The sequence below is a fragment of the Kitasatospora sp. NPDC085879 genome, assembly GCF_040686255.1.
Lineage (GTDB): Bacteria > Actinomycetota > Actinomycetes > Streptomycetales > Streptomycetaceae > Kitasatospora.
This window is the reverse complement of sequence record NZ_JBFBJZ010000064.1, coordinates 1-41,386: the sequence shown is the minus strand read 5'-3', so window position 1 is coordinate 41,386 and position 41,386 is coordinate 1. Positions and strand designations below refer to the sequence as shown.

General features: G+C 74.6%; 31 protein-coding genes, 2 tRNA genes and 2 pseudogenes. 12 read left to right on the top strand and 23 right to left on the bottom strand.

Annotation, left to right across the window (positions count from 1 at the left end):
- Window positions 1-7: 7 nt before the first annotated feature.
- The 6 genes from AB0P35_RS33640 to AB0P35_RS33615 form a co-directional block, all read right to left on the bottom strand.
- Window positions 8-81, bottom strand: a tRNA-Lys gene (locus AB0P35_RS33640).
- Window positions 82-147: 66 nt separating this feature from the next.
- Window positions 148-717 carry a bifunctional DNA primase/polymerase gene (locus tag AB0P35_RS33635; protein WP_363518483.1) on the bottom strand — a complete coding sequence of 190 codons (570 nt, stop codon included), beginning with the start codon at window positions 715-717 and terminating at the stop codon, window positions 148-150.
- A 157-nt stretch (window positions 718-874) separates the two neighbouring features.
- Complete coding sequence (locus tag AB0P35_RS33630; RefSeq protein ID WP_257019191.1) at window positions 875-1,273, bottom strand: hypothetical protein; 399 nt, start codon at window positions 1,271-1,273, stop codon at window positions 875-877.
- 153 nt (window positions 1,274-1,426) lie between these two features.
- Entirely contained in the window at window positions 1,427-2,779 is a 1,353-nt protein-coding gene (locus AB0P35_RS33625) for an AAA family ATPase (protein WP_363518481.1), read from the bottom strand.
- Between the two features lie 8 nt (window positions 2,780-2,787).
- Window positions 2,788-4,371, bottom strand: a complete 1,584-nt coding sequence (locus tag AB0P35_RS33620; protein WP_095874763.1) for a hypothetical protein — start codon at window positions 4,369-4,371, stop codon at window positions 2,788-2,790.
- Window positions 4,368-5,591 (bottom strand): hypothetical protein, encoded by a 1,224-nt coding sequence (locus tag AB0P35_RS33615; protein WP_363518479.1) that lies wholly within the window; start codon window positions 5,589-5,591, stop codon window positions 4,368-4,370. The genes AB0P35_RS33620 and AB0P35_RS33615 overlap by 4 nt, the downstream gene beginning before the upstream one ends.
- A gap of 196 nt (window positions 5,592-5,787) precedes the next feature.
- Here AB0P35_RS33615 and AB0P35_RS33610 point away from each other — a divergent pair, with 196 nt between their 5' ends.
- Complete coding sequence (locus AB0P35_RS33610; RefSeq protein WP_095874765.1) at window positions 5,788-6,426, top strand: histidine phosphatase family protein; 639 nt, start codon at window positions 5,788-5,790, stop codon at window positions 6,424-6,426.
- A 33-nt stretch (window positions 6,427-6,459) separates the two neighbouring features.
- On the opposite strand, the gene AB0P35_RS33605 is transcribed toward AB0P35_RS33610, so the two are convergent.
- Entirely contained in the window at window positions 6,460-7,848 is a 1,389-nt protein-coding gene (locus tag AB0P35_RS33605) for a tetratricopeptide repeat protein (RefSeq protein WP_363518476.1), read from the bottom strand.
- A gap of 319 nt (window positions 7,849-8,167) precedes the next feature.
- On the opposite strand from AB0P35_RS33605, the gene AB0P35_RS33600 reads away from it, so the two are divergent.
- Window positions 8,168-8,662: a hypothetical protein gene (locus tag AB0P35_RS33600; protein WP_257019192.1), complete on the top strand. Its 495-nt coding sequence runs from the start codon at window positions 8,168-8,170 to the stop codon at window positions 8,660-8,662.
- 61 nt (window positions 8,663-8,723) lie between these two features.
- Complete coding sequence (locus tag AB0P35_RS33595) at window positions 8,724-9,626, top strand: fused MFS/spermidine synthase (protein ID WP_363518474.1); 903 nt, start codon at window positions 8,724-8,726, stop codon at window positions 9,624-9,626.
- Window positions 9,627-9,659: 33 nt separating this feature from the next.
- Here the strand turns inward: AB0P35_RS33595 and AB0P35_RS33590 are convergent, their stop codons facing one another.
- The 5 genes from AB0P35_RS33590 to AB0P35_RS33570 form a co-directional block, all read right to left on the bottom strand.
- The gene (locus AB0P35_RS33590) at window positions 9,660-10,409 is read right to left on the bottom strand and encodes a hypothetical protein (RefSeq protein WP_363518472.1); all 750 of its coding nucleotides are present in this window, start codon (window positions 10,407-10,409) and stop codon (window positions 9,660-9,662) included.
- A gap of 57 nt (window positions 10,410-10,466) precedes the next feature.
- Window positions 10,467-11,930 carry a GH1 family beta-glucosidase gene (locus tag AB0P35_RS33585; protein WP_363518470.1) on the bottom strand — a complete coding sequence of 488 codons (1,464 nt, stop codon included), beginning with the start codon at window positions 11,928-11,930 and terminating at the stop codon, window positions 10,467-10,469.
- A gap of 46 nt (window positions 11,931-11,976) precedes the next feature.
- On the bottom strand, window positions 11,977-12,855 hold the full coding sequence (locus AB0P35_RS33580) for a carbohydrate ABC transporter permease (RefSeq protein WP_095874770.1): 879 nt from the start codon (window positions 12,853-12,855) through the stop codon (window positions 11,977-11,979).
- 3 nt (window positions 12,856-12,858) lie between these two features.
- A complete protein-coding gene (locus AB0P35_RS33575) occupies window positions 12,859-13,866 on the bottom strand; it encodes a sugar ABC transporter permease (RefSeq protein WP_363518468.1) in 1,008 nt (335 codons plus the stop codon).
- A 106-nt stretch (window positions 13,867-13,972) separates the two neighbouring features.
- Window positions 13,973-15,301: an ABC transporter substrate-binding protein gene (locus AB0P35_RS33570; protein ID WP_363518466.1), complete on the bottom strand. Its 1,329-nt coding sequence runs from the start codon at window positions 15,299-15,301 to the stop codon at window positions 13,973-13,975.
- 572 nt (window positions 15,302-15,873) lie between these two features.
- On the opposite strand from AB0P35_RS33570, the gene AB0P35_RS33565 reads away from it, so the two are divergent.
- Window positions 15,874-16,944 carry a LacI family DNA-binding transcriptional regulator gene (locus tag AB0P35_RS33565; protein WP_257019193.1) on the top strand — a complete coding sequence of 357 codons (1,071 nt, stop codon included), beginning with the start codon at window positions 15,874-15,876 and terminating at the stop codon, window positions 16,942-16,944.
- 137 nt (window positions 16,945-17,081) lie between these two features.
- Here the strand turns inward: AB0P35_RS33565 and AB0P35_RS33560 are convergent, their stop codons facing one another.
- The 4 genes and pseudogenes from AB0P35_RS33560 to AB0P35_RS33545 all read right to left on the bottom strand — a co-directional run.
- Window positions 17,082-17,531, bottom strand: coding sequence for a DUF4442 domain-containing protein (locus tag AB0P35_RS33560; RefSeq protein WP_363518463.1), 450 nt, complete (start codon window positions 17,529-17,531; stop codon window positions 17,082-17,084).
- Between the two features lie 133 nt (window positions 17,532-17,664).
- A tRNA-His gene (locus AB0P35_RS33555) sits at window positions 17,665-17,740 on the bottom strand.
- Between the two features lie 160 nt (window positions 17,741-17,900).
- On the bottom strand, window positions 17,901-18,503 hold the full coding sequence (orn, locus tag AB0P35_RS33550; protein ID WP_363518461.1) for an oligoribonuclease: 603 nt from the start codon (window positions 18,501-18,503) through the stop codon (window positions 17,901-17,903).
- 583 nt (window positions 18,504-19,086) lie between these two features.
- Window positions 19,087-20,097 (bottom strand): annotated as a pseudogene (locus AB0P35_RS33545) (helix-turn-helix domain-containing protein); the annotation flags it as partial.
- A gap of 813 nt (window positions 20,098-20,910) precedes the next feature.
- On the opposite strand from AB0P35_RS33545, the gene AB0P35_RS33540 reads away from it, so the two are divergent.
- Window positions 20,911-21,714, top strand: coding sequence for a GNAT family N-acetyltransferase (locus AB0P35_RS33540; protein ID WP_363518459.1), 804 nt, complete (start codon window positions 20,911-20,913; stop codon window positions 21,712-21,714).
- On the opposite strand, the gene AB0P35_RS33535 is transcribed toward AB0P35_RS33540, so the two are convergent.
- Window positions 21,681-22,679 carry an HAD family hydrolase gene (locus AB0P35_RS33535; protein WP_363518457.1) on the bottom strand — a complete coding sequence of 333 codons (999 nt, stop codon included), beginning with the start codon at window positions 22,677-22,679 and terminating at the stop codon, window positions 21,681-21,683. The genes AB0P35_RS33540 and AB0P35_RS33535 overlap by 34 nt on opposite strands.
- A 767-nt stretch (window positions 22,680-23,446) precedes the next feature.
- Here AB0P35_RS33535 and AB0P35_RS33530 point away from each other — a divergent pair.
- Window positions 23,447-23,881, top strand: a pseudogene (locus tag AB0P35_RS33530) (universal stress protein); the annotation flags it as partial.
- Between the two features lie 40 nt (window positions 23,882-23,921).
- Here the strand turns inward: AB0P35_RS33530 and AB0P35_RS33525 are convergent.
- The 4 genes from AB0P35_RS33525 to AB0P35_RS33510 form a co-directional block, all read right to left on the bottom strand.
- Entirely contained in the window at window positions 23,922-25,112 is a 1,191-nt protein-coding gene (locus AB0P35_RS33525; RefSeq protein ID WP_363518455.1) for an acyl-CoA dehydrogenase family protein, read from the bottom strand.
- A 59-nt stretch (window positions 25,113-25,171) separates the two neighbouring features.
- Complete coding sequence (locus tag AB0P35_RS33520) at window positions 25,172-26,173, bottom strand: hydroxymethylglutaryl-CoA lyase (RefSeq protein ID WP_095874779.1); 1,002 nt, start codon at window positions 26,171-26,173, stop codon at window positions 25,172-25,174.
- A complete protein-coding gene (locus AB0P35_RS33515) occupies window positions 26,170-28,347 on the bottom strand; it encodes a biotin carboxylase N-terminal domain-containing protein (protein WP_363518453.1) in 2,178 nt (725 codons plus the stop codon). The genes AB0P35_RS33520 and AB0P35_RS33515 overlap by 4 nt, the downstream gene beginning before the upstream one ends.
- 153 nt (window positions 28,348-28,500) lie before the next feature.
- On the bottom strand, window positions 28,501-30,222 hold the full coding sequence (locus tag AB0P35_RS33510; RefSeq protein ID WP_363518451.1) for a carboxyl transferase domain-containing protein: 1,722 nt from the start codon (window positions 30,220-30,222) through the stop codon (window positions 28,501-28,503).
- Between the two features lie 130 nt (window positions 30,223-30,352).
- Here AB0P35_RS33510 and AB0P35_RS33505 point away from each other — a divergent pair, with 130 nt between their 5' ends.
- Both AB0P35_RS33505 and AB0P35_RS33500 read left to right on the top strand, forming a co-directional pair.
- Window positions 30,353-31,054, top strand: a complete 702-nt coding sequence (locus AB0P35_RS33505) for a TetR/AcrR family transcriptional regulator (RefSeq protein WP_363518449.1) — start codon at window positions 30,353-30,355, stop codon at window positions 31,052-31,054.
- A gap of 213 nt (window positions 31,055-31,267) precedes the next feature.
- Window positions 31,268-35,134: an ABC transporter ATP-binding protein gene (locus AB0P35_RS33500; RefSeq protein WP_363518447.1), complete on the top strand. Its 3,867-nt coding sequence runs from the start codon at window positions 31,268-31,270 to the stop codon at window positions 35,132-35,134.
- 46 nt (window positions 35,135-35,180) lie between these two features.
- Here the strand turns inward: AB0P35_RS33500 and AB0P35_RS33495 are convergent, their stop codons facing one another.
- A complete protein-coding gene (locus AB0P35_RS33495) occupies window positions 35,181-36,065 on the bottom strand; it encodes an ATP-grasp domain-containing protein (protein ID WP_363518445.1) in 885 nt (294 codons plus the stop codon).
- A 151-nt stretch (window positions 36,066-36,216) separates the two neighbouring features.
- On the opposite strand from AB0P35_RS33495, the gene AB0P35_RS33490 reads away from it, so the two are divergent.
- On the top strand, window positions 36,217-36,873 hold the full coding sequence (locus AB0P35_RS33490; RefSeq protein WP_363518443.1) for an NUDIX domain-containing protein: 657 nt from the start codon (window positions 36,217-36,219) through the stop codon (window positions 36,871-36,873).
- Between the two features lie 33 nt (window positions 36,874-36,906).
- Here AB0P35_RS33490 and AB0P35_RS33485 read toward each other — a convergent pair whose 3' ends face one another.
- Window positions 36,907-37,494, bottom strand: coding sequence for a hypothetical protein (locus tag AB0P35_RS33485; protein WP_363518441.1), 588 nt, complete (start codon window positions 37,492-37,494; stop codon window positions 36,907-36,909).
- Window positions 37,495-38,136: 642 nt separating this feature from the next.
- Between AB0P35_RS33485 and trpS the strand changes: the two genes are divergently transcribed.
- From trpS to AB0P35_RS33470, 3 genes are all read left to right on the top strand, one after another.
- On the top strand, window positions 38,137-39,147 hold the full coding sequence (trpS, locus tag AB0P35_RS33480) for a tryptophan--tRNA ligase (RefSeq protein ID WP_363518439.1): 1,011 nt from the start codon (window positions 38,137-38,139) through the stop codon (window positions 39,145-39,147).
- 125 nt (window positions 39,148-39,272) lie between these two features.
- Window positions 39,273-40,316, top strand: a complete 1,044-nt coding sequence (locus tag AB0P35_RS33475) for an LD-carboxypeptidase (protein WP_363518437.1) — start codon at window positions 39,273-39,275, stop codon at window positions 40,314-40,316.
- Window positions 40,317-40,446: 130 nt separating this feature from the next.
- Window positions 40,447-41,292 (top strand): nucleoside/nucleotide kinase family protein, encoded by an 846-nt coding sequence (locus tag AB0P35_RS33470; protein ID WP_363518435.1) that lies wholly within the window; start codon window positions 40,447-40,449, stop codon window positions 41,290-41,292.
- Window positions 41,293-41,386: the final 94 nt, after the last annotated feature.

Sequence of the window (41,386 nt, the reverse complement as noted above, 5' to 3'; positions counted from 1 at the left end):
CCGTCTGTGCGCCGCCAGGGACTCGAACCCCGGACCCGCTGATTAAGAGTCAGCTGCTCTAACCAACTGAGCTAGCGGCGCCTGCTGACGTGGAAGACTCTAGCAGCGGCTCCGGGCCGAGCCAAAATCGAATACCCCCGGGCGGGCTCAGGCCGACGGCGCCGGGTGCAGCACCCCGGCCGGCTCCTCCGCGGCGCCCTGTGGGAGGGCCGGCGCGGACGCCCCGGTCTCGCCGCGGGCCGCTCGGACACAGGCCCACAGCACCACGGCCGCACCTGGCAGCCACGGCTCCCGGGAGTCCGGCGCGACGATCCAGCGGCCGGCGCCGAGACCGGGCGAGTCCGGGGCGTCCAGCATGCGCTGCACCGGCGGAACGGTCACCGCGTCGCCCTTGCCGTGGCAGAGCAGCGGCGGGACGTCGCGGGCCCACTCCTCCCAGGCCAGCAGGGTGCGCAGCCGGGGCGCCGCCCCGGGCTGGACGAACAGCAGGGTGCGCCCGCGGAAGGCGGCGACCGGGCCGCAGCCCGGACCGGAGGACCACAGCTCGTCCAGCACCCGGCGGCCGAACAGCGACGGCATGCTGATCACGTCGAAGGCCCGGCCGCAGGGCAGCACGCTGGAGGCCCAGGGGCGGGCCTCCCACAGGGCACGCATGGAGCGCGGGTACTCGCTGGCCGAGGCCAGCCAGGCCTCGCCGGCGACAGTGACGTACTCCACGGATTGATACGTCCAGATGTCCACCCCAGCAGCGTGGACCTTGCCGCCGACGGAACGGACGGAAAACCCCGTTTGCCGGACACCGCGGCAGGCCCCGGCGTACCCTTACCGGCCGCATATGCCAGAGGCCCGGTTCGGCGGGCGCCGGCAGGCCGGATCAGTGCTCCGCGCTGCGCTGCTTCTGCAGGCTGCGGCCGTACTCGACCATCCGCACCGCGTAGTCCGGCGTCCAGTCGGCGCGGTCGGCGATCTCCGCCGGGGTCATCGCGTCGAAGCGGCGGGTGTCGGCGAGCTGCGCGGCGGCGATCGCCTGGAAGTCCGTGGCGCGCTCCGCCGCGGCCCGGAAGGCCAAGGTCAACTCGGTGGACCGACGGAGCAGTTCCGCCGGGTCGTCGATCGACTCCAGATCGAAGAAACGCTCCGGCTCCGGCTCGGCCGCCTGCGGTTCGAAGATCAGCTGGGCCGGCCGCAGCCGACGCGCAGGGGTGCCCGGGCCCGGGGCGGCCGGCGCGGGAACACCGCTCTGGTCGGACGCCTGTGCATGGGGATCGGGCATGGACGGACACCTCCGGAGGGCTGGTGGCGGAAACTGGCCGTCGTCCATTGTCGCGCGGCGGCGGCCGGTATCGGAACGGTGCACACCAGGTCGCTATTCCCGGCCGGGGCGCACATGTCACCCACCGTGCGCCCCCGACCGATCCGCCCGCCCTCAGGACAGCCGCACCCGGTGCGCCGCCAGGTGGGCCAGCACCGCATGGTTCGCCTCCCAGCCGTCCGGGAACTTCACCGCCACCCCGAGCTGCACCGGCTCCGTCGACGGGTGCTCGTCGAGCAGCTCGGCGATCCCCGCCCGGGCCACCACGATGCAGGCGTGCCGGTGCCGCGAGGCCAGCACGCACAGCCGGCCGGTCTCCAGGTGGAAGGCGGTCGCGTCGGGCCGCCCGGAGAGCGGGTGCAGCACCACGGTGACGTCGTACTCACGGCCCTGCAGCCGGTTCGCGGTGTCCACCGTCACCGCCGGGCCGGCCGCCGGGTCCACCGGCACGTCCAGCGCGGCCAGCGCCTGCCGGACGGCCGCCGCCTGGTCCCGGTGCGCGGTGCCGACCGCGATCCGGCCCGGCTCGACCGGCGCGGAGCCCTGCTCGGAGTGGGCCGTCAGCCCGCGGTCCAGCAGCCGGCGGACGACCGCCGCCACCGCAGCCACCGCCTGCGGGTCCGTCCGCACGGTGTGCCGGGCGGGCAGCTCCAGCAGCGCCCAGCCGCTCTCCACCGCCTCGTCGATCGCCGCGTCCACCGGCGAGCCGTCCGCCCGGACCGCTGCCGCCAGCCGCCGCTCCGCCGGGCCGGTGCCGGCCCGGAACGGCGTGTACGGGTAGAACGCCGCCGAGATCAGCGGCGCCGCCGAGGCCGGCAGCCGCCAGGACACCGGCAGCCGGTGCGGCCGGATCGCCGGATTGTGCGCCAGCAGCGTCACCACCGCACTGCTCGACGGGTCGTACGACAGGCCCGCCCACTGGTCGGTGCCGACCACGGTGAACGGGTCCAGCTGGCCCGGGTCGCCGACGAACAGCGCCCGCTCGAACAGCCGGGCCACCGCCAGCAGCGCGTCCGAGCGCATCTGGTACGCCTCGTCGACGATCGCGTGCTGCCACGGCGCCTCGGTGCGCACCCACTGCCACTTCGCCGCCGTGGAGACCACCACGTCGTGCTCCAGCAGGTCGGCGACCTTCTCGGAGGCCGTCACGTTGGCGTGCCGCAGCGCCTCCGGCGCCGGGCGCGAATCACCCGCGTGCAGCCGGCCGACGGTGAGGTCCGGCCCCTTCACGGCCAGCCGGTCCACCAGGTCGTCGACCTGGCTGTTGGTCTGCGCGACGATCATCAGTCGCTCGCCGGAGGCGACCAGCTCCCGGGCCGCGCGCACCACCAGGGTGGACTTGCCCGCGCCCGGCGGGGAGTCCACCACCACCCCGCGCGGTGCGCCCGGGCCCGGCCGCACCGCGGCCTCCAGAATGGCCGCCACGGCGGCGTCGGCGACGGTGCCCGGTGCCTGATCGGCAGTCATACCCGCAGTCATTCCCACTCTTCCGTGCTGCGCGCCGACATCGGGGCGGCTCCCGGGGGGCCGCCGTGCGTCCACGGGGTGTCCTCCGGCTCCGGCAGCGGCGCCGACTGGCGCGGCGTCAGCTCGAACAGCGTGAACACCACCTGCTCGCCGGGCTCCGGCAGGCTGCCCGGCTCCGGCTCCTTGCGGCGCCCCATGCCGGACACCACCCGCACCGTGACGGTGCCCTCCGCGGCGTCGAAGCCGACGACCACCCCGCGCTGCGGCGTCGCGGCCCCCACCCGGTGCACCTCCCGACCGGCGTCGGCGTGCGGGCGGTCCGCGGTGCGCACCACCAGCAGTGGCCGCGGCTTCGCCGACCGCCCCGAGGTGTCGTACTCCGGCACCACCGCCACCACCTCGCCCGCGAAGGCCTCGCCGGACAGCCGGTGCTCCGCCATCGCCAGCGGGTCGTCCAGCGCCTCCTGCACCTCCAGCCGGACCTGCTCGCGCTCGCGCTGTGCCAGCTTGCGGGCGGCGGTCACCGCGTCGTCCTGCTTCGGCTGCGGGGGCTCGCCGGCCGCCAGCCGGTCCCGGTGGCCGGTGTACGACCAGCGGTCGCCCTCCCAGCGGTCCGCGACGTGCGCGCCCTCCGGCAGCGCCCGCAGCAGGTCGAGGCCGTGCCAGACGTCCGCCCAGGTCGGCAGCAGCACCTGCTCCAGCACGCCGTGCAGCCGCTCGGCGGCCTGCTTGACCAGCAGCTCGGCGCGGGCCGAGTCCGCCGGGCCGGCCGACCGGGCCGCGGCCAGCGCCGCGTCGTGCCGGGTGATCGCCGGGGCCAGCAGCAGCTCGTCGAACTTCGGGTCGGTGGCCGGGCCGGCGGGCGGGCGCACCAGCTGGCCGTGTGCGTCCCGCTCGCTCTCCGCCTGCTCGGCGGCCTCCGCGCCGGTCAGCCCGGCCGGCGCACGGTGCCAGGCCAGCAGGGCGGCCAGGTGCTGGTCCTCGAGGTGGCTCTGCCCCGTCGCCCAGTGCCGGGACAGCAGCGCCGTCATCGGTAGCACCAGGCTGGAACCGGGCACCTGCGCCCGGTCGGTGAGGTGCGTCAGCCAGCGGCCCAGCAGCGGCACCTGGGTCGGCGCCGGGTAGGGGCCCGGCTCCGGGTCCTCCGCGGTGCGGCGGAAGCGGGTGGAGCGTCCGATCAGCGCCAGGTGCTGCACCGAGCCGGTGTTCGGCACGATCAGCTGCGGCGCGTCCGCGCACAGCTCGCGGACGACCGGGGTCTTCTCGCCGGTCTCGGCGTCCCGCTCGCTGCCCTCGATGTGCTCCACCTCGTCGGCGAAGGACTCCAGGTACGGCAGCAGGTCCGCGCCGAAGCGGGCCAGGAAGTCGAAGCGCTGGTCGCGGTTGAGCGGCTGCGGCACGATGTGCAGCCGCGGCGCCTCCCGGTCGGTGCCCAGCATGACGGCCAGCGGGGCGCCGGCCTCGCCCGCCGCGGCCAGCGGCACCACGACCATCGGACGCTCCGAGAGCCGGCGGTGGCACACCGTGGCCAGCGGCTCGGCCCGCCCGCTGCGGACGGCCTGCAGCCGGGCCAGCGTGGAGAGCAGGCTCACCGGGCCACCATGCCCAGCGCCTCGGCGCGCAGCGCCGCCGCGTACCGCAGCCGGGCGGCGGCCTCGTCGACCTCCGCGTCATGTGGCGCGTCGTCCGGTGCGTCGTCCCGCGCCCCGCCCCCGGCCGCCCCGGCGGCGGCCAGCGCCTCCGCCACGGTGCGGATCGAGCCGAGCTCGCCGCGCACCCCGCGCCCCAACTGGTCCACCGCGTCCGAGCAGCGGGCCTGGGACCGGCAGTGGAAGCCGAGCTCGCAGGTGGAGAGGCAGTCCGGGCTGTACGCGGCCGGGACGGTGCCCACCGCGGCGGCCAGCTCCTCGGCGGGCCGGGTCGGCGCGCCCCCCTCGTCCGGCACCAGGTCGAAGGTGGTGCCGTCCGGTAGGGCGGCCAGCAGCTGGCCGATGCCGGTCATCCGGGCCAGTTGGCGGCGGGTGGTGGCGAGCTCGCGGCGGACGTCCACCGCGGCCGCGGTCGGCCGGTTGGAGAAGTCCTTCGGGCAGACCAGCAGCACCGTCGTCGACGGGCTGCCGGGCAGCTCCTGGACGCGGTACGGATCCGCCTCGACCGGCACCCCGGCCAACGCCGCCGCCGTCTCCTGCAGCGCCAGCACGTACACCGCCGCCTGGCGGGCCGCCGCGCCGACCTTCGCCGGGTCGGCGGAGCCGTCCAGCACCGGGAAGGACTTGATCTCCACCACCGTGCAGCGGCCGCCGTGCACCAGCACCGCGTCCGGCTCCAGGTGGGCCGGGCTGCCGGCCACCGTCAGCCGGAGCATCGGATGGTCCAGCAGCGTCCAGACCGACGGATCGGCCGCCGCCTCGGCCAGCGCCTCCCGGGTGCGCTCGGCACGCACCGCGGGGGAGGAGCGGCGCAGCAGGTCCGGCACGGCGAGCGGGGCGACGCTCTCCTCCGGCAGACCGAGGTGGCGGCGGAGCGGCTCCAGCAGGGCGGCGTAGCCGTCCTCCTTCAACCGGGCCTCGAAGACGTTGCCGCGGGCGAGTGCGAAGGGCGACTGGCCGAACGGGGCCGGGCGCCCCAACTGCCGGGCGAGCGCGCTCTTGTCGACGCCGGCGGCGTCCAGCAGCGAGCGGCGGCGGCAGCCCGGATTGGCGGCGAGCGCGGCGAGGGCACGGGCGTCGAGACTGCGCTGCGGCGCCCGGCCGCGCAGCTCGGAGAGCCGCTGGGCGAGCGGCTCTGACTGCCCCAGGTGCGAGACGTTCATGGTGCGGCCCAGTGTTGCATCCGCCACCGACAATCGGGGGTGAGACCTCCGGATCGGCCCCGCACCGGGGCCGGCAGGGCGGGGCGACGGAACGGAACAGCCCCCACCGGCGGGTGGCCGCAGGGTGCGGGATCATGGTGACCCGGCCCTCAATGGCGAGCAGGCCGCCGCGAACCCTGCTGCGAGGAGTCCACCCATGCCCGCCCGCATCGTGCTCGTCCGCCACGGCGAGACCGCCTGGTCGGCCACCGGCCAGCACACCGGTCGCACCGACGTCCCCCTCACCGAGGAGGGCCGCGCGATGGCCCGCGCCCTCGGCAAGCGGCTCGCCCGCGCCCCCTGGAACGGCCTCACCGACGCCGTCGTCTACACCAGCCCGCTCTCCCGCGCCCGAGAGACCGCCGAACTCTCCGGCTTCGGCCCCCGCGCCGTCGACCGCCCCGAGCTCATGGAGTGGGACTACGGGCAGTACGAGGGCCGCACCGGCCACGACATCCGCGCCACCGACCAGCCCGGCTGGCTGATCTGGCGCGACGGCGTGCCCGGCGGCGAGAAGCTCTCCGAGGTCGCCGCCCGCGTCGACGGCTTCCTCGACGAACTCAGGGGCACCCACGGCATCCCGCACCCCGAGACCACCACCATGCACGCCGCCGACTGCGACGTGGTCCTCTTCGCCCACGGCCACCTGCTGCGCATCCTCACCGCCCGCTGGCTCGGCCTGCCGCCCGAGAATGCCCAGCGCTTCAAGCTCGGCACCGCCGCCCTCTCGGTGCTCTCCTGGGAGTACGGCCTGCCCGCCGTCGAGATCTGGAACGACCACAGCCACCTCGACTGAGCGCGATCCTGACGGTCCGTCCCGCACGGGCCGTCAGGCGGCCCCCACCGCACCGTCGTACGCGGTCAGGAACTCCGCCACCTCCGGCACCGCGCCGTGCCCGCGCAACCGGCCGGCGGTGCCCGCCAGCATCGCCCGGATCCGTGCCGAGCGGACGCCGCCGAGCAGCACCACCGCCGCCGAGCCGTGGCCCGCCGCCCCCGCCAGGTCGCCCAGGCCCAGCCGGTCGTGCGCCAGCTCCGCCGTGTACAGCGCCCGGTTGCGGACGAAGTGCGGATCCTGCAGCGCCATCGCCCGTTCCGCCCGCCGCCCGGCCAGCTCCCACTCGCCCAGCGCCGACCAGCACTGCGCCTCCAGCCCGGCCAGCTCAGCCTCGCCGAAGAACGACATCCACTCCGGGTCCGCCTCCGACGGCCCCCGCTCGAACAGCGCCGAGGACCTTGCCAGCGCCCGCTCGCAGGACGGACGGTCCCTCAGCACCGCCCAGCCGCCCGCCTCGCGCAGCGCCAGCAGCGCCATCAGCCGGTCCGACCCCAGCCCCCGGGCCGCCGCCTGCCCCGCCTGCGCGGCCCGCAGCGCCTCCCGCGGCCGCCCAGCGTCCCGCGCCAGGAAGGCGCTGTTGCAGAACACATGGGCCTCCAGCGCCGCGTCCCCCGCCATCCGTGCCGTGGCCAGCGCCTCCGAGTAGAACGACCTGGCGTCCGCCAGCCGGTTCGAGTCGTGTGCCAACCAGCCCACCGAGATGGCCAGTTCCCCGGCGCCCGCCTGCAGCCTCCGCTCCGCCGCGGTCGAGTACAGCCCCTCGTTCAGCAGCACGTACGCGCTGCGCAGCGACTGCCCGGCCCGCTCGAACAGGCCGTCCGCGCCCTGCGCGTCGTCCAGCAGCCGGATCTCCCGGACGGCCTGCTCGACCCCCTCGATCTCGGCGGAACCCACCCGGCGGGGGGCCGGCACGGGGTGCGCGGGCGGTCCGGCGAAGGCGGCGGCCGGCCCGGTGCCGTCCAGGCCCAGCGCGGCCGCCAGGGCGGTCGGGCCGCCGGTCAGGAACGTACGGCGGTACACGTCGTCGTTCTCCTCGTCACAGTGGTGCGGAGCCTCGGGGGCGGGCGCGGCCGGCGCCGCGGCCTCCGCCGGGCGTCCGCGGACCGCCGTCCGCGGCGCGAAGCCCAGCTCGGCCAGCGACCGGCCCGGCCACATGTGCCGGAACACCCGCTCGTAGGCGTAGTTGGGGCAGCGGATCTCACCCGACTCGACCCGGCCGACATAGCGCGCGTCACAGGACACGTGCTCGCCGATCTCCCGCGCCGCCCGGCGCACCGCGGTGGCGAACTCGCCGGGGGAGCGGTCGCCGCGCAGCTCGCGCATCGCCGTGTTGGGGACGGCCGGCTCGGGCCGTGGACGGCCGGGACTCGTGGCTGCCATGGCTGCGCTCCGAGGGTCGTGCAGAGTGGCGCCGCGGCGAATGCCGCGCCGCGACGGGCCGGTGGGGGTCCGCTCGGTGCCGGCACGACAGTACCGGCAGTCACCGGTCGGCTGCGGCGGGTGAGCGGAATTCTTCGGGGCAAATGCGGACATTGAGTGCGTCGCTGCCGGGTTCCGCCATGAAATGCCATGTCTTGCTGTAGACGCGCCCGTGGCCTTGCGGCCCCTGCCCGCGTTGTCCTGTTACGTGGAAGCCCCGCACCCGTCCCCCACACGATCGGGCGGCCCAGGGCGTCCGACCTGACGACAGGAGGTCCCCATGGCCACCCGAGCACCGCAGTACCGCCGGCCGACCGCCCCCGGGCTGCCCGCCGGAGTGGCCCCGGCCCTGCTGCCGGACGGCACCGACGGCACGCGGTCGGCCGGCGGGGGCGGCGCGACCGGCGCCCGGGCGGGGCAGGGGGCCGCCGGCGCCGCGGCCGGGGTCGGCTACGACACCGTCACCGTCACCGTCCGGCACGGGCTGGAGGCCGTGGACATCCTCCGCCTCCGCGGTGCCTGCGGCGCCGTACTGCAGAGCCGCGGCGGCGCCGCCATCTCCTTCCTCGTCCCCGCCGGCACCGCCCGCGGCTGGCACCTCCCCGGCAGCTCCTGTAGCCCCGGCGCCGTCCTGCTGCCCGCCACCGACCCCCGCTGGATCATGCCCCCCGCCGGCCCGAAGTCCATCGCCAGGCCGACTGACCCCTGGGTGCTCCGCTCCGCCCTCTGCGAAGCCGCCTGCACCCTCACCGCAGGTGGCCTCGGACCCTTCTGAACGAGGTGGGTGCCCCCACGCGGTGCACCCTGCGCCGAGAGGTCGCGTCGATAATGGGCGCATGGGACGTGCTGGCAGGGGAAAGGCGGAGGCTGCTCCGGAGGTGACGGGGGCCGAGGGGCGGAGTCACCGGCAGGGGCCGCTGACGGTGCGGGTGGACTCCGGGATCGCCGAGCTGCGGCCGGACCGGGACCGGCCGCGGGCCTGGGAGCTGCTGCTGGACGGCGCCCCGCAGTCCCTGGTCGACCTGGCCGACCCCACCCATCTCGGCTTCGAGTACCAGCGCCGGATCGGGCACCTGATCGATCTCGCCGCCCCGCCCGGCCGCCCGATCACCGCCCTGCACCTGGGTGGCGGCGCCCTCACCCTGCCCCGCTACGTCGCGGCGACCCGGCCGCGCTCCCGCCAGCAGGTCGCCGAGATCGACACCGCGCTGACCGCACTCGTCCGGGCCGAGCTCCCGATGGACCGCGGTTGGCAGATCCGGGTGCGCGGTGCGGACGCCCGCGCGGTCCTGGAGCGCGCCACGGAGGGCGCCGCCGACCTGGTGGTCGCGGACGTCTTCTCCGGTGCCAGGGTGCCCGCGCACTGCGCCACCGTGGAGTTCGCCGCTCTCGCCGCGCGGGCCCTCGCCCCGGGCGGACGCCTGGTCGTCAACATCACCGACGGTTCGTCACTGGCCTTCGCCCGCGCGCAGACCGCGACGCTGCTCACGGTGTTCGCCGAGGTGTGTCTGGTGGCGGACCCGGCGGTGCTGCGCGGGAAGCGGTTCGGGAACCTGATCCTGGTCGCCGGGACGGCGCCGCTGCCGCTGGAGGAGCTCGGCCGCAGGGTCGCCTCGGACGCGGCGCTCGGCCGGGTCGAACACGGTCGCGCCCTGGCCGACTTCACGGCGGGCGCCGCCGCGGTCGTGGACGCCTCGGCCGTCCCCTCGCCGGCGCCCCCGCCGGGCGCCTTCCACTGACGGGCACGTACCGCGCCGCGATCGTCCGGACGTTCAGTGCCCGCTGGGCAGGCCGCGGTGCTTGTAGGTCGCCAGGGCGGTGAGCAGCAGTCCGGCGAGGATGGGGAGGCCCACGGCCACCGCATCCGCGCCGCCGGCCCGGACGGTGGGCACGGCGCTGAAACCGCCCGCGACCGGGCCGGGCCGCTCCACGGCCGGGGCGCCCGAGGGGAGGCCGGCCGGTGCCGGCCGCCGGGTCGGTCGGACGTCGGCGGCCGCGGCGTCCGCCGGGCCCTCCGCCGGCGCCGGACCGGCCGTCGCAGGTGCCTCGCCGGTTGCGTCCGGGAGGGTGGGCGTGGCGGCGTCCCCGGGCGCGGAGGCGGCGGGGTCGGGGGCGGAGACGCCACCGCCGTCCCCCCGCGGTGGCGGGGAGACGGCGGGGAGCAGACCGGCGGCGATGGCGAAGGCGTCGGGCACGGTGGCGGCCTGTCCTGGCAGTGGGAGACCGTCCACCCTGATCCGGTCCCGGAGCACCTCCTCGACCGGCCCGGTCTGCTGCTCGACGACGGGGGCGGCGTCCCCGCCGAGGTGGTGGAGAAGGGCCGGGGCTCCGACCCGGTCGATCAGGCCGGGCCCCGGTCCTTCGGCGGCACGGGCGTCGCAGATCCCCAGCCCAAACCCCCACAGCTGGGCGAGGATCGCGCCGCCGGCCGCCAGCTTTCCGGCCCGCCGTCGTGCGCTCCGGCGGGGAGGTCCGCCGGCTGGACGGTCGGGCCGCGGTGGTGCCGCGTGATGGGGTCGCACGTGAGAGGAGAACGAGCGAACCCGGGCGGAGTCACGCGGCGCGGTGACGCACCGTCATCACCGCTGCTGGATGGCGTGGTCCAGGCGTCCGGTGCGGATCGCCTCGGCGTACCAGCGGGCGCTGGTCTTGGGCGTGCGCACCAGGGTTTCGTAGTCGACGTGGACGATGCCGAAGCGCTTCTCGTAGCCGTACGCCCACTCGAAGTTGTCGAGGAGTGACCACAGGAAGTAGCCGCGGACGTCGGCGCCGGCGGCGATGGCGTCGGCGACGGCGGCGAGGTGGCCCCGGACGTAGGCGGCCCGCTCGGGGTCGTGGACGGTGCCGTCCTCGCCCACGGTGTCCTCGAAGGCGGCACCGTTCTCGGTGACCAGCAGCGGCAGGCCGAACTCGCGGTGCAGGGCGATCAGCGAGTCGGAGAGCCCGGTCGGGTCGATCGGCCAGTTCATCGCGGTGACGTCGCCGGGCGCGAGGTGGAAGGCGACGTCGCCGGCGCCCGGCCAGGGGGTGAAGGCGCTCTCGCCGTGCCCGTCGTGCCGGGGCAGGTTCTCGGCGTTCTCCGCCGAGGAGACCACGGTCGGGTTGTAGTAGTTCAGCCCGAGCAGGTCGATCGGCCGGGAGATCTCGGCGAGGTCGCCGGGCTGCACCAGGGTGTCCCAGTCGACCAGGTGGGCGGTGTCGGCGAGCAGGTCCTCGTCGTAGCGGCCCTTGAACATCGGGCCGGTCCAGATCCGGTTGCCGACGGCCTCGATCCGGCGGGCCGCCTCTAGGTCGCCCGGGTGCGCGCTGTGCGGCCGCACCGCGTGCAGGTTGAGCGAGACGGCCAGCTGGGCGGTGGCGGGCAGGGCGGCGCGCAGGGCGCCGACGGCCAGGCCGTGGCCGAGGTTGAGGTGGTGGGCGGCGCGCAGCGAGTCGCCCGGGTCGGTGCGGCCGGGGGCGTGGACGCCGGAGGCGTAGCCGAGGAAGGCGCTGCACCAGGGCTCGTTGAGGGTGGTCCAGATGCCGATCCGGTCGCCGAGCGCCTCGGCGGCGAGGTGGGCGTACTCGGCGAAGCGGTACGCGGTCTCCCGGTGCGGCCAGCCGCCGGCGTCCTCCAACTCCTGCGGGAGGTCCCAGTGGTAGAGGGTGGCGACCGGGGTGATGCCGTGGGCGAGCAGCTCGTCGGCGAGGGCCCGGTAGAAGTCGAGGCCGCGCTCGACGGCGGGGCCGCGCCCGGTGGGCTGGATGCGGGGCCAGGAGAGCGAGAAGCGGTACGCGGTGAGGCCGAGGTCGGCCATCATCCGCACGTCGTCACGGAAGCGATGGTAGTGGTCGACCGCGGTGTCGCCGGTGTCGCCGTTGGCGACCTTGCCGGGGGTGTGGCTGAAGGTGTCCCAGATCGAGGGGGTGCGGCCGTCCTGGGCTGCGGCGCCCTCGATCTGGTAGGCGGCGGTGGCCGCACCCCAGGCGAACCCCGACGGGAAGGCTCCGGTGCGATGCTCGGCCGCGAGGCCGGCCGTGGTGTGAGGGTCGGTGACGGTCATACGGGAGCGCTCCCATAGTCAGGTGTGGGACGGGTGGGACGGCGGGTCAGCTCTTCACCGCGCCGGCCGTGATGCCGCCGACGATGTGCTTGCCCAGGACGGCGAAGATCAGCAGCAGCGGCAGGGTCCCCACCAGTGCGCCGGTCATGATCACCGCCTGGTTGATGTCGTGGCCGCTGCCGCCGCCGATGGAGGACAGCGCGACCTGGACGGTCGGATTCTGTTGGGTGAGCACCACGAACGGCCAGAAGAAGTCGTTCCAGGACTGCACGAACACCAGCATGCCCAGGACGGCCATCGCCGGACGCGCGATCGGCAGCACGACGTGCCAGACGATCCGCAGGCTGTGCGCGCCGTCCACCCGGGCGGCCTCGATGAGCTCCAGCGGGAGCGCCTCCGACAGGAACTGCCGCATGAAGAAGACGCCGAAGGCCGCCACCAGCGAGGGCAGGATCACGGCCTTGAGCTGGTTGCCCCAGTTCAGGTCGGTGATGATCCGGTAGAGCGGGATGACGCTGAGCTGCGGCGGAATGGTCATGGTGGCGACGACCAGGGTCAGCAGCGCGTTGCGGCCGCGGAAGCGCAGCTTGGCGAAGGCGAAGCCGGCGAGGGTGGAGAACAGCACCGTGGAGAGCGAGACGCAGCCCGCGACGACGGTGGAGTTCAGCAGCGCCTTGCCCATGTCCGCCTGGCTCCAGGCGGTGGTGATGTTGGTCCAGAGCTCGCCGCTCGGCACCATGGGCGGCGGCGACTGGGCCACTCGCTCACCGGTGTTGCTGGCCGCGACGAAGGTCCAGTACAGCGGGAAGAGCGACACGACGGCGGCGATCGCGAGGACCGCGTACGTCAGCGGGCCGGCCTTGTCCTGGTCGCCGGCGCCGGGGCGCATCCGCCGGCGCAGCGGGGCGGTGGAGATGACGGCCATGGTTCAGCCTCCCAGCTTGGTGCGGTTGCGGCGGGCGATCAGCATCTGGACCGCGCCGACCAGCAGCAGGATCAGCAGCATCGTCCAGGCCACCGCCGAGGCCCGGCCGAGCTGTCGGCTGGGCCAGCCCAGCTCGTACATGTAGAGACCGAGGGTCTGGTACTGGTGCGCCGAGCCGCCGCTGACGCCGACGCCGCCGCCGAAGAGCAGCGGCTCACCGAAGAGCTGGGTGGCGCCGATCGTCGACACGATGATGGTGAACAGGATGGTGGGGCGGATCGAGGGGACGGTGACCTTGGTGAACTGCTGCCAGCGCGAGGCGCCGTCCAGGCTCGCGGCCTCGTAGAGGTCCTTCGGGACGGCCTGCATGGCGGCCAGGTAGATCAGCGCGTTGTAGCCCGTCCACCGCCAGGTGACGATGGTGGAGATGGCGATCTGGGACGGCCAGGTCTCCGAGTACCAGTCGGTGCGGTCGATGCCGACCATGGACAGCAGCCAGTTGATCATTCCGTAGTCGGGGTTGAACAGCTGGACGAAGACCAGGGTCGCCGCGGCGATCGAGGTCGCGTACGGGGCGAGGATCGCCACCCGCAGGAAGCCGCGGCCGCGCATCCGGTAGTTGAGCAGGTGGGCCAGGCCGAGGGCCATCAGCAGCTGCGGGACGGTGGAGATCACCCCGATGGTGAAGGTGTTCCGCAGTGCCGTCCAGAACTGGTCGGTGTCCCAGAGCCGGGTGTAGTTGTCGACGCCGCGCCAGTCCATGACGTCCTGGTTGAGCAGGTCGACGCGGTGCAGCGAGAGCCAGCCCGTCCAGATCAGCGGGAACAGGCCGAACGCGGCGAAGCAGAGGAAGAACGGTGCGATGTACGCGTACGGCGACGCCTTGAGGTCGAGGCGGTACAGGCGCGAGCGCCGGTCGGAGCGCTGCGGGGCGGCCGGGGTGCGGCTGCCGCCGGGGGCGGTGGTCGGCGCCGAGCCGTCCTCGGCCGCGGCTCGGATGGAGGTGGCCACTGGGTAGGTCCTTCCCGGGAGTGGCTGTCGGCGGTGGTGCGGGTGCCCGGCCGGGCACGGGGCCCGGCCGGGCGGTGCGGACCGGGCTGTCGCCGGTCCGGGCGGGTCAGCCGTTGACCTTGTCCTCGACCAGCTTCACGACGTTCGCCCAGGCCTTGGCCGGGTCGGTGCCGTGCTCCTCGATGTCGAGGACGCCGTTGTCGGTGATGATCGTCTTCACGGTGCCGTCCTGCTCGCCGATCGGGGCGGGCTGGATGCCCTTGGCGGTGGAGGCGAAGATCTGGCCGGTCGGGGTGTCGCCGAAGTAGTCGAGCTTGGCGCTCTGGACCGCGGGCAGCTCCAGGCCGGCCGTGGTGGAGGGCAGGTTGCCGACCTTGGTGAAGACCTTCGCCTGCTGCTCCGGCGCGGTCAGCCAGGCGGCGAGGGCGGCGGCCTCCTTCTGGTGCTTGCCGGCCTTCGGGACGGTCAGGAACGCGCCGCCCCAGTTGGAGGCGACCGGCGGGGCGGCGATGTCCCACTTGCCCTTGCCGGAGTCGCCGGAGTACTTGCTGATGATGCCGGTCATCCAGGACGGGCAGACCACCGTGGCGAACTTGGCGTTGGCGAAGGCGGAGTTCCAGTTGTCCTGGAACTGGCGCAGGCCGGCGCTGATCTTCGCCTGCGAGGCGCTGACGGCCACGTCCCAGGCCTTCTTGACGCCCGGGCTGTCCTTGTAGACGAGCTTGCCGGAGTCGTCCGAGTACTGCTGGGTCTGGGCCGAGAGCGCGGCGTTGAACAGGCCGCTCGCCGAGTCGGTGAAGAAGGTGCCGGCCGGGGCCTTGGCCTGGTACTGCTTGCCGGCGTCGACGAACTTCGTCCAGTCGCCCGCCCACAGCTTGGCGACCTCGGCGCGGTCGGTCGGCAGGCCGGCCTGCTGGAACAGGTCCTTGCGGTAGCAGACGGCCATCGGGCCGATGTCGGTGCCGAGGCCGATCAGCGCACCCTTGGCGGTGGTGGCCTGCTTCGACTTCCACGGCAGCCAGGCGCTCGCGTTGACGCCCTCGGTCTTGCCGAGGTCGGCGAACTTGTCGCCCAGCGTGCCGGTGGCCTGGGCGATGTAGCCCACCTCGACCGCCTGGATGTTGGAGAGGCCGCTGCCGGAGGCGAGGTGCGTGGTCAGCGCGTCCCAGTACTTCTGGCCGTCCTGGGTGGTGTCCGCCTTGATGGTGACGTTCGGGTGGGCGGCCATGTACTCGTCGTAGAGGCCGGCCTCCTTGTAGCCGAAGGTGCCGAAGTCGCCGACGGTCAGGGTGATCTTCTCGCCCGCGGCCGACGAGGCGCCGTCCGACCCGCCCTTGTCACCGCTGCTGCTGCACGCGGTGAGCAGCAGCGCGGAGGAGGCGAGGACGGCGGTGGCCAGGACGGCCGCTCTGCGGGGGCGGGAAGTGCTGCGCATGGCGTTCTCCTTGTTCCGGGTGGGGCATCGGGTGTGCTGCGCGGTGGGTGGTGCGATGGGTGGTGCGATGCGGCTGGAGAAGGTGGTGCTCGGTCTGCCGCCGGAGTGTTGCCCGGGGGTTGCGGGTTTCCCGGGCGTTACCGGGGCGTGCGGGCCGGCGCGGCTGTGCCGACCGTGGGAGACCGGTGCCTCAGGCCCGTCGGGCGTACCCGTAGGACCGGTGGCCGAGGCGCTGTTGCCGGGGGCGATTCACCACTAGAGTGTGGGAGCGCTCCCACAGCGCATGCCGGAAGGTTCCTTCGTCGCGGGGTCGGGTGTCAAGGGCTGACGTCGTATCCGTTGCCGGAGCGTGTCCTGGGAGTCGCGAAACGGTGTCCTGGCGGCACCGGTCACCGGCCCGCACGGACACCCGCGTACGGTCGGGCGCAGGGCCCTCCCGGCCGGGTCGCACCGGTCGGCGGGCCCGGCCGGGGAACGTGCGGTCGTACCGCGGGTTCCCCGGCGGCCGAAACCGGCCACAATGAGCAGCAATCGGCCCGCAAGGCGCCATGAGGACTTCCAAGAGGTGAGCGATGAGCCAGACCGCACAGCCCCCCGCAGGGCCCCTGGGCGGCGCCGGGGCGGGCGGCAGGAGCTCCGCGCGCCCCACGCTGGAGGAGGTGGCCGCGCTGGCCGGGGTCGGGCGCGGCACGGTGTCCCGGGTGATCAATGGCTCGCCCCGGGTGAGCGACAAGGCCCGCGAGGCCGTCCAGGCCGCCATCGCGGAGCTGGGCTACGTCCCCAACCGGGCCGCCCGCACCCTGGTCACCTCGCGCACCGACTCGGTCGCCCTGGTGGTGCCCGAGGCGGAGACCCGGCTCTTCTCCGAGCCCTACTTCTCCGACATCATCAGCGGCGTCTCGGCGGAGCTCGCCGAGACCGACATGCAGCTGCTGCTGATCCTGGTGCGCAACCAGCGCGAGCGGGAACGACTTTCGGCCTATCTGACCGCCCAGCGCGTGGACGGCGTACTCCTCGTCTCCGTGCACCAGGACGACCCGCTGCCGAGCATCCTGGAGAGCCTGGAGATCCCCTCCGTGCTCGCCGGTCGCCGCGGCGACCTGGAACCGCTGAGCTATGTGCACGCCGACAACGCGGGCGGCGCCAGGATGGCCGTGCGGCACCTGCTGCGCCGCGGCTGCCGCGAGGTGGCCACCATCACCGGTCCGCTGGACATGGAGGTCGCCCATGCCCGCCTCGGCGGCTACCGCCGGGCGCTGGAGGAGGCCGGCCGGCCGTACGACGAGGAACTCGTCGGGCTCGCCGACTTCACCGAGGAGGGCGGCCGGCTGGCGATGCGTGAGCTGCTGGAGCGTCGGCCCGACCTCGACGGCGTCTTCTGCGCCTCCGACCTGATGGCCGCCGGTGCGATGCAGGTGCTGCGCGCGGCGGGCCGGCGGGTGCCCGACCAGGTCGCGGTGATCGGCTTCGACGACTCGATCGTCGCCCGGCACACCGACCCGCCGATGACCAGCATCCGGCAGCCGATCGAGGAGATGGGGCGGACGATGGCCCGCCTGCTGCTCGACGAGATCGCCGAACGCGGCCGCGCGCGGCGGCAGGTGGTGCTGGCCACCGAGCTGGTGGTGCGGGACTCGGCCTGATGCCGGAGGGCCGCCCGGCGGCCCGCGGTCGGGGCCGGCGGAGTCCGGGGCCGTCGTCCGGCCCGGGCTCCGCCGTCGTCACCCGGGGTCGTCACCCGGGAGTCGTCACTCCGCCGTCGTCACCTGGGAGTCGTCACTCAGGAGTTGGGGCGGAGCGTCCAGGTGATGGTCATCACACCGGTCACGGCGCCGTCGGCGCGGGTGATCTCCACGGTGACGGGGAACTCCGGCCGCTCGCCCCTGTCCAGCTCCGCGACGATCTCCTCGGCGGTGCGGCCGAGGGTGGCGGTGGCGGTCACCTCGCCCATGGCCAGCTTCTTGTAGGCGATCTCGGCCTTCACCGCGAGCGGCACGGCCTGCGACAGCTGGTCGCTGAACGCGGCCAGCACGATGCAGCCGCTCGCCGACTCGGCCAGCGTGAACATGGCGCCCGCGTGCGGGCCGGCCAGGTGGTTGTGGAACTCAGGCTGGTCCGGCAGTCGGAGCACGGCCCGCTCGGGGCTCGTCTCCAGGTACTCCAGCTTGAGCGTGCGGGCCATCGGGACGGTGGAGTCGAGCAGCTGCCCGATCGAGGGTGTGGTGGTCATGGGCGACATGTTACTTGCCGGTAGATTCGCTGGGGAGGGGTGACCTGCGCCGCACCGCGCGCGAGCCGCAGAGTCGCGAACGCGGAAAAGCCAGAGGGCCCGATCTCGTGAAGAGATCGGGCCCTCTGGCGATTGGGGTGAGTGACGGGACTCGAACCCGCGGCCACCTGGACCACAACCAGGTGCTCTACCAACTGAGCTACACCCACCATCTGTCCGGCGCGTTCCCGCTCCGACAGGAAGAACTCTACAGGATCCGAGAGGGTGCTCGCGCCAGGGTTTCGAGTCGGGGCCCGCGCTGATGCTCTGGTGGGAGCAGGTGCGCGCACCGGCGGTCCGGCCGGCGGGTCGACGGGCCCGCCGGCCCGCTCACTCGCCCGGCAGCTGGTACTTGGCGGCGATCTCCCGAGCCGCGTCCCCGTCCGGGCCCGGCTGCGGGACGAACACCGCCTCGCGGTAGTACCGGAGTTCGGCGATGCTCTCGCGGATGTCGGCGAGCGCGCGGTGGCTGCCGCCCTTCTGCGGGCTGTTGTAGTACGCCCGCGGATACCAGCGGCGGGCCAGCTCCTTGATCGAGGACACGTCCACGATCCGGTAGTGCAGGTGGCTCTCCAGCGCCGGCATGTCGCGGGAGAGGAAGCCGCGGTCGGTCGCGACCGAGTTGCCGCACAGCGGAGTCTTGCCCGCCTCCGGGGCGTGCTCCCGGATGTAACCCAGCACCAGCTCCTCGGCCTCGGCCAGGGTCACCCCGGCCGCCAGCTCGTCGAGCAGCCCGGACGCCGTGTGCATGGCGCGCACGACGTCCGGCATGCCCTCCAGCGCCTCCGCGGGCGGACGGATCACCACGTCCACGCCCTCGCCGAGAACGTTCAGCTCGGAGTCGGTCACCAGCGCCGCGACCTCGATCAGGGCGTCCCTGCCGAGGTCGAGGCCGGTCATCTCACAGTCGATCCACACCAGACGGTCATTCACGCACTCACCCTACGGCGCGATCGCGCGAGCCGGACAGCGTCCGGGCCGCCCGGCCGCGTTGCGCCGCGCCCGACGGGCCGTCGTCGTCCGCCGACGGACCGGCGGGCCGCCCGTCCGCGGGCGGGGCGGGATGCCCGGCACCGCCCGGCGCCGCGTGGTCGGCCCGGTGGCCCTGACCCTGGCCGCGCGCGCTCGGCTGCTCGTAGCCGCTCTCCTCGGCGACCGCGTGCTCCACCGGCCGGTCGCCCGGCCGGCCCGCGACGCGCTCGCCGCTCCGACCCCCCGGCCGCTCGGCAGGCCGCGGGGCCGACGGTTCGGCCGGGCGGTCGCCTGCCGCCGGCCGCGGACGCCGACCGCCGGCCGGCCCCGGCTGCGGGGGGACCGCGGCGTTCGGCCTTCGTCGGCCGCCGCCCTGGCCGCTGCCCGGCACCGCGCCGGCCGTCGCCGAGGGCCCGCCCGGGTGCGCCGGACCGCCGGTGCCGACCGGATGCGGGTGCGCCGCGCCGCCCTGGCCGCCGCCGGCGAGCCGGTCGGCCGGGCCGCCCTGGGCGGGCACGGTGGCCGCCCCGGCCGGGGCCGGAGCGGGACGCCGGGCCCGGTAGCTCGTCCGGTACGCCGCGGGGGAGACGCCGAGCTGGCGGCGGAAGTGCCCGCGCAGCGCCACCGGCGAGCGGAAGCCGCAGCGCCGCGCGACGTCGTCCACCGAGAGGTCCGAGGTCTCCAGCAGCCGCTGCGCCTGCAGCACCCGCTGGGTGATCAGCCACTGCAGCGGGGCGCTGCCGGTGAGCGTCCGGAACCGCCGGTCGAAGGTGCGACGGCTCATGTAGGCGCGGGCGGCCAGCACCTCGACGTCGAACTGCTGGTTGAGGTTCTCCAGCGCCCAGGTGACCACCTCGGCCAGCGGGTCGTTGCCGATCTCCTCCGGTAAAGACTGGTCGATGTACTGGGCCTGGCCTCCGCCGCCGCGCCGGTTGGGCACCACCAGGCGGCGGGCCAGCGCGTTGGCCGCCTCGGCACCGTGGTCGGTCCGCACCACGTGCAGGCACAGGTCGATGCCGGCCGCGGTGCCGGCCGAGGTCAGCACGTCGCCGTCGTCCACGAACAGCTCGCGCGGGTCGACGTGGACCCGCGGGTAGCGCTTGGCGAGCGTCGGCGCGTACATCCAGTGGGTGGTCGCCGGGCGGCCGTCGAGCAGGCCGGCCGCGGCCAGCACGAAGGCGCCGGTGCAGAGGCCGATGATCCGGGCCCCCTCGTGGTGGGCCTTGCGCAGCGCGGCGATCGCCTCGACCGGCGGCGGCTGGGAGATCGAGCGCCAGGCCGGGACGACGATCGTGCCGGCCCGGGAGAGTGCCTCCAGGCCGTACGGGGCGGTCAGGGTCAGCCCGCCGGTGGTGGCCAGCGGGCCCTCCTCGCCGGCGCAGACCAACAGCCGGTAGCGGGGCACTCCGGCGTCCTGCCGGTCCACCCCGAAGACCGAGAGCGGGATCGAACTCTCGAAGATCGGCGCCCCGCCGAAGATCAGCACGGCCACCGTCTCCCGGCGCCGGCGGCCGGAGAGCTTGCGGGCCGGTGCGGGGTGGTGCAGGGCGGACAGGACCGCGGGACCGCCGCCCGCGGCACCGGCGGGGGAGGTGCCCGCCCCGGCGCCGCCACCGGCCGGACCGCCGGCGAAGTGCGGGTGCGGGGCGCCGAACTGACCGTTCGCCGGGAAGGCGCCCTGCGCCGGGTGCGGTGCGGAGGACGCGGGGACGCCGGCCGACGGTACGAGGTGACCGGACGTCAGGACCGTTCCACCGCCCGGGTTGCCGGGTGCACCGCCGTGCGGGGCGGTCGGGCCGGCGAGCGGCGAGCCGTTGAGCGGGGAGGGTGTGCGGCCCGGGGCCGCGGCGCGGGCTGCCGGCCCGTCAGCTCTGGCGGACCGGCCCGGGAGGCCGGTCGGCGGCTGGCCGCCGTCAGGACCCGCGTCGCTCCTGCTCACCCTGCTCAAGGCGTTCCAGCCCCCTCGGTGGTGTGGTGTGGTGGTGCGGCACTGCCCGCCAAGATCGAATCTACTGGGTGGACCGTTGCTGTTGTGACAAGTTCACCATCCGACGCTATGTCGACATGGCAATTTGGCGTGATGCATTCGATCACGAAGCGTGGCACCCGTCGACCCCTCTGGGAAGGGGGCGGGCGCAACGCTGGCTGGTTGTCGCACGACCGATCCCGGGCACCCGTGGACCCGCCGACCCCACCGGCGGCCCTGGGCTGCGGCTTTGGCCAACGCCCGGGCACCGTGCCGAGATTGGCCGAAAATAGGCGGTACGAAACGGGGCGCACGGGACGCACCCGTGCGCCGGTGCGAGCCCTTCTGCGCAGGGCGGGGCAGCCCCCGGCGGCGGTCACGGCCGGCCGCTAGGGTCGCCCCATGGATACGCGCAGCCGGCTCGAACTGGCCAACGACAACGCCGCTGCCTTCTGGCTGGCCCAGGGCCGGGCGCACGGCTGGGAGTCCGTCCGCACGCCGCGGTTCACCGCGGTCCGCTGTGACGGGGACGCCGAGGTCCACCGCGTCGTCGTCACCCGCCCCTACGGCGAACCCGGCGCGCTGAAGGAGGAGTTGCTCGCCGTCCTGCGCAAGTGGCGGACGGAGCGGCTCTGCCTGGAGGACCCGTACGGGCGTCTGGACATGCGTCCGCACGGCTGCGAGGCGGCCCTGGGGCAGGCGGTGATGGTGCGTGAGCCCGGCCAGGGACCGGCCGGCGGCCCCACCGCGGGCCGGCGGCGCCCGGAGCCGGCCGGCGTGCTCACGGCCGGCGAGGCCGTCGACCCGGAGGGCCTCGCCGAGGTGGAACGGGTCGTCGTCGAGGGCTTCCCGATGCCCGCCCGGCTGCCGCCGGCCGCCGGCGCCATGCTGCCGCCCGGACTCCTGCGGACCCCCGGTTACCGGGCCTGGCTGGCCCGGGTAGACGGCCGGGCCGTCGGCGCCTGCGTCAGCTACGACGACGGCACCGCAGTCGGCGTCTACTCCGTCGCGACCCTGCCCGAGCACCGCTCCCGCGGCGTCGGCCGGGCCGTCGTCGAGGCCGCCCTCGCCGCCCACCCCGACCGGACGGCCACCCTGGTGGCGACCCTGCTCGGAGAGCCGCTGTACCGCCGGCTCGGCTTCACCGAGCACGGCGTCTCGCGCTGGTGGCGCTACCCGGCGACCCCGTCGTCGATGACGGTGTAACCGGCCGCGGCGACCTGTGCCACCGCGGCCGGCTGCGCCGCGAAGCGCGTCCGGACGGTACCCGCGGCCAGGACGTCCCCGCCGGCGGTGACGGCCGCGTGCACCGTGCGGGCGACCGCGGCAGGGAGCTGGGCGACCGGAGAGGTACGCGTCGCGGCCGCTCTCGGCCGGCCCGCCCCGACAGCGGCGGCGACGTCCGCCTGCGGCCCGGCCGGCTGCGCCTCGGCGGCCCGCCGTGCGGCCGCGTGCTGGGCCACGGCCCGCCGGACGGCCCCGCGGCGGACGGAGGCGGCGGTCGGCGCGCTGCGGGCGCTGAGGACGAGCCCGACGGCCTCCGGCAGCCCGGCGGCGCTCAGGGTCGGGCGGTAGCCCTGCTCGGCCCACGGGCGCCCCAGGTGCAGCCAGACACTGCGCAGCCCGGCGACCTCGGCCCCCGCGACGTCCGCCGGGCCGTGGTCGCCGACCATCCAGGTGCCCGCCTCCCAGCCGGGGGCGGTGGAGACCCCGCAGCGGCGGGCGGCGATCTCGAAGATGAGAGGGTCCGGCTTCACGCAGCGGGCCTCCTCCGAGATGACCCAGCCGTCGACCAGCTGCTCCAAACCGGTGCGGCGGATCTTCTCCAGCTGCGGCCTGGTACCGCCGTTGCTGACGATGCCGAGGGTCCAGCCGGAGGCCCGGGCCGCGTGCAGCGCGTCGACGTGGGTGGTGGGGCAGTGGATGTGCGCGTTGATGCCGCGGCGGTAGTGGGCGAGCAGCAGGTCCATGGAGTGGTCCAGGCCGTAGCGGCGCTTCGCGGCGCCCAGTACCGTGCTGCGGGGCACGTATCCGCTGCCGTCGATGGTGGAGAACCAGTCGATGTCGGCGGCGGGCAGGCGGTGTTCGGCCAGGAAGTCCCGGGCCCAGGCCCGATAGGCGGCGTCCCTGGGCAGCAGGGTGTTGTCGAGGTCGAACAGGAGCAGCGGCATGTCGAGCATGCTGCCAGTGCCGGCGCCTATGCATCTGGCAATTGCCAATCGTCGACCTGTCCGGCAGGTGGATTGGCCGGATCCGGACGGTGACCGCCCGGTGGCCGACCGCGACGTGCGGAACCGTGCGGCGCCCCGGGATACCTGTCGATGACGGTCGGATCACGTTGTGTGTTCGGCCTGTTGCGTAATCGGGGCCGGTCGGTCAAGCTCCTGGAAACCTCCGTGCCCGGTGGCCGACGGCCGGCGTGCACCGGGGGCGCACAAGGCGCGGCGCGCGCGGTCCGTTCGCGGGAACCTCGGCCCTGCGCGGCCCGACTGCTGGGCCGCGTTCCGCGCTCGTCGTACTCTGAGAGGAACAGGTCGCGTCCAGTGGTGCTCGGCGGAGATCGGCTCGGTGCCGTGGATGGGCCTGCCGCCCCGGCAGCGCTCTCGTGTCCTGTCGGCCCGTCTTCTCCGAATAGCTGTGAGCGATGGCTGGTTTTGAGCCTCCCGTACCCGCCGGTGCGGATGCTGCCGGCGGTGGCGCGCTGCCGGTCCACGGAGGGCCCCTCGGCGGCCGCTCCCAGGCTCGCCGGGCCGCGCTGGCCGCAGCGCGTGCGGCCGCGCTCCGGGCATGGCCGCTGTCGGCCCGACGCAGGGCCGAGGCGCACCGCCCGGCGGGCGCCGGCGGAGCGGCCGGGGAGCGCCCGATGACCGACGGGCCCGGTCCGATGACGGGCCGTACCGAGGGCGACGGCGACCACCTGGTGGAGGAGCAGCCGGCCCGCCCCTGCGACCCGGCGTTCCAGCACGGCGTGGTGGTCGGATTCGACGGGTCGCTCTCCAGCGAGCGCGCCCTGGCCTACGCGGTCGGGATGGCGCGCCGGTCGCAGTGCGGCCTGGTGATCGTCCATGTGGCGAACCGGCTGCCGGCCACGGTGTGGGCCGGCTGCGAACCCCCGGTCTTCGTCGACCTGCCGGACCACCGCACCGAGATCCTCGGCCTGGAGCTGGCCTGCGCGGACTTCCTCGCCGGCGTGCCGTGGATCCTGGTGGAGCGCGGCGGCGACATCTGCCACGAGATCGAAGAGGTCGGCCGCGAGTACGCCGCCGACGCGATCGTCGTCGGCAGCACCCGCGGCCTGCTCGGCAAGGTCTTCGGTTCGGTGTCCGGGCGGCTGGCGCGGCGCGCCAACCGCCCGGTGATCGTGATCCCCTGACCGGCCGCCAGGGGATCCGCGGCATTGAGCCGGGGAGGACTCAGGAGAGGATGCCGAGCTCTCGCGCGATGAGCATCCGCTGGACCTCCGAGGTGCCCTCCCCGATTTCGAGGATCTTGCAGTCGCGCCAGAACCGGGCGACCGGGAACTCGTTCATGAAGCCGTACCCGCCGTGGATCTGGGTCGCCTCGCGGGCGTTGTCCACGGCAGCCTCCGAGGCGTACAGCTTCGCGATGGCGGCCTCCTTCTTGAACGGCTCGGAGTGCAGCAGCCGGGATGCTGCGTCCCGCCAGGCCAGGCGGGCGGTGTGCGCGCGCATCTCCATGTCGGCGAGCTTGAACTGGATGACCTGGTTGGCGCCGATCGGCCGCCCGAAGGCGCGCCGCTGGCCGGCGTAGGCGACGGACTGGTCGACGCATCCCTGGGCCAGGCCGGTGGCCAGGGCCGCGATGGCGATGCGCCCCTCGTCGAGGATGCGCAGGAACTGGGCGTAGCCGCGGCCGCGGTCGCCCAGCAGGTTGGCCGCGGGGACGCGGCAGTCGGTGAAGGACAGTTCGCGGGTGTCGGAGGCGTTCCACCCGACCTTGGAGTACTTCTTGGAGACCTGGAACCCGGGGGTCCCGGTCGGCACGATGATGGACGAGATCTCGCGGGTGGGCGAGAGCGTCGCGCCGTCTTCACTCGAACGGGTGGAGGGCTCGGTCAGCGCGGTCACCGTGACCAGGCCCGTGATGTCGGTGCCGGAGTTGGTGATGAAGCACTTGGTGCCGTTGATCACCCACTCGTCGGTCGCCTCGTCGTAGCGGGCCGTCGTCCGGGTGGCGCCGGCGTCCGAGCCGCCCTCCGGCTCGGTGAGGCCGAAGGCGCCGAGCATCTCGCCCGAGGTCAGCTTCGGCAGCCAGGTGCGCTTCTGCTCCTCGGTGCCGAAGCGGTACACCGGCATGGCGCCCAGCGAGACGGCCGCCTCCAGGGTGATCGCGACCGAGGAGTCGACCCGGGCCAGCTCCTCCAGGGCGATGCCGAGGGCGAGGTAGTCGCCGCCCATGCCGCCGTACTCCTCGGGGAAGGGCAGGCCGAACAGGCCCATCTCGCCCATCTCGCGGACGATCTCGTACGGGAACTCGTTCTGCTCGTAGAACTCGCCGATCTTCGGCGCGACCCGGTCGTTCGCGAACTCCGCGACGGTTCGTCGCAGCTCTTTGTACTCGGTGCTCAGCCGGTGGTCGAGCATGGGATCCTCCTGGATCGCGGCCGGTCGGGCCGGGGTGATGAGGGTGTTGACGGGGTGTGTCAGGCGGACGGGCCGAGCAGCGCCCGGACGGTCCGCGACTGGCCGGGGCGTCCGAGCTGCCGTGCCATCCAGCCGCTTGTGGCGGCCAGGGCGGCCAGGTCGACGCCGGTGTCGATGCCGAGGCCGTGGAGCATCCACACCAGGTCCTCGGTGGCCAGGTTGCCGGTGGCGCTCTTCGCGTAGGGGCAGCCGCCGAGGCCGCCGGCCGAGGCGTCCACGACCGTCACCCCGCAGCGCAGCGCGGCCAGCGTGTTGGCCAGCGCCTGTCCGTAGGTGTCGTGGAAGTGCACGGCGAGCCGGTCCATCGGCACTCCGGCCTCGGCGAAGCCGGTCAGCAGCGCGGCGACCTGGCCGGGCGTGGCGGTGCCGATGGTGTCGCCGAGGCTCAGCTCGGCGCAGCCCATCTCCAGCAGGCGCAGGCCGTGGCCGATCACCTGGGCCGCCGGGACGGGTCCCTCCCACGGGTCCCCGAAGCACATCGAGAGGTAGCCGCGGACGGGCACCCCGGCGGCGGTGGCCCGGGCCACGACCGGCCGGAACATGGCCATGGCCTCGTCGGCGGACCGGTTGAGGTTCCGCCGGGCGAAGGTCTCGGTGGCGCTGGCGAAGACGGCGACCTCCGTCGCGCCGCGGTCGAGCGCCCGGTCCAGGCCGCGCTCGTTCGGCACCAGCACCGGCAGCCGCAGCCCGGGGTACTCCTCGGCCAGACCGGCCAGCCGCGGCATCAGCTCCTCGGCGTCGGCCAGCTGCGGCACCCACTTCGGGTGGACGAAGCTGGTCGCCTCCACGGTGCGCAGGCCGGCGGCCGCGAGCCGGGCGATGAACTCGGCCTTGACCTCGACCGGGACGAGCGCGCTCTCGTTCTGCAGGCCGTCCCGCGGGCCGACCTCGTGGATCCGCACCCGGGCCGGCAGCGACGGGTCGCGCACCGGGTCCGGCAGGCCGAGCTCCAGCACGCCGGGCTCCGTCGCAGCCGTCTCCACGTTCTGATCGGCGGTCATGACGCGGCCCCCACGGCCGCGTCGGCCTCCTCTGCCGCCGCGACCACGGCCAGCAGCTCCTCCATGGCGACGGTCGAGCCGGCGACCGCCCGCAGCTCGCTGACGGTGCCGTCGTGCGGCGCCGCGATCACGTGTTCCATCTTCATGGCCTCCAGGACCAGCAGGGTCTGACCGCGGCTCACCCGGTCGCCGACCGCGGCCTTGACCACGGTGACGGTGCCCGGCATGGGCGCGGTCAGCGCGCCGTGGTGGGCCCCGCCCGCGGCGGTGCGGTCCGCCACCGGGTCGTGGGCGTGCACCGCCCAGGCGTCGCCGTCCACGGCGAGCCAGTCGACGCGGCCCGCGGGCCCGTTGTCGGTGGTGTGTGCGAACGTCGTCTGCAGACCGTCGAGGGAGAGGTGCAGACGGTCGCCGGAGTGGTGGGCCCTGGCCTGCCGCACCGGGCCGTCGCCGACCCGCACCTGCAGGTCGGAGGCGGGGCCGGGCGTGCTCGGCCGGACCAGGACGGTGACCGGCTCGTGGCCGGTCAGCCGCAGGCGGTGGGCCGTCCAGGCGGCCTCACCGCCCATGCGCCACCCGGAGGGGAGGGAGAACGGGTCCGTCCAGCCGTCGGGGGCGACGGCCGGGGCGAGGTCCAGCTGCCGGGCGACGGCGGCGGCGATCGGCAGCACGTCCGGGGAGGCGTCCTCGGCGGGCCCGGTCGCGGGGGCGTCGGCACCGGTGCGGGTGTACGGGGAGCTCAGCAGTACGGGGGTCTGCTGCGTGGTCCGTTCCACCAGCCCGGTGTCGAGGCGCCCCGCGGCCACGTCGGGGTGGGCGAGGAGCCGCCGCAGGAAGCCGGTGTTGGTGGTGACGCCGAGGATCCGGGTGTCGGCCAGTGCGGCCCGCAGCCGGCGCAGCGCGGTCGCGCGGTCCGGCCCGTACGCGATGACCTTCGCCAGCATCGGGTCGTACAGGCTGCCGACCTCGGTGCCGGCCGCCACGCCGGAGTCCACCCGGATGCCCTCGCCGGCCGGCTCGTCCAGGCGCAGGATGCGCCCGCCGGTCGGCAGGAAGTCCCGGTCCGGGTCCTCGGCGCAGATCCGGGCCTCGATGGCGTGGCCCCGGAAGGAGATGTCGTCCTGCCCGAAGGGCAGCGCCTCGCCGGCCGCCACCCGCAGCTGCCACTCGACCAGGTCGAGCCGCTGCGGCTCGGCGGAGTCGTCCGCGCGCACCGCGATCGCCAGCTCGGTGACCGGGTGCTCCACCTGGAGGCGGGTGTTCATCTCCATGAAGAAGAAGTCCAGGACGCCCTCGGGCACCGCGGCACCGGGCTCCAGACCGGGCACGATGAACTCCACCGTGCCGGCGCCGGTGTAGCCGCAGGCCTCGGCGGCCCGGACGGCGGCCGCTCCCATGGCCGCCCGGGTCTCCTCGTTGAGCAGGACGGAGGGGGCCTCCTCGATCAGCTTCTGGTGGCGGCGCTGCAGGCTGCACTCGCGCTCGCCGAGGTGCACCGTGGTGCCGCGCGCGTCGGCGAGCACCTGCACCTCGATGTGGCGCGGCCGGTCCACCCAGCGCTCCAGCAGCAGGGTGTCGTCACCGAACGCGGTGCGGGCCACCCGTCGCGCCGCGTCGATCTCGGTCGGGAGGTCCGCCGGGTCGCGGACCAGCCGCATGCCCTTGCCGCCGCCGCCCGCGGACGGCTTCAGCAGCACCGGGTAGCCGATCTCCCCGGCCGCCGCGATCAGCTCGGCGTCGTCCGGCGAGCCGCCCCGGCTGCCCGGCACCACCGGCACGCCGGCGACCCGGACGGCCTCCTTGGCGTTGATCTTGTCGCCCATCAGCTCCACCGCGGCCGGCGGCGGGCCGATGAACGCCAGGCCCGCCTCGGCGCAGGCCCGCGCGAAGCCCGGGTTCTCGGCGAGGAAGCCGTACCCGGGGTGCACGGCCTGCGCGCCGGTGCGCCGGGCGGCGGCGAGCAGCAGGTCCGTCCGCAGGTAGGTCTCGGCCGCCGAGCTGTCGCTGCGCCCCTCCGGGCCGAGCCGGACGGCGAGGTCGGCCTCGCGGACGTGCGGGGCGTCGGCGTCGGCGTCGCTGTGCACGGCGACGGAGCGGATGCCGAGCCGCCGCAGGGTGCGGATCACCCGGAGGGCGATCTCACCCCGGTTGGCGACCAGAACGGTGTCGAACATGGGAGGTCTTCCTCCGGGTCGAGGGGTGGCGCTGCCGGCGCGCGTCCGGCGGAGCGGCGGTGGGAGGACGGGCGGCGCGGGTGCGGCCGGGCCGGGTGTCCTGCGAGGAGGGGCGGGCCGGGCGGCGGTTTCGTCCGCACCGGCCCGGCCCGGTCACATCCGGAAGACGCCGTACGGCCGGGGCTCGGCGAGCGGGGCGTTGGCGCAGGCGGTGAGCGCCAGACCGAGGACGGTCCTGGTCTCCATCGGGTCGATCACGCCGTCGTCCCAGAGCCGGGCGGTGGCGTAGTAGGCGCTGCCCTGCCGCTCGTACTGCTCGCGGACGGGACGCTTGAACTCCTCCTCCGCCTCGGCCGGCCACTCCTCGCCCTGCGCCTCGAACTGGTCGCGGCGCACGGTGGCGAGGACGGAGGCCGCCTGCTCGCCGCCCATCACCGAGATCTTGGCGCCCGGCCACATCCACAGGAAGCGCGGCGAGTACGCCCGGCCGCACATCGAGTAGTTGCCTGCGCCGTACGAGCCGCCGATGACGACCGTCAGCTTGGGCACCCGGGTGCAGGCCACGGCCGTCACCATCTTGGCGCCGTGCTTGGCGATGCCGCCCGCCTCGTACTGCCGGCCGACCATGAAGCCGGTGATGTTCTGCAGGAAGAGGAGCGGGATGCCGCGCTGGTCGCACAGCTCGACGAAGTGCGCGCCCTTGAGCGCGGACTCGGCGAAGAGCACGCCGTTGTTGGCGACGATGCCCACCTGGTGGCCGTGGATCCGGGCGAAGCCGGTCACCAGGGTGGGCCCGTACTCGGCCTTGAACTCGGCGAAGCGGCTGCCGTCCACCAGCCGGGCGATCACCTCGCGCACGTCGTACGGGGTGCGCGGGTCGACCGGCACCGCGCCGTACAGGCCGGCCGGGTCCACCGCCGGGGCCTCCACCGGGGCGAGCGGCCACGGCGCGGGGGTGCGCGGGCCGAGCCCGGCGACGATGGTGCGGACGATCGACAGCGCGTGCGCGTCGTCCTCGGCCAGGTGGTCGGTGACCCCGGAGGTGCGGGAGTGCAGCTCGCCGCCGCCGAGCTCCTCGGCGGTGACGACCTCGCCGGTGGCCGCCTTCACCAGCGGCGGACCGCCGAGGAAGATCGTGCCCTGGTTGCGGACGATGACGGCCTGGTCGCTCATGGCCGGCACGTACGCGCCGCCGGCGGTGCAGGAGCCGAGCACCGCGGCGATCTGCGGGATGCCCGCGGCGGAGAGCCGGGCCTGGTTGTAGAAGATCCGGCCGAAGTGGTCGCGGTCGGGGAAGACCTCGTCCTGCATCGGCAGGAAGGCGCCGCCGGAGTCCACCAGGTAGACGCAGGGCAGCCGGTTCTCCAGGGCCACCTCCTGCGCGCGCAGGTGCTTCTTGACCGTCATCGGGTAGTAGGTGCCGCCCTTGACGGTGGCGTCGTTGGCGACGACCACGACCTCCCGGCCGGCCACCCGGCCGATGCCGGCGATCACACCGGCGGCCGGGGCGGCGCCGTCGTAGAGGCCGTCGGCGGCCAGCGGGCACAGCTCCAGGAAGGGGGAGCCCGGGTCGAGCAGGGTGTCCACCCGGTCGCGGGGGAGCAGCTTGCCGCGGGCGGTGTGCCGGGCCCTGGCCTTGGCGCCGCCGCCGAGTGCGGCGGCGGCGAGCTTGCTGCGCAGCTCGTCGACCAGCTCCCGGTGGGCGGCCTGGTTGGTGCGGTAGGCGGCCGAGCCGGGATCGGCCGCGGAGTCCAGCCGCGGTGCCGGCGCGGCCGCGGCGCCCCGGAAGGCGTTCTGCGGTGCGGTGCCGGCGGCCGGGCCGGTGAACGGGCCGGCCGCCGGACCGGCGGCAGATCCAATGGATGAGAGGACCATCCCAAGAGCTCCCTTGCCCTCGGAGCCGAGTGGGCATGCGGACGGGTGAGTCCGCTGCCCGGAGGTTAATGAGCGTTAACTCCTGCGGCCAGGTTAACCGCCGATAACGCGGCTGTCTACGATGGGCAGCATGCCGAACGTGCCCGCAGCCTCCGCGCTCCCACGCCGCGACCAGATCCGCAAGGAAGCCGCCCGGCTCTTCGCCGCCCGGGGCTTCCTGGGGGTCGGAGTGGACGAGATCGGCAAGGCGGTGGGCATCAGCGGCCCCGGCCTGTACCGGCACTTCTCCGGCAAGGACGCGATGCTCGCCGACCTCCTGGTCGGCATCAGCGAGCGGCTGCTGGAGGAGGGGCGGCGCCGGGCCGGCGAGGCCGGCGGCGCGGACGGGCCGGCCGGCGCGCTGGACGCCCTGATCGGCGGCCATGTGGACTTCGCGCTGGACGACCGCGACCTGATCATCCTGCACGACCGCGAACTGCTCCATCTGAAGGAGGAGGACCGCCGCCGGGTCCGCCGGCTGCAGCGCGGCTACGTGGAGCTGTGGGTCGGCGTCGTCCGGGAGGCCTTCCCGCCGCTCGCCGCCCCCGGCGCGGAGCCGCTCGCCCGCGCGGCCGTGCATGCGGTCTTCGGCCTGCTGAACTCCACCCCGCACAGCGCCGCCCCGCACTCCGGGCCGGCCGACCGGTCCGGGCTGCCGCGGGACGCGATGGCCGCCCTGCTGCACAGCCTGGCCCACGGCGCGTTCGCCGCAGCCGCCGCGAGCGCCGCCGCCGGAACGATGCCCACCGCCGGAACGGTGACCGCCCCCCCTGTCGAGGAGGGCGCGGCCTAGGCGGCTTCGCGGGCGTCCGGGGGCGGGGCGTTCGGAGGGTGTAGGACCAGCGTCGGAGGTCCGTCCGGTCCGCCGTCCCGTGCGTTCCGGGTGGCGCGTCGGCGACCCTGGAGGGGGGCGGGAAGGTTCGCGGACCGTCCGTCGTTGAGCCTCCCGGGCGTCCGTCGAAAGGCGATGGACGGCGGTCGAGCCGAATGGTTAGTATCCCTAAATATGCCTGAGACTCATGGTTCTACTGCGGAGATTTCCCGGGACGCGGATCCTCAGAGCAGCCGGTCCGGCAAGACCTCCCTGCGCCGCCGCAGATCAGGAGCACGGAGCGGGGGAGCCGCACCCGAGGCCACCACCCCCGGAACACCGGACGAGTCCCGCTGGCTCCGCCGCCTCGGCGGCTACTCCTGGCGCTACCGCCGCAACGTCCTGCTCGCCTTCGGCGCCTCGCTGGTCGGCATGGCCGTCAGCGCCGTCGTCCCGTTGATCACCAAGCTGATCATCGACGACGTCATCACCGCGCACACCCGACCGCTCGCCCCCTGGGCCGTCGTCCTGCTGGTCGCCGCGGCCGTGGTCTTCCTCTGCGCGCAGATCCGCCGCTACTACGGCGGGCAGCTCGCCCTCGACGTCCAGCACGACCTCCGCGCGGACCTCTTCACCTCGCTCACCCGGCTCGACGGCCGCCGACAGGACCGCCTCGACACCGGCCAGGTCGTCGGCCGCGCCACCTCCGACCTCCAGCTCATCAACGGCCTGCTCTCGATGCTGCCGATGATGACGGGCTACCTGCTGATGTTCGGCATGTCCCTCGCGGTCATGCTCTGGCTCTCGCTGCCGCTCACCCTGATCTCCCTGGTGATGGCACCCGCCCTCTGGTGGTGCGCCGCACTCAGCCGCAAACGGCTCTTCCCGGCCACCTGGGCCGCACAGCAGGAGGCCGCCGCGGTCGCCGGCGTGGTGGACGCGGCCGTCGGCGGCGTCCGCGTGGTCAAGGGCTTCGGCCAGGAGGCCCAGGAGCGCGCCAAGCTGGAGAAGGTCTCCCGCGGCCTGTACGCCGCCCGGCTCCGCTCGATCCGTCTCAACAGCCGCTACACCCCGGCCATGCAGGCCGTCCCCGCGCTGGCCCAGGTCGCCGTGCTCGCCCTCGGCGGCTGGCTGGCCGTTCAGGGCAAGGTCTCGCTCGGCACCTTCGTCGCCTTCTCCACCTACGTCGCCCAGATGACCGGCCCGGTCCGGATGCTCGCCATGGTGATCACCGTCGGCCAGCAGGCCAGGGCCGGCGTGGAGCGCGTCCTCCAGCTGATCGACCAGCGCCCGCACGTCCAGGAACGCCCCGACGCCAGGCCGCTCGGCGCCGCCGACACCGACCCCGGATCGGCCGAGCCCGGCGCCCCCACCCCCGGCACCGCCGCCCTGGAACTCGACCGCGTCGACTTCCACTACGAGGGCCACGAGGACGCCGTCCCCGTCCTCGACGGCCTCAGCCTTCACCTCGCCCCCGGCGAGACCCTCGCCCTGGTCGGCGCCTCCGGCTCCGGCAAGTCGACCGTCGCCCAGCTCGTCCCGCGCTTCTACGACCCGACGGCCGGCGCCGTCCGCATCTACGGGCACGACCTGCGCGACATCACCCTCGACTCGCTGCGCGCCACCGTCGGCATCGTCCCCGAGGAGAGCTTCCTGTTCTCCGACAGCGTCCGGACCAACATCGCCTACGGCCACCCCGAGGCGACCGACGAGCAGATCGAGGCCGCCGCCCGCGCCGCGCAGGCCGACGGCTTCATCCGTGAACTCCCGGACGGCTACGACACCAAGGTCGGCGAGCAGGGCCTCACCCTCTCCGGCGGCCAGCGCCAGCGGATCGCCCTGGCCCGCGCGATCCTCACCGACCCGCGCATCCTGCTGCTCGACGACGCCACCTCCGCGGTCGACCCGCAGATCGAGGCCGAGATCTTCGAGGCGCTCCGCTCGGTCATGGCCGGGCGCACCACCCTGCTCGTCGCGCACCGCCGCTCCACCCTGCAGCTCGCCGACCGGATCGCCGTGCTCGACCGCGGCCGCCTCGTCGACATCGGCACCCACCGCGAGCTGGACGCCCGATGTCCGCTCTACCGGGCACTGATCACCGACCCCGACGCCGCCCCCGAGGCCTCCGGCCGCACGGCCGGCCCGGCCGCGGCGACCACCGGAGCGGCGGCAACCGCCGTCGTCACCCCCGCCGTCACCCTCGCGAAGAAGCCCGGCGCCGACGCGGAACTCCTCGCCAAGGTCGCCGCCCTGCGGCCCGCCACCGACACACCCGACATCCGTGTCGAGGACGCCGAGGCCGGCGACCTGCACTTCAGCCTCCGCCGCCTGCTCGCACCGTTCGGCCGCCCGCTGGCGATCGCCCTGCTGCTGGTCGCCCTCGACACCGCCGCCGGGCTCACCCTCCCGATCCTGATCCGGCACGGCATCGACGACGGCGTGAGCAAGGCCGCCATGAGCGGTGTCACCGTCGCCGCCCTCGGCGCCCTCGTCATCGTCCTGCTGGACTGGCTGGTGCAGAGCGCCGAGACCCGCGTCAGCGGCCGCACCGGCGAGCGCGTCCTCTACACCCTGCGGCTGAAGATCTTCGCCCATCTGAACCGGCTCGGCCTCGACTACTTCGAACGCGAGCTCAGCGGCCGGATCATGACCCGGATGACCACCGACGTCGACTCCATCTCGACCTTCCTGCAGACCGGCGTCGTCACCGCGGTGGTCAGCCTGCTCACCTTCTTCGGGATCTTCGCCGCCCTGCTGATCCTCGACGCCGGCCTCGCCCTGGTGGTCTTCGCCGTCCTGCCGATCCTGGTCGTCGCCACCCTGGTCTTCCGCCGCAAGTCCACCGTGCAGTACCAGATCTCCCGGGACCTGATCTCCACCGTCAACGCCGACCTGCAGGAGAACGTCGCCGGCATGCGGATCGTCCAGGCCTTCCGCCGCCAGGACGTCAACACCGCCCGCTTCGTCGCCCGCGGCCTGGAGTACCGGCACGCCCGTGCCCGCGCCCAGCTCTACATCTCGATCTACTTCCCGTTCGTCCAGTTCCTCTCCAGCGTCGCCTCCGCGCTCGTCCTGATCGCCGGCGCCACCCGGGTCGACGACGGCACCCTCACCATCGGCGCCCTGGTCGCCTACCTGCTCTACATCGACCTGTTCTTCGCCCCGGTCAACCAGCTCTCCCAGGTCTTCGACGGCTACCAGCAGGCCAGCGTCAGCCTCGGCCGGATCCGCGAACTGCTGCGCACCCCGACCAGCACCCCCGAGAGCGACCCGCCCGTGCCGGTCACCCGCCTCAAGGGCGACATCCACCTGGACGGCGTCGGCTTCGCGTACAACGGCGACGGCGACGGCGAGAGCCTGCCCAACGTCCTCACCGGCATCGACCTGCACATCCCGGCGGGCCAGACCGTCGCCCTGGTCGGCGAGACCGGCGCAGGCAAGTCCACCCTGGTCAAGCTGGTCGCCCGGTTCTACGACGCCACCACCGGCACCGTCCGGATCGACGGCACCGACGTCTCCCGCTTCGACCTCTCCGGGTACCGCCACCGGCTGGGCGTCGTCCCGCAGGAGGCGTACCTGTTCGCCGGCACCGTCCACGAGGCGATCGCCTACGGCCGCCCCGGGGCCACCCGGGCCGAGGTCGAGGCCGCGGCCCGCGCGGTCGGCGCGCACGAGATGATCCTCGGCCTCTCCGGCGGCTACGAGCACGAGGTCGCGCCGCGCGGACGGAACCTCTCCGCGGGCCAGCGCCAGCTCGTCGCACTCGCCCGCGCCGAACTCGTCGACCCCGACATCCTGCTGCTGGACGAGGCCACCGCCGCCCTCGACCTGGCCAGCGAGGCCGCCGTCAACCAGGCCGCCGACCGCCTCAGCGGCGGCCGCACCACCCTGGTCATCGCCCACCGCCTGACCACCGCCGAGCGGGCCGACCGGATCGTCGTCCTCGACCACGGCCGGATCGTCGAGGACGGCACCCACAGTGACCTCCTCGCCGCGGGCGGCGTCTACCACCGGCTCTGGCAGGCCTTCGTCTCCGACGGCCGCGCCACCCCGGTCGGCTGACCCTCCGGCGGGCCCTCCGGGGCCCGCCTCCCGGCGGGGCTCCGGGTCAGACAGCCAGCAGGGCGGCGAAGAGCCCGGCCGCGTCGGCGCCCCGGGGCAGGTCGCTCACCTGGCCGTCGCCGACCTCCACCACCCGCCAGCCGGAGCCGTCCGCCCGCCGCGCGAGATCGGTGGTGACGAACCGGCAGCCCAGCGAGTGCACCAGCGGCCCGACCACCGACAGGTCCGCGTGCGGGGCCGGCCCCGGAGCCGCGTCGGGGTGCGGGCCCCGCAGCACCGGCTCGCCGTCCACCCACCAGACCCGCGCCTCCTCGGCCCGCCCGCTCGCGTCCCGCACGAACTCCTCGTACCGGCGCAGTACGATCCCGCCCGCCGGGGCACCGTCCTGCAACTCCACGAACCGCGCCACCACCGCGCACAGCCGGTCGGTGTCCGCGAGGTCCGGGACGAAGCAGGCTTCCTCCCACTCGTACTTGCGGGACTTCACATAGTCCTTGACGACCGCCGCCCCGCTCCCGCCCAGCTGCCGGGCCAGCTCCTCGAGCTCCTCCCGGGAGGGCTCGGCCACCCCGGGCAGCCACCGGCTCTCCGGCGTCGCCCCCTCGAACACCCCGTACCAGCCGGGGAGTTCATGGGCGTCCCCGTAGCCCGCGGGTGCGGTCAGCAGCACCCCGCCGCGGGCGAGAAGCGCCTGCGCCAACGCGTGGTACGCGGGCACCGGGACCATCCAGCCTCGGTACCAGAGCGGCCCGACGCCGGCCGGCACCCGCTGCACCGCCGCCTGCGCGTCGCCCGCGAGCAGGGCGTCGTGGTCCAGCAGCACACAGGTCCCGCCGAGATCGCGCACCAGCTGCGCCTCCCACACGTAGTGCGGGTCGGGCCTGCGCGGCGCGAGCGGATCGGCGGGCAGCAGGACGGCCGGGGTGGTCATGGCCCACAGCGTACGGCGCACCGCAGCGCACGCACCCCCTCCCGCACGCCCCACCCGCGCCGATGCCTTCCGACCGCCCCGATGGCCGGGAGCCGCCGCGGCGCGGGGAAACCGTGTCGACACCCCCGACCGTGCGTGCCAGGGTGATCCGATGCCGACGCTGCCACACCTTCTCGGCCGACTCCCGGGCCGACTCCTGAGCCGGCTCCCGGGTTCACTCCTCGGCCGGACGGCCTCGCGATCGGCCCCCGGGCCCGGCGGCCGCAGACCGAGACGTGCGGCACGGACGGCCGTCCTCGCGCCGGACGGCTCCGTCTTCCTGCTCCGCAGCGACAACATCGAGGTCGGTGTGCACTGGAACATGCCGGGCGGCGGACTGGAGGACGGCGAGACGCCGACGGCCGGCGCCCTCCGCGAGCTGCACGAGGAGACCGGCTGGACCGACATCGACCCCGGGTACCTGCTCTGCACCTGGGAACACGACTTCACCTGGCACGGCATCCCCGTCCGCCAGCACGAGCACATCTACGTGACCACCGGCCCGCGCCGCGGACCGGTCGGCGACGTCAGCGGCGTGCACCGCGCCGACGGCATCCTCGAATGGCGCTGGTGGAGCCCGGAGGAACTCGCCGCGCCCGAGGCCGACGCGCTCTGGCCACCGCAGCTGCCGACCCTGCTGGCCGCCCTCGGGACCGGAGCGGGCACTCGCCCGCCGGAACCCGTCCACCTCGGCCACGTTCCCCGGGGCACCCCCAACAGCCGCCCCGGCGAGGCACTGCCCACCACCGCCGGCGAGCCGTCCGCCTGACGGACGGCCACCGCGCGGTCCGCACCGGCCGGTTCAGTGCGGCGGCTCGGCCTGCCAGCCGTGCAGCCCCAGGTCGCGGTCGTGCAGCGCCTCCGGATTGATCAGCACCGAGAGGCGCGCACCCGCCAGCTCCTCGACCGTCAGCCCGGTGGAGGCGAGCAGTCGCTCGGTCGGCACGGCCACCGCGATCGCCGCCCGCCACGAGGGCAGCACCAGCAGACACGTCCCCCTGCCGATCCGCATCAGCCTGGCATCGACCCGCTGCTGACTCCACTGCTCGGTCGCCGGCGCCGCCGAACCGCCGATCAGTATGCCCAGCGGCGTCCCCCCGTCCGGCCCGCCGCCCTCCCCGGCCTGCTCGCCCGTCCCCGCCGGGTGCCACAGCTCCTGCCGCTCCGGCGGACGCGGGTGGAGCCGGCGAAGCCGCCGCGAGGGAACCGGACGGCGCGCCCGGCGCAGCTGCCGACCGGCCTCGGCCGCGCCACCGGCCGGACTCGCGGTGACTCCTCCGGTGTCGTGTCCGCCGCCGTCGGGGAGGGCGCCGCCGCCGGCCTTGGAACCGGCCACCGCAGGCCGTGCGGCGTCGAACCGGGTGCCGGCCACGGCCAGCAGTCTGTGCACCTCCGCCTCCGACCGGTGGCAGGCCGCCGCAAGGTCGGCCGGCGTCGCTCCCCGCTCGTACGCCCCGCGCAGCCGGGCCGCCAGCCCGGCCAGCAGCCTGACCGCCGTCGGATCCGCCGGGACCCCTGGGACCGCCGCCGGATCCGCCGGGACCGCCGTGGCCGCCGGGTGATCGTGCCCGGCCTGCCGTGTCGCCGCCGCGCCCCCCTCGTCGGAGCCGCGGGGCGCGGCAGTCCCGCCGGAGAGGAGGGCATCACCGGAGGAGCGGTCGGACGCTGGCTGGTCGAGCGGGGTCATCGGTGCGGGGCCCTTCGGTCTGCGACATGAACGATCCTGCCGCACAAGGTCCTTGGGAGCCAGGGTCGTCCGCCATGTGTCGACCTCGGGGCCCCGCCCGGTGTTCCGGGCGCCCGTGACGGGCCGTCGGCCGAAAACCGGTACCGAGAACGGCCGGACGTACGCGTACCCTGGTGCCATGAAGACCCAGCCGTGCCTGAACTGGTGGCCGTCCTAGGACGGCCACCTCTCATGCATGACCACAGGGCCGTCCGCACGGGCGGCCCTGTTACTTCACCCCTCCTCGGGGCCGGCAGCGCCCGGTGGACGGCACCGCCGCCAGCCCGCCATCCGAGGAGAACCTCCGTGATCACCGTCGACCGCATCCGCCGCAACCCCGAGCGCCACCGCATCCTCACCGGGGACCGGCCCACCGGCCCACTCCACCTGGGCCACTACTTCGGCACCCTGCAGAACCGCGTCGAACTGCAGCGCCTCGGCGTCGACCTCTTCCTCGTCGTCGCCGACTACCAGGTGCTCACCGACCGCGACCGCGCCGACCGCCCCGCCGAGCACGCCGAGAACCTCGTCCTCGACTACCTCGCCGCCGGGGTCGACCCCGAACGCGCCACCGTCTTCGCGCACAGCGCCGTACCCGCGCTCAACCAGCTGCTGCTGCCCTTCCTCAGCCTCGTCAGCGTCGCCGAACTCGGCCGCAACCCCACCGTCAAGGACGAGATCGCCCACTCCGGCCGATCCACCGTCAGCGGACTGATGTTCACGTACCCCGTCCACCAGGCCGCGGACATCCTCTTCTGCAAGGCCGACCTCGTCCCCGTCGGTCAGGACCAGGTCCCGCACCTGGAGACCACCCGCACCGTCGCCCGCCGCTTCAACGAACGCTACGGCGCACCCGTCTTCCCCGAACCCCAGGCCCTGCTCTCCGCCGCCCCGCTGCTGCTCGGCACCGACGGCGGCAAGATGAGCAAGAGCCGCGGCAACGCCATCCCGCTCGGCGCCACCGAGGACGCCACCGCCCGCCTCGTCCGCTCCGCCACCACCGACGCCGAACGCCGCATCGGGTACGACCCCGAGCGCCGCCCCGGCGTCGCGGGCCTCCTCCAACTCGCCGCCCTCTGCCTGAACCGCACACCCGAGGACATCGCCGAGGAGATCGGCGACCGCGGCGCCGCCACCCTCAAGGGACTCGTCACCGAGGCCGTTAACGAACACTTCCGGCCCCACCGGGCCCGCCGCGCCGAACTCGCCGCCGACCGCGGATTCCTCCGCGAGGTGCTGCGCACCGGCAACGAGCGCGCCAACGCCGTGGCCGACGCCACCCTCGCCGAGGTCCGCGAGGTGATGGGCACCGTGTGATGGGCGCCGCGTGAAAGGGCGCCTGTGAAAGGGAGGCATTCCCGGTGCGGGGGCGGATCGTTCCACCCCCGCACCGGGGAATACCGTGAGCAGGCGAACCTGTCACCACGGGGGAGAACCTGTCGATGGATCAACTGACGACCGACGACGCCGCCCACCGCCGCGACCCCGGGCCGGTGGTGCCGACCGCCGCGGCCGGGACGCCGCCTGCGACATCGCCGCAGCCCGCGACACCGCCGCGCCGCCGCCCCCGCCGGCTGACCGCGGGCGACCGCGTCGCCCTGATCGCCCCCAGCGGCCCGATCGACCCGCAACGCCTCGCCGCCGGCACCGCCCTCCTCCGCTCCTGGGGCTTGGACGTCGTCCCCGGCGCCCACCTCCTCGACCGCCACCCCGTCCACGGCTACCTCGCCGGCACCGACGCCGCCCGCGTCGCCGACTTCCAGCAGGCCTGGCTCGACCCCGCCATCTCCGCCGTCGTCTGCGCCCGCGGCGGCTACGGGGTCCAACGCATGGTCGACCTCGTCGACTGGGACGCCCTGCGCGCCGCACCTCCCAAGATCCTGGTCGGCTTCAGCGACATCACCGTGCTCCACGAAGCCGTCGACCTCCGCCTCGGCCTCCCCACCCTCTACGGACCGATGGGCACCGCGGCCGCATTCCTGGAGGACCACGCCACCGCCGACCATCTGCGCCGCACCCTCTTCGAACCCGCCACCACCCGCGTGCTCACCTCCGCCACCGCCGAGCCCCTCGTCCCCGGCCGGGCCGCGGGAACCACCGCCGGCGGCTGCGCCGCCCTCCTCGCCACCGACCGCGGCACGCCGAGCGCCCGCCCCTCCTTCGCCGGCACGATCCTGCTGCTGGAGGACGTCAACGAGCAGCCCTACCGGCTCGACCGCACCCTCACCCAGCTGATCCGCTCCGGCGCACTGGACGGCCTGGCCGCCGTCGCGCTCGGCTCCTGGGAGGGATGCGGCCCGCCGGAGCTGGTCCGCGAGGTCATGCTCGACCGCCTCGGACCGCTCGGCGTTCCGGTGATCTGGGAACTCGGCTTCGGCCACAGCCCCAGCAGCCTCACCGTCCCGCTCGGCGTACCCGCCGTCCTGGACGCGGACGCCGGCACCCTCACCCTCGACGAGCCGGTGTTCGGCGAGCCCTCGGCCTGAAGCCCTGCCCTCTGCCTCCACCTCTGCCTGCGGCTCGTCCGCCCCGTCCGCCCTGGCCGGTGTCCTTGATCAGCCGATCGGCGTCCTGCGGGTCGGTGCTCCCGGCGCCACGGCTGAGTAGGGTGCGCCCATGCACGTAGACGTACACGGGGGCCACACGTCGGAACACGGCCGGGACGACGCGACGGCGGGCCGCGCCGCGGAGCCCGCGCGGGCCGCGGCGGGGGCGTCGGAGGCGCCCGGGGCGAGTGTGTCGCCCGAGGCAGCGGTCGAAGCACCGGCCGCGGCGCCGATCGAGGTACCGATCGACGCACTGGTCGAGCGGGCGCTCGGACTCCTGCGCGGACAAGGGAGCGGCAGAGGCCGCGTGATTCTGGGCCTCGCCGGGCCGCCCGCTGCCGGGAAGTCCACCCTCGCCCGCCACCTGGTCGCCGAGATCGTCCGGCGGGAGGGCCCCGACGCCGCCGCGTACCTCCCGCTCGACGGATTCCACCTGGCCAACACCCAACTGGACCGGCTCGGCCTGCGTGCCCGCAAGGGAGCCCCCGAGACTTTCGACGCGGACGGCTATCTCGCCCTGCTGCAGCGTGTCACCCATGAGCGGTTCCGCGACATCTACGCACCCGATTTCGACCGGACCGTCGACGAGCCCGTGGCCGCCCGCCACGTGGTCCGGCCGCACACCCGTCTCGTCGTCACCGAGGGCAACTACCTCGCCGCGCCGGACACCCCGTGGCCGAACGTCCGGGCCCTGCTCCGGGAGCTCTGGTACATCGAGGCCGACGACGAGCTCCGCCACCGCCGTCTGATCGCACGGCACACCGGTGGCGGCCAGGACCACGAGGCCGCCGCCCTGCGGGTCGCCTCCAACGACCACCCCAACGGCGAGTACGTGAAGGCCGGCCGGAGCGTCGCCACGTGGCTCGTCCGCGCGCCGGATTTGCCTGCCGTCGTCGATGGGCGTAGTGTTCTCTAGTCGCTCGGCAGGGAGCACCGGACACGCAGTCAGCGCGGACGGTCCCGGAGCGGCCAATCCCTTGAAACACCACTTCCCGGCTCGGGCTGGGTCG

Excerpts from the sequence above, each read along its gene's own strand:
- AB0P35_RS33570 (WP_363518466.1), bottom strand. The coding sequence starts at position 15,301 with ATGCGCAGCACTTCCCGCCCCCGCAGAGCGGCCGTCCTGGCCACCGCC.
- AB0P35_RS33470 (WP_363518435.1), top strand. The coding sequence starts at position 40,447 with ATGCACGTAGACGTACACGGGGGCCACACGTCGGAACACGGCCGGGAC.
- AB0P35_RS33540 (WP_363518459.1), top strand. The coding sequence starts at position 20,911 with ATGGATACGCGCAGCCGGCTCGAACTGGCCAACGACAACGCCGCTGCC.
- AB0P35_RS33560 (WP_363518463.1), bottom strand. The coding sequence starts at position 17,531 with ATGACCACCACACCCTCGATCGGGCAGCTGCTCGACTCCACCGTCCCG.
- AB0P35_RS33625 (WP_363518481.1), bottom strand. The coding sequence starts at position 2,779 with ATGACTGCCGATCAGGCACCGGGCACCGTCGCCGACGCCGCCGTGGCG.
- AB0P35_RS33500 (WP_363518447.1), top strand. The coding sequence starts at position 31,268 with ATGCCTGAGACTCATGGTTCTACTGCGGAGATTTCCCGGGACGCGGAT.
- AB0P35_RS33490 (WP_363518443.1), top strand. The coding sequence starts at position 36,217 with ATGCCGACGCTGCCACACCTTCTCGGCCGACTCCCGGGCCGACTCCTG.
- AB0P35_RS33605 (WP_363518476.1), bottom strand. The coding sequence starts at position 7,848 with ATGGCAGCCACGAGTCCCGGCCGTCCACGGCCCGAGCCGGCCGTCCCC.
- AB0P35_RS33535 (WP_363518457.1), bottom strand. The coding sequence starts at position 22,679 with ATGCCGCTGCTCCTGTTCGACCTCGACAACACCCTGCTGCCCAGGGAC.
- AB0P35_RS33585 (WP_363518470.1), bottom strand. The coding sequence starts at position 11,930 with ATGACCGTCACCGACCCTCACACCACGGCCGGCCTCGCGGCCGAGCAT.
- AB0P35_RS33610 (WP_095874765.1), top strand. The coding sequence starts at position 5,788 with ATGCCCGCCCGCATCGTGCTCGTCCGCCACGGCGAGACCGCCTGGTCG.
- AB0P35_RS33510 (WP_363518451.1), bottom strand. The coding sequence starts at position 30,222 with ATGGTCCTCTCATCCATTGGATCTGCCGCCGGTCCGGCGGCCGGCCCG.
- AB0P35_RS33520 (WP_095874779.1), bottom strand. The coding sequence starts at position 26,173 with ATGACCGCCGATCAGAACGTGGAGACGGCTGCGACGGAGCCCGGCGTG.
- AB0P35_RS33525 (WP_363518455.1), bottom strand. The coding sequence starts at position 25,112 with ATGCTCGACCACCGGCTGAGCACCGAGTACAAAGAGCTGCGACGAACC.
- AB0P35_RS33515 (WP_363518453.1), bottom strand. The coding sequence starts at position 28,347 with ATGTTCGACACCGTTCTGGTCGCCAACCGGGGTGAGATCGCCCTCCGG.
- AB0P35_RS33600 (WP_257019192.1), top strand. The coding sequence starts at position 8,168 with ATGGCCACCCGAGCACCGCAGTACCGCCGGCCGACCGCCCCCGGGCTG.
- AB0P35_RS33475 (WP_363518437.1), top strand. The coding sequence starts at position 39,273 with ATGGATCAACTGACGACCGACGACGCCGCCCACCGCCGCGACCCCGGG.
- AB0P35_RS33595 (WP_363518474.1), top strand. The coding sequence starts at position 8,724 with ATGGGACGTGCTGGCAGGGGAAAGGCGGAGGCTGCTCCGGAGGTGACG.
- AB0P35_RS33495 (WP_363518445.1), bottom strand. The coding sequence starts at position 36,065 with ATGACCACCCCGGCCGTCCTGCTGCCCGCCGATCCGCTCGCGCCGCGC.
- AB0P35_RS33630 (WP_257019191.1), bottom strand. The coding sequence starts at position 1,273 with ATGCCCGATCCCCATGCACAGGCGTCCGACCAGAGCGGTGTTCCCGCG.
- AB0P35_RS33615 (WP_363518479.1), bottom strand. The coding sequence starts at position 5,591 with ATGAACGTCTCGCACCTGGGGCAGTCAGAGCCGCTCGCCCAGCGGCTC.
- AB0P35_RS33580 (WP_095874770.1), bottom strand. The coding sequence starts at position 12,855 with ATGGCCGTCATCTCCACCGCCCCGCTGCGCCGGCGGATGCGCCCCGGC.
- AB0P35_RS33565 (WP_257019193.1), top strand. The coding sequence starts at position 15,874 with ATGAGCCAGACCGCACAGCCCCCCGCAGGGCCCCTGGGCGGCGCCGGG.
- AB0P35_RS33505 (WP_363518449.1), top strand. The coding sequence starts at position 30,353 with ATGCCGAACGTGCCCGCAGCCTCCGCGCTCCCACGCCGCGACCAGATC.